The 55,265-nt window shown below is 71.5% G+C and carries 57 protein-coding genes (2 of these 57 running past the window's edge); 37 read left to right on the top strand and 20 right to left on the bottom strand.

The annotated features are described in order from the left end of the window. The 7 genes from prcB to ABZ463_RS19100 all read left to right on the top strand — a co-directional run. Positions 1-87: the end of a proteasome subunit beta gene (prcB, locus tag ABZ463_RS19070; protein WP_352013233.1), read on the top strand. 732 nt of this gene lie to the left of the window's left edge; the window shows 87 of its 819 coding nt (coding positions 733-819); its start codon lies beyond the left edge, outside the window; its stop codon occupies positions 85-87. A 19-nt stretch (positions 88-106) separates the two neighbouring features. Then, the gene (prcA, locus tag ABZ463_RS19075) at positions 107-898 is read left to right on the top strand and encodes a proteasome subunit alpha (RefSeq protein ID WP_362777458.1); all 792 of its coding nucleotides are present in this window, start codon (positions 107-109) and stop codon (positions 896-898) included. 119 nt (positions 899-1,017) lie between these two features. After that, the gene (locus ABZ463_RS19080; protein ID WP_352013082.1) at positions 1,018-1,524 is read left to right on the top strand and encodes a hypothetical protein; all 507 of its coding nucleotides are present in this window, start codon (positions 1,018-1,020) and stop codon (positions 1,522-1,524) included. A gap of 179 nt (positions 1,525-1,703) precedes the next feature. Then, complete coding sequence (gene pafA / locus ABZ463_RS19085; RefSeq protein ID WP_352013081.1) at positions 1,704-3,062, top strand: Pup--protein ligase; 1,359 nt, start codon at positions 1,704-1,706, stop codon at positions 3,060-3,062. 96 nt (positions 3,063-3,158) lie between these two features. Further along, complete coding sequence (locus ABZ463_RS19090) at positions 3,159-4,106, top strand: FKBP-type peptidyl-prolyl cis-trans isomerase (protein ID WP_352013080.1); 948 nt, start codon at positions 3,159-3,161, stop codon at positions 4,104-4,106. Positions 4,107-4,257: 151 nt separating this feature from the next. Beyond that, on the top strand, positions 4,258-4,899 hold the full coding sequence (locus ABZ463_RS19095; protein ID WP_362777462.1) for a transcriptional regulator: 642 nt from the start codon (positions 4,258-4,260) through the stop codon (positions 4,897-4,899). A gap of 33 nt (positions 4,900-4,932) precedes the next feature. Continuing rightward, positions 4,933-5,409 (top strand): DUF3291 domain-containing protein, encoded by a 477-nt coding sequence (locus tag ABZ463_RS19100; protein ID WP_352013232.1) that lies wholly within the window; start codon positions 4,933-4,935, stop codon positions 5,407-5,409. Here ABZ463_RS19100 and ABZ463_RS19105 read toward each other — a convergent pair. Further along, entirely contained in the window at positions 5,355-6,425 is a 1,071-nt protein-coding gene (locus tag ABZ463_RS19105; protein ID WP_352013078.1) for a DUF3866 family protein, read from the bottom strand. The two genes, ABZ463_RS19100 and ABZ463_RS19105, sit on opposite strands and share 55 nt — an antisense overlap. A gap of 56 nt (positions 6,426-6,481) precedes the next feature. Between ABZ463_RS19105 and ABZ463_RS19110 the strand changes: the two genes are divergently transcribed. The 8 genes from ABZ463_RS19110 to ABZ463_RS19145 all read left to right on the top strand — a co-directional run bounded on the left by ABZ463_RS19110 (position 6,482) and on the right by ABZ463_RS19145 (position 14,319). Beyond that, positions 6,482-7,441 carry a WYL domain-containing protein gene (locus ABZ463_RS19110; protein ID WP_352013077.1) on the top strand — a complete coding sequence of 320 codons (960 nt, stop codon included), beginning with the start codon at positions 6,482-6,484 and terminating at the stop codon, positions 7,439-7,441. 37 nt (positions 7,442-7,478) lie between these two features. After that, the gene (locus tag ABZ463_RS19115; RefSeq protein ID WP_352013076.1) at positions 7,479-8,435 is read left to right on the top strand and encodes a WYL domain-containing protein; all 957 of its coding nucleotides are present in this window, start codon (positions 7,479-7,481) and stop codon (positions 8,433-8,435) included. A gap of 24 nt (positions 8,436-8,459) precedes the next feature. Next, on the top strand, positions 8,460-8,648 hold the full coding sequence (locus tag ABZ463_RS19120) for a hypothetical protein (RefSeq protein WP_352013075.1): 189 nt from the start codon (positions 8,460-8,462) through the stop codon (positions 8,646-8,648). A gap of 65 nt (positions 8,649-8,713) precedes the next feature. Beyond that, positions 8,714-9,043: a Sec-independent protein translocase subunit TatA gene (gene tatA, locus ABZ463_RS19125; protein ID WP_352013074.1), complete on the top strand. Its 330-nt coding sequence runs from the start codon at positions 8,714-8,716 to the stop codon at positions 9,041-9,043. 157 nt (positions 9,044-9,200) lie between these two features. Continuing rightward, positions 9,201-9,995: a twin-arginine translocase subunit TatC gene (gene tatC / locus ABZ463_RS19130; RefSeq protein ID WP_362777467.1), complete on the top strand. Its 795-nt coding sequence runs from the start codon at positions 9,201-9,203 to the stop codon at positions 9,993-9,995. 18 nt (positions 9,996-10,013) lie between these two features. Then, positions 10,014-10,931 (top strand): diacylglycerol kinase family protein, encoded by a 918-nt coding sequence (locus ABZ463_RS19135; protein WP_362777469.1) that lies wholly within the window; start codon positions 10,014-10,016, stop codon positions 10,929-10,931. 335 nt (positions 10,932-11,266) lie between these two features. Further along, a complete protein-coding gene (locus ABZ463_RS19140; RefSeq protein WP_352013071.1) occupies positions 11,267-13,996 on the top strand; it encodes a DEAD/DEAH box helicase in 2,730 nt (909 codons plus the stop codon). A 155-nt stretch (positions 13,997-14,151) separates the two neighbouring features. Continuing rightward, positions 14,152-14,319, top strand: coding sequence for a hypothetical protein (locus ABZ463_RS19145; protein WP_352013070.1), 168 nt, complete (start codon positions 14,152-14,154; stop codon positions 14,317-14,319). A gap of 58 nt (positions 14,320-14,377) precedes the next feature. On the opposite strand, the gene ABZ463_RS19150 is transcribed toward ABZ463_RS19145, so the two are convergent. The 3 genes from ABZ463_RS19150 to ABZ463_RS19160 are packed head-to-tail and all read right to left on the bottom strand — an operon-like array spanning position 14,378 to position 18,023. Next, entirely contained in the window at positions 14,378-15,805 is a 1,428-nt protein-coding gene (locus ABZ463_RS19150; RefSeq protein WP_362777472.1) for an RNB domain-containing ribonuclease, read from the bottom strand. 51 nt (positions 15,806-15,856) lie between these two features. Then, a complete protein-coding gene (locus ABZ463_RS19155) occupies positions 15,857-16,780 on the bottom strand; it encodes a 5'-3' exonuclease (protein WP_362777475.1) in 924 nt (307 codons plus the stop codon). A 22-nt stretch (positions 16,781-16,802) separates the two neighbouring features. Further along, positions 16,803-18,023, bottom strand: coding sequence for a SpoIIE family protein phosphatase (locus ABZ463_RS19160; RefSeq protein ID WP_352013067.1), 1,221 nt, complete (start codon positions 18,021-18,023; stop codon positions 16,803-16,805). Between the two features lie 237 nt (positions 18,024-18,260). Between ABZ463_RS19160 and ABZ463_RS19165 the strand changes: the two genes are divergently transcribed. Next, positions 18,261-19,385, top strand: coding sequence for an aminopeptidase P family protein (locus tag ABZ463_RS19165; protein WP_352013066.1), 1,125 nt, complete (start codon positions 18,261-18,263; stop codon positions 19,383-19,385). 73 nt (positions 19,386-19,458) lie between these two features. Next, a complete protein-coding gene (locus ABZ463_RS19170; protein ID WP_352013065.1) occupies positions 19,459-20,607 on the top strand; it encodes an acyl-CoA dehydrogenase family protein in 1,149 nt (382 codons plus the stop codon). A gap of 18 nt (positions 20,608-20,625) precedes the next feature. On the opposite strand, the gene ABZ463_RS19175 is transcribed toward ABZ463_RS19170, so the two are convergent. The 3 genes from ABZ463_RS19175 to ABZ463_RS19185 all read right to left on the bottom strand — a co-directional run bounded on the left by ABZ463_RS19175 (position 20,626) and on the right by ABZ463_RS19185 (position 23,999). Continuing rightward, positions 20,626-21,300 (bottom strand): hypothetical protein, encoded by a 675-nt coding sequence (locus ABZ463_RS19175; RefSeq protein ID WP_352013064.1) that lies wholly within the window; start codon positions 21,298-21,300, stop codon positions 20,626-20,628. A gap of 259 nt (positions 21,301-21,559) precedes the next feature. Further along, a complete protein-coding gene (locus ABZ463_RS19180; protein ID WP_362777481.1) occupies positions 21,560-22,972 on the bottom strand; it encodes an NAD(P)/FAD-dependent oxidoreductase in 1,413 nt (470 codons plus the stop codon). A 64-nt stretch (positions 22,973-23,036) separates the two neighbouring features. Continuing rightward, a complete protein-coding gene (locus tag ABZ463_RS19185) occupies positions 23,037-23,999 on the bottom strand; it encodes a pirin family protein (RefSeq protein WP_352013062.1) in 963 nt (320 codons plus the stop codon). A 110-nt stretch (positions 24,000-24,109) separates the two neighbouring features. Between ABZ463_RS19185 and ABZ463_RS19190 the strand changes: the two genes are divergently transcribed. Continuing rightward, entirely contained in the window at positions 24,110-24,610 is a 501-nt protein-coding gene (locus ABZ463_RS19190; protein WP_352013061.1) for an Lrp/AsnC family transcriptional regulator, read from the top strand. A 38-nt stretch (positions 24,611-24,648) separates the two neighbouring features. Here ABZ463_RS19190 and ABZ463_RS19195 read toward each other — a convergent pair whose 3' ends face one another. The 3 genes from ABZ463_RS19195 to ABZ463_RS19205 form a co-directional block, all read right to left on the bottom strand. Further along, positions 24,649-25,620 carry a BadF/BadG/BcrA/BcrD ATPase family protein gene (locus ABZ463_RS19195; RefSeq protein ID WP_352013060.1) on the bottom strand — a complete coding sequence of 324 codons (972 nt, stop codon included), beginning with the start codon at positions 25,618-25,620 and terminating at the stop codon, positions 24,649-24,651. Further along, a complete protein-coding gene (locus ABZ463_RS19200; protein WP_352013059.1) occupies positions 25,617-26,879 on the bottom strand; it encodes a 6-phospho-beta-glucosidase in 1,263 nt (420 codons plus the stop codon). Before ABZ463_RS19200 ends, ABZ463_RS19195 begins: the two co-directional genes overlap by 4 nt. Positions 26,880-27,095: 216 nt before the next feature. Then, positions 27,096-28,289: an ROK family transcriptional regulator gene (locus tag ABZ463_RS19205; RefSeq protein ID WP_352013058.1), complete on the bottom strand. Its 1,194-nt coding sequence runs from the start codon at positions 28,287-28,289 to the stop codon at positions 27,096-27,098. Positions 28,290-28,638: 349 nt separating this feature from the next. On the opposite strand from ABZ463_RS19205, the gene ABZ463_RS19210 reads away from it, so the two are divergent. From ABZ463_RS19210 to ABZ463_RS19260, 11 genes are all read left to right on the top strand, one after another. Beyond that, positions 28,639-30,816, top strand: coding sequence for an ATP-binding domain-containing protein (locus tag ABZ463_RS19210; RefSeq protein ID WP_362777486.1), 2,178 nt, complete (start codon positions 28,639-28,641; stop codon positions 30,814-30,816). 570 nt (positions 30,817-31,386) lie between these two features. Then, positions 31,387-33,015 carry an apolipoprotein N-acyltransferase gene (lnt, locus tag ABZ463_RS19215; RefSeq protein ID WP_362777489.1) on the top strand — a complete coding sequence of 543 codons (1,629 nt, stop codon included), beginning with the start codon at positions 31,387-31,389 and terminating at the stop codon, positions 33,013-33,015. After that, positions 33,015-33,758, top strand: a complete 744-nt coding sequence (locus tag ABZ463_RS19220; protein WP_352013231.1) for a polyprenol monophosphomannose synthase — start codon at positions 33,015-33,017, stop codon at positions 33,756-33,758. Before lnt ends, ABZ463_RS19220 begins: the two co-directional genes overlap by 1 nt. An 87-nt stretch (positions 33,759-33,845) precedes the next feature. Next, positions 33,846-34,385: an FxsA family protein gene (locus ABZ463_RS19225; RefSeq protein ID WP_352013055.1), complete on the top strand. Its 540-nt coding sequence runs from the start codon at positions 33,846-33,848 to the stop codon at positions 34,383-34,385. A gap of 257 nt (positions 34,386-34,642) precedes the next feature. Further along, positions 34,643-34,780 carry a putative ATP-grasp target RiPP gene (locus tag ABZ463_RS19230; protein ID WP_352013054.1) on the top strand — a complete coding sequence of 46 codons (138 nt, stop codon included), beginning with the start codon at positions 34,643-34,645 and terminating at the stop codon, positions 34,778-34,780. Between the two features lie 127 nt (positions 34,781-34,907). Further along, a complete protein-coding gene (locus ABZ463_RS19235) occupies positions 34,908-35,951 on the top strand; it encodes an ATP-dependent carboxylate-amine ligase (protein WP_352013053.1) in 1,044 nt (347 codons plus the stop codon). Continuing rightward, positions 35,948-36,949, top strand: coding sequence for a TIGR04500 family putative peptide maturation system protein (locus ABZ463_RS19240; protein ID WP_362777493.1), 1,002 nt, complete (start codon positions 35,948-35,950; stop codon positions 36,947-36,949). The genes ABZ463_RS19235 and ABZ463_RS19240 overlap by 4 nt, the downstream gene beginning before the upstream one ends. Continuing rightward, complete coding sequence (locus ABZ463_RS19245) at positions 36,934-37,131, top strand: hypothetical protein (RefSeq protein ID WP_352013051.1); 198 nt, start codon at positions 36,934-36,936, stop codon at positions 37,129-37,131. Before ABZ463_RS19240 ends, ABZ463_RS19245 begins: the two co-directional genes overlap by 16 nt. Continuing rightward, positions 37,128-39,275: a peptidase domain-containing ABC transporter gene (locus tag ABZ463_RS19250; protein WP_352013050.1), complete on the top strand. Its 2,148-nt coding sequence runs from the start codon at positions 37,128-37,130 to the stop codon at positions 39,273-39,275. Before ABZ463_RS19245 ends, ABZ463_RS19250 begins: the two co-directional genes overlap by 4 nt. A 114-nt stretch (positions 39,276-39,389) precedes the next feature. Then, the gene (locus tag ABZ463_RS19255; protein ID WP_362777498.1) at positions 39,390-40,529 is read left to right on the top strand and encodes an FAD-dependent oxidoreductase; all 1,140 of its coding nucleotides are present in this window, start codon (positions 39,390-39,392) and stop codon (positions 40,527-40,529) included. A gap of 104 nt (positions 40,530-40,633) precedes the next feature. After that, positions 40,634-41,131, top strand: coding sequence for a GNAT family N-acetyltransferase (locus ABZ463_RS19260; RefSeq protein ID WP_352013048.1), 498 nt, complete (start codon positions 40,634-40,636; stop codon positions 41,129-41,131). A 165-nt stretch (positions 41,132-41,296) separates the two neighbouring features. Here ABZ463_RS19260 and ABZ463_RS19265 read toward each other — a convergent pair whose 3' ends face one another. Together ABZ463_RS19265 and ABZ463_RS19270 are read right to left on the bottom strand one after the other, a co-directional pair. Further along, the gene (locus ABZ463_RS19265; RefSeq protein ID WP_352013047.1) at positions 41,297-41,863 is read right to left on the bottom strand and encodes a snapalysin family zinc-dependent metalloprotease; all 567 of its coding nucleotides are present in this window, start codon (positions 41,861-41,863) and stop codon (positions 41,297-41,299) included. Between the two features lie 64 nt (positions 41,864-41,927). Then, complete coding sequence (locus ABZ463_RS19270) at positions 41,928-43,040, bottom strand: S1 family peptidase (RefSeq protein WP_352013046.1); 1,113 nt, start codon at positions 43,038-43,040, stop codon at positions 41,928-41,930. Positions 43,041-43,615: 575 nt separating this feature from the next. Here ABZ463_RS19270 and ABZ463_RS19275 point away from each other — a divergent pair. Next, on the top strand, positions 43,616-43,783 hold the full coding sequence (locus ABZ463_RS19275) for a hypothetical protein (protein ID WP_362777501.1): 168 nt from the start codon (positions 43,616-43,618) through the stop codon (positions 43,781-43,783). 22 nt (positions 43,784-43,805) lie between these two features. Here the strand turns inward: ABZ463_RS19275 and ABZ463_RS19280 are convergent, their stop codons facing one another. Continuing rightward, positions 43,806-44,771 (bottom strand): TIGR03557 family F420-dependent LLM class oxidoreductase, encoded by a 966-nt coding sequence (locus ABZ463_RS19280; RefSeq protein ID WP_362777503.1) that lies wholly within the window; start codon positions 44,769-44,771, stop codon positions 43,806-43,808. A gap of 154 nt (positions 44,772-44,925) precedes the next feature. Here ABZ463_RS19280 and ABZ463_RS19285 point away from each other — a divergent pair, with 154 nt between their 5' ends. Continuing rightward, complete coding sequence (locus ABZ463_RS19285; RefSeq protein ID WP_352013043.1) at positions 44,926-45,369, top strand: hypothetical protein; 444 nt, start codon at positions 44,926-44,928, stop codon at positions 45,367-45,369. Between the two features lie 7 nt (positions 45,370-45,376). Here the strand turns inward: ABZ463_RS19285 and ABZ463_RS19290 are convergent, their stop codons facing one another. The 3 genes from ABZ463_RS19290 to ABZ463_RS19300 all read right to left on the bottom strand — a co-directional run bounded on the left by ABZ463_RS19290 (position 45,377) and on the right by ABZ463_RS19300 (position 48,244). Further along, positions 45,377-45,691 carry a glyoxalase/bleomycin resistance/dioxygenase family protein gene (locus ABZ463_RS19290; RefSeq protein WP_352013042.1) on the bottom strand — a complete coding sequence of 105 codons (315 nt, stop codon included), beginning with the start codon at positions 45,689-45,691 and terminating at the stop codon, positions 45,377-45,379. Between the two features lie 133 nt (positions 45,692-45,824). Next, positions 45,825-47,168 carry an NADP-specific glutamate dehydrogenase gene (gene gdhA / locus ABZ463_RS19295; RefSeq protein ID WP_352013041.1) on the bottom strand — a complete coding sequence of 448 codons (1,344 nt, stop codon included), beginning with the start codon at positions 47,166-47,168 and terminating at the stop codon, positions 45,825-45,827. A 134-nt stretch (positions 47,169-47,302) separates the two neighbouring features. After that, complete coding sequence (locus ABZ463_RS19300; RefSeq protein WP_352013040.1) at positions 47,303-48,244, bottom strand: NADPH:quinone oxidoreductase family protein; 942 nt, start codon at positions 48,242-48,244, stop codon at positions 47,303-47,305. Between the two features lie 124 nt (positions 48,245-48,368). Between ABZ463_RS19300 and ABZ463_RS19305 the strand changes: the two genes are divergently transcribed. Beyond that, entirely contained in the window at positions 48,369-49,256 is an 888-nt protein-coding gene (locus ABZ463_RS19305) for a LysR family transcriptional regulator (protein WP_352013039.1), read from the top strand. Positions 49,257-49,259: 3 nt separating this feature from the next. On the opposite strand, the gene ABZ463_RS19310 is transcribed toward ABZ463_RS19305, so the two are convergent. Then, positions 49,260-49,994 (bottom strand): DUF3152 domain-containing protein, encoded by a 735-nt coding sequence (locus ABZ463_RS19310; RefSeq protein ID WP_352013038.1) that lies wholly within the window; start codon positions 49,992-49,994, stop codon positions 49,260-49,262. 169 nt (positions 49,995-50,163) lie between these two features. Then, positions 50,164-50,733: a hypothetical protein gene (locus ABZ463_RS19315; RefSeq protein WP_362777507.1), complete on the bottom strand. Its 570-nt coding sequence runs from the start codon at positions 50,731-50,733 to the stop codon at positions 50,164-50,166. Positions 50,734-51,049: 316 nt separating this feature from the next. On the opposite strand from ABZ463_RS19315, the gene ABZ463_RS19320 reads away from it, so the two are divergent. Both ABZ463_RS19320 and ABZ463_RS19325 read left to right on the top strand, forming a co-directional pair. Further along, the gene (locus tag ABZ463_RS19320; RefSeq protein WP_352013036.1) at positions 51,050-52,306 is read left to right on the top strand and encodes a sensor histidine kinase; all 1,257 of its coding nucleotides are present in this window, start codon (positions 51,050-51,052) and stop codon (positions 52,304-52,306) included. Next, on the top strand, positions 52,303-52,998 hold the full coding sequence (locus ABZ463_RS19325; RefSeq protein WP_352013035.1) for a response regulator transcription factor: 696 nt from the start codon (positions 52,303-52,305) through the stop codon (positions 52,996-52,998). The genes ABZ463_RS19320 and ABZ463_RS19325 overlap by 4 nt, the downstream gene beginning before the upstream one ends. Positions 52,999-53,007: 9 nt before the next feature. Here ABZ463_RS19325 and ABZ463_RS19330 read toward each other — a convergent pair whose 3' ends face one another. Continuing rightward, positions 53,008-53,208, bottom strand: coding sequence for a DUF5302 domain-containing protein (locus tag ABZ463_RS19330; RefSeq protein WP_352013034.1), 201 nt, complete (start codon positions 53,206-53,208; stop codon positions 53,008-53,010). A 59-nt stretch (positions 53,209-53,267) separates the two neighbouring features. Further along, the gene (locus ABZ463_RS19335; RefSeq protein ID WP_352013033.1) at positions 53,268-53,450 is read right to left on the bottom strand and encodes a hypothetical protein; all 183 of its coding nucleotides are present in this window, start codon (positions 53,448-53,450) and stop codon (positions 53,268-53,270) included. An 84-nt stretch (positions 53,451-53,534) separates the two neighbouring features. Here ABZ463_RS19335 and ABZ463_RS19340 point away from each other — a divergent pair, with 84 nt between their 5' ends. The 3 genes from ABZ463_RS19340 to ABZ463_RS19350 all read left to right on the top strand — a co-directional run. Continuing rightward, positions 53,535-53,981: a MarR family transcriptional regulator gene (locus ABZ463_RS19340; RefSeq protein WP_352013032.1), complete on the top strand. Its 447-nt coding sequence runs from the start codon at positions 53,535-53,537 to the stop codon at positions 53,979-53,981. A 28-nt stretch (positions 53,982-54,009) separates the two neighbouring features. Next, positions 54,010-54,234 (top strand): HGxxPAAW family protein, encoded by a 225-nt coding sequence (locus ABZ463_RS19345; protein ID WP_352013031.1) that lies wholly within the window; start codon positions 54,010-54,012, stop codon positions 54,232-54,234. Positions 54,235-54,439: 205 nt separating this feature from the next. Beyond that, a protein-coding gene (locus ABZ463_RS19350) for a cation:dicarboxylase symporter family transporter (RefSeq protein WP_352013030.1) crosses the window boundary here: on the top strand, positions 54,440-55,265 show its 5' portion. It continues 509 nt past the right edge of the window; 826 of the gene's 1,335 nt are visible here — the first part of the coding sequence; it begins with the start codon at positions 54,440-54,442; its stop codon lies off the right edge, out of view.

Genomic DNA, 55,265 nt, shown 5'->3' on the forward strand with positions numbered 1-55,265 from the left:
TCCGACGAGGAGGTCGGCGCCCACGTCCAGACAGTCCTCGAAGGGCGCATGAGCTCCCCCGACGGCCCCGTCGCCCCGCTGCGCTAACACGAGAGGATCACCCCAGGTGTCCATACCCTTTGGATATGTCTCGCCCGAGCAGCAGATGCGGGACAAGGCGGACTACGCGCGTAAGGGGATCGCGCGAGGCCGCAGCGTCGTCGTCCTGCAGTACGAGCACGGCATCCTGTTCGTCGCCCCCAACCCCTCCCGGGCCCTGCACAAGATCAGCGAGATCTACGACAAGATCGGGTTCGCCGCGGTCGGCCGCTACAACGAGTTCGAGGCTCTGCGCCTCGGCGGCATCCGTTACGCCGACATCAACGGCTACAACTACGCCAGGGACGACGTCACCGCGCGCGGACTGGCCAACCTCTACGCGCAGAACCTCGGTCAGATCTTCACCGAGTCGCCCAAGCCCTTCGAGGTCGAGATCGTGGTCGCCGAGGTCGGTGACAGCGCGGAGGAGGACCACATCTACCGCCTCACCTTCGACGGCTCGGTCTTCGACGAGACCGGCCTGGTGGCGATGGGCGGTCAGGCGGAGGCGGTCGCGGGCAGGCTCAAGGAGCGCTACCGCGAGGGCATGCCGCTGGCCGAGGCCCTTGAGGCGGCGCTGTTCGCGCTCACCGAGCCGGGCGGCGAGCGTCCTCCGGCCGGTCAGCTCGAGGTCGCGGTGCTCGACCGCAACCGGCCGCACCGCAAGTTCCTGCGCCTGAACGGTCCGCGTCTGGAGCAGGCCCTCGCCGAGGGACGGCCCCAGGACGCCGCGTCCGAGGCGGAGGCCGGTACGGCGCAGGCCTCCGATCTGCCGCCGACCGCGCCCGAGGGCGACATCGACACCGGCTCCAACGGCTGACGGGCCGTCCCGGCTGTGGTGAGAGCGCCGTGTCCCCGTGTGGGGCACGGCGCTCCGCTGTGATGTGGATCACTGTCCGCCCGGCGAACCCGGCCCACACGGTGGTCGTCGTAACGGGCATGAAACGCTCCATGCTGGCCGTGGCCGCCGCCCTCTCCGTCGCCCTGGGCGGCGCGATCCCCGCCGAGGCCGCGGTGATTCCGAACTTCCCCAAGCCGAAGATCTTCGGGACCACCTTCCAGAGCGATCCGGGCCACGACTTCACCAAGCACATCAGCTCCCGTAAGGACGGCATCCTGCGCGGCTGGATCACCCACGTCGGACGTACCCAGGTGGAGTACAAGCCGATCAAGTGGAAGAGGGACAAGTACACCGAGGGGTACTTCGTCGGTCCGCCCGAGGGGGATGTGACCGCCTACGCCTCACCCGTCGCCAAGAACGTCGTCTTCCTGAGCGCCTTCGGCTGCTCGGCGAAGATGACCGGGACCACCGTCGACAAGGGGGGCCTGGGCGCCAAGCGGTGCTCCAGGAAGGCCCTGCTGACCAGGGCGAAGAGCACCCGCCCCTCGCTGATCACCGTGTACCGGGGGCAGATCGTCAAGGTCCAGGAGATCTACACCCCCTGAGCCGGGTGCGGGGTGGCCCTCCGCACCGGCATCCCCATCATCTCCGTACGGCTCGCGCCCGCCTCACCGGGCGTGAGCCCCGCTCACGCTTAGCCGATCCCCGCCGGGGGCATAAGCCATACGACCGAAAACCCCACTGATCCCTCCCGCAGGAGGGGTTCGGCGAATAGTGTGAGGCAATGGACCGTCGCATCTTCGGGCTTGAGAACGAGTACGGCGTCACCTGCACGTTCAGGGGACAGCGGCGGCTGTCGCCCGACGAGGTCGCGCGTTACCTATTCCGCAGAGTCGTCTCCTGGGGCCGGTCGAGCAACGTCTTCCTGCGCAACGGCGCGCGCCTCTACCTCGATGTCGGCAGCCACCCGGAGTACGCAACCCCCGAGTGCGACAACGTCGTGGAGCTCGTCACCCACGACAAGGCGGGTGAGCGCATCCTGGAGGGCCTGCTCGTCGACGCGGAGAAGCGGCTGCGCGAGGAGGGCATCGCCGGGGACATCTACCTGTTCAAGAACAACACCGACTCGGCCGGCAACTCCTACGGCTGCCACGAGAACTACCTGGTCGGCAGGCACGGGGAGTTCGGCCGCCTGGCGGACGTGCTCATTCCCTTCCTGGTCACCCGGCAGATCATCTGCGGCGCGGGCAAGGTGCTGCAGACCCCGCGTGGCGCGGTCTACTGCGTCTCCCAGCGGGCCGAGCACATCTGGGAGGGCGTCTCCAGTGCGACGACCCGTTCTCGGCCGATCATCAACACCCGTGACGAGCCGCACGCGGACGCCGAGCGCTTCCGCCGCCTGCACGTCATCGTCGGCGACTCCAACATGAGCGAGACGACGATGCTGCTCAAGGTCGGCGCGACCGACCTGGTGCTGCGCATGATCGAGGCGGGCACCGTGATGCGCGACCTTTCGCTGGAGAACCCGATCCGGGCCATCAGGGAGGTCTCCCACGACATGACCGGGCGGCGGCGGGTGCGCCTGGCCAACGGCAGGGAGGCGTCCTCGCTGGAGATCCAGCAGGAGTACCTCGCCAAGGCACGTGACTTCGTCGACCGCAGGGGCGGTGACAAGATCAGCGAGCGGGTGCTGGAGCTGTGGGAGCGGACGCTCACCGCGGTCGAGACGGGAAACCTGGACCTGGTCTCCAGGGAGATCGACTGGGTCACCAAGTACCAGCTGATCGAGCGCTACCGCAGGAAGTACGACCTGCCGCTGTCCAGCCCCAGGGTCGCCCAGCTCGACCTCGCCTACCACGACGTGCACCGGCGCCGGGGCCTGTTCTACCTGCTGCAGAAGCGCGGCGCGGTCGAACGGGTCGCCTCCGACCTGAAGATCTTCGAGGCCAAGTCGGTGCCGCCGCAGACCACCAGGGCGAAGCTGCGCGGGGAGTTCATCCGCAGGGCGCAGGAGAAGCGGCGCGACTTCACCGTCGACTGGGTCCACCTGAAGCTCAACGACCAGGCACAGCGCACGGTGCTGTGCAAGGACCCCTTCCGTAGCGTGGACGAAAGGGTGGACAAGTTGATCGCGGGCATGTGACGGTCATGCTTCGGTAAGGTCATCGGCGGTCTTAGCACGCCCGTATGTGTTGACGGGTAGTGTGACGCAAACCTGACGTCTTTCAGAAGGATATTCATGCGCCGCCGCAGCCTGGCCGTACTGGCCGCAGTGCCACTGTTGTTCGCCGCCGCCTGTGGCTCCGAAGGGGGGTCGGGGGCACAGGCCACCACCTCCGCCGGGACGGCGCCCGAGCTGAAGGTCACCGGGGCGGTGAACACCAAACCGACCGTCGAGTTCCCGGCGAAGGTCACGGAGGCCTCCTCCTACCGGGTGCTCACGCCCGGAACCGTCGGCACCCCCGCGAAGGACGGTGCCAGCGTGGTGGCCAACCTCACCGTCTTCACCTGGGACGGCAAGCAGAACAAGCTGGTCGGCTCGACCTACGACGAGGGTGGTCCGCAGCTGATCACCCTCAACGAGCAGATCCCCGAGATCCTGCGCAAGGGCTTCGCCGAGACCAAGGGCGGAGGCAGGTTCCTGTCGGTCGTCGGCAAGGACGCGCTGCCCAAGGAACAGCAGGCCCAGGCGCCCGCGGGCCAGTCGCAGGTCTTCGTGGTCGACGTGATCGACGTCCCCGCGGGCAAGGCCGCCCAGGGCGAGGCGACCGACCCCACCCTCAAGGGGATCAAGGTCGAGAACCCCGGTGGGGAGGCCGCGCCCAAGCTGACCACCAAGACCGACGAGAAGGCCCCCAAGGAACTGGTCGCCAAGACCGTGATCAAGGGCACCGGTCCCGAGGTCAAGTCGGGCCAGTCGATCCTGGTCCAGTACGTCGGCAAGATCTGGGGTTCCGATCTGGAGTTCGACAGCAGTTGGTCGCGCGGTGGCGCGCCGATCATGTTCCAGATCGGCACCGGCCGGGTCATCAAGGGCTGGGACCAGGGCCTGGTCGGCGTCCCGGTCGGCAGCCGGGTGCTGCTGAGCATCCCGCCGGACCTGGGTTACGGCAAGGAGGGCTCCGGCGACAAGATCAAGGGGACCGACACGCTGGTCTTCCTGGTGGACGTCCTCAAGGCCTACTGACCCGCTTGAGCGCTCAAGGGACCCGGTCACGCACCCGCGTGGCCGGGTCCTTCGTGTCACCGGTACCGGTGCCGTACGTGAGGAGTGCCGGCACCCAAGCCCCGCGACGCCGTCAGGCGGCGCAAAAGGAACACCGCCTAGAATCCCGGCTGTGAGCAGCGATGACCTCGGCACGGTCGCGGCCCTGCACGATCCCGTGAGGCGGGCCGTCTACGAGTATGTGGCCTCCCTGGGGCGTGAGGCGGGGCGCAACGAGACCGCGGAGGCGGTCGGGGTGCAACGGACCCTGGCGGCCTTCCACCTCGACAAGCTGGTCGAGGCCGGCCTGCTGGAGGCGGGTTTCAAGCGCCTGACCGACAGGACGGGGCCGGGAAGCGGCCGTCCGGCGAAGGTCTACCGCAGGGCGCGAGGGGAGTGGCAGGTCAGCGTCCCGGCCAGGGACTACCGCTCCATGGCGTCGATGTTGGCCGAGGCGGTCGACCGCCTCGGCGGGGACGAGGTGGCCGACGAGGTCGCGCGGCGGGCGGGCGCGAAGCTGGCGGAACGGGGCGAGGACCTGACCGGGGCGCTGCGCGGACGAGGATACGAACCCTACGAGGAGGACGGCGCGCTGCGGTTGCGCAACTGTCCCTTCCACGTGTTGTCGCAGGAGCAGCCGCTGCTGGTGTGCTCGATGAACCTGGCGCTGTGCCGGGGGCTGCTCGACGCCCTGGGAGAGGAGGACCGTACGGCCAGGTTGGACCCCCGTCCTGGGGAGTGCTGCGTCGCCTTTTCTAAAAACAATGAAGATTGACATAGAAGGGCGGTGGATGGTTTGCTGACGAGCATGCATCTCGCCCAGCTCAACGTCGGTCATCTGCGCGCGCCCCTCGAATCCCCCGAGATCGCCGACTTCGTCGCGGCCCTCGACCCCGTCAACCGTCTCGCAGAGGAGGCCCCCGGCTATGTGTGGCGGCTCAAGGGAGGAGACGGGCCTCAGGACGTCGTCCATCACGACTACGGTGACCACCTGCTGATCAACTTCTCCGTGTGGGAGGACAGGGACAGCCTGTGGGACTTCGTCTACCGCAGCGCCCACCTGGGCTTCCTGCAACGACGCAGAGAGTGGTTCCAGCGCGTCGCGGAGCCGTACTCGGTGATGTGGTGGATTCCGCGCGGGCACGTGCCCACGCTGGAGGAGGGCATGGAACGCCTCGACCTGCTCAAGGCGCAGGGCCCCACTCCGGAGGCCTTCACCTTCAAGCAGTTCTACGAGAGCAGCGAGGCCGCGTGGCGTCCCGCCGCCGCCGAGGTCAGGAAGTAGGCCAGGTCCTCGTCAAGCCCGCGGCCCATCGTCGACAGCCTGACCGGGCAGTCCGCGAGGGCCTCGTAAAGTCCCTCGACCGAGACCCCGACCAGCTCGTGCCGTACGGCCAGCGGCGCACACTGCTCGGCGACCCGGCTGCCGAAGTCGCCGGGCAACTCGGGCACCACCACCTGGGCGGGGGCGAGGGCGACCCTGCCGTAGGCGGTCAGTGAGTGGTGGGATACCCCGATGTGGCGCTTACGCAGGTCGCCCTCGCTGACCCGCAGCGCCGCGACCGGCCTGCCGTCCAGCACGGAGGCCGCGTTGACCGCCTCGCCCGCCGAGACGCCGGAGAAGCCCCAGCGGGTGCCGGTGCCCAGGTTGCCGGGCCCCTGGGTGACGACCGCCACGTCGGCGCCCATGACGTGACGGGCCGCGAGCAGGCCCGTGTGCAGCGTCACGGCCTCCACGTCGCCGCCGAACGCCTGGCCGACCGTGACCACCCCGTCGAGCCAGCCGATCTCTCTGAGCCTGGCGCAGGACATGGAGAACCAGGCGGGCAGCGCGCCGCCGTCGAGCATCACGTAGGCGACCCGGGCCCCGCCGGGGCGGGAACCGTAGAGGCCGCAGAGGATCGCGGGCAGCGCCGAGTGCAGGTCGGCGACCACGACCGGCATGCCGTCCAGCGAGTCGGCCTCGCGGAGCGCCTCGTGGAAGGGCGAGTCCTGCTCGTCCGCGCCGAGCACGGTGGCCTGCAAGGGGGTGTAGCGTGCCTTCACCAGGTGGCCGGGACCCTGTGGATCTTTCGGCAATCTGTTCGGGAGAGCCACCACCATGGCGTAACCTCCCGTACCGAGACCCATCGCGAGCGCGGTCGTGTTGAGGAGGACCGTGTCGCCCGGCTCAGGACGCCCGACCAGGGCGGGATAGGCCAGCGCGCGGACGACCCCCTCCTCGGTGGAGACCTCGATCTCCATCGCCCCCGACCACTCTCGCCGGACACGCGCGACCTCGCCCCTGCGCCATCTGATCACCGGGGAAGAGTAGCGCCACCTGGACGTAGAGTCATGTGAACAGGGAAGGAGGCCGGATGTCGCGCCGGAAGACCGAGCGGTTGCTGAACCTTGTGATCTGCCTGCTGGCCACGAGGCGGCCGCTCAGCGCCGAGCACATCCGCCAGGCGGTGCCGGGCTACGACGCCGCCAACGACGAGGCCTTCCAGCGGATGTTCGAGCGGGACAAGAACGAGCTGCGGGAGATCGGCATCCCGATCGAGGTCCAGAAGGACCCCTGGGAGGAGGACCCCGGCTACCGGATCGTCAGGGAGTCCTACGAACTGCCCGAGATCACCCTCGAACCCGACGAGGCCGCCGTGGTCGGTCTGGCCGCCCAGGTGTGGCAGCGCGCGAGCCTGGCCGAGGCCGCCAGCGGCGCGCTGCTGAAGCTGCGCGCGGGAGGAGTGGAGACCGACGAGGCGGACGGGATGCTCGGCGGGGCGCTCGAACTGCGCGTCGACACACGGGACCCGGCCTTCCCCGCGCTGTGGGAGGCCGTGCGCGACCGGCGCGCGGTCCGCTTCCCCTATCGGGCCGCGGCCAGCGAGAGCGTGCTGACCAGGACGGTCGAGCCGTGGGGAGTGGTCAGCCGCCGTGGCCGCTGGTACGTCGTCGGCCACGACCGCGACCGTGACGCGGCACGGGTGTTCCGGCTCAGCCGGATCAACGGCCCCGTCGTACCGGTCGGCCGCCCCGGCGCCGTCGTGGTCCCCGAGGGCGTCGACATCACCTCGATGGTCGGCTACCGCGACGAGATGACGGTCAGGGAGCGCACCGCCCTCATCCGGGTCCGCGAGGGCACCTGCCAGGGGCTGCGCCAGGTGGCCAAGGCCGTACGGCAGGGCACCGGCGGGTGGGACGAGCTGGACGTCGAGTTCACCGACACCGAGCGGCTCGCCGGGTGGGTGGCGGGCTTCGCCGCGGACGCCGAGGTGACCGGTCCGCCGGACGCCAGGGAGGCCGTGATCCGCCGCCTGAAGGGAGCCCTGGCGTGACGGGCGAGGACACACGAACGAGCAGGGGGAGCGCAGTATGAGCACGGCCGACCGGTTGCCCAGGCTGCTGGCGCTGGTGCCGTACCTGATGTCCCACCCCGGGGCGCAGGTGCCGGAGGTCGCCAAGGTCTTCGGACTGAGCGAGAAACAGCTCATCGACGACCTGCAACTGGTGTGGATGTGCGGGTTGCCCGGCCACACCCCGGGAGACCTGATCGACGTCTCCTGGGACGGCGGTGAGATCCTCATCGACAACGCCGAGACCATCGCCCGCCCGCTGCGGCTGGGCATCGACGAGGCGAGCGCGCTGCTGGTGGCCCTGCGGATGCTCGCCGAGCTGCCGGAGTTCGGCGACCGTGACGCGCTGGCGCGGGTCATCGCCAAGTTCGAGCAGGCCGCGGGAGAGGGAGCGGCGGCGGTCAGCAGCCAGGTCGCCGTCGAGGTCGGCGCGACCCCGGACGCCCTGCCGACCGTCAACGAGGCGTTGCGCCGCGGCCGGCGGCTGTCGCTGCGCTACCACGTGCCCGGCCGTGACGAGATCACCCCGCGCGAGGTCGACCCGATGCGCCTGGTCGTGGTGGACGGCCGTTCCTACCTGTCGGGCTGGTGCTACCGGGCCGAGGCGGTCCGGCTGTTCCGTCTCGACCGGATGCTCACCGTCGAGATCCTCGAAACGGCCGCCGACCCGCCCGCGGACGCGGTGCCCGACGAGGTGACACCCGGGGTGTTCCGTCCTTCGCCGACCGACGAGCTGGTCGAGCTCGAACTGACCCCCGCGGGCCGCTGGGTCGCCGAGTACTACGCGTGCGAGGAGGTCACCGAGCTGGGCGAGGGGCGCCTGAAGGTGGCGCTGCGGGCTCGCGACCAGGGCTGGCTGGTACGGCTCGCACTGCGTCTCGGCGACACGGGCCGGGTGCTCTCACCCGCCTCACTGGCCGAGAGCGTCAGGCGGGCGGCGACCTCGGCGCTGAATCGTTACGAGTCGGTCTCCTGACGTGCGCCGTTATGATCGGCTGTCATGAGCTGGATCTTCGCCGCGGTCGGTCTCGCCTTCGCAGGCCTGCTGGTGCTGGGTTTTCTCGGGGTTCGCGTGCTGCTGGCCACCAGGGAGCTGGGCAGGGAGGTCGACAGGATTCGCCGGACGATCACCCCCGCACACAGCGCCTTGAACGAGCAGGTCCGGACAATCCCATCCCGGAAGGGATGAGTCTGTGCCCGGGGGAGCGTACGATCGGGCAGGAGAGTGCGTGTCGTTCGGCCTAAGGATGTGTCATGCCTAACCTGGGACCCACCGAGCTGATCATCATCGGCGTGATCCTGATCCTGCTGTTCGGTGCGAAGAAACTGCCGGACGCGGCTCGCGGCCTGGGCCGGTCGCTGCGGATCTTCAAGTCGGAGACGGCCAAGCTTCGCGACGACGACGAGACGGACACCCACACGGCCACTCATACGGCCACCGTCGTCCAGGCGCAGCAGCCCGCCCCGGCTCCCCAGCCGCTCCCCACGGCTCCCACCGCCCAGACGGCCGAGGAGCAGGCGCGTGCCCTTGAGGAGCAGGCCGCGAAGCTGCGCGCCCAGGCCGGTGCGGCCAAGCCGCAGTAGGGGCCGTACCGCAGAGGCCGCAGCCAGGTCTGTGGCCGGCTCCCCACCACCTCACTCGTCAGACCGGGATTCGTGAATGGCGCTGCTGAAATGGCCCAAGCCGGGCTCGAACAGACCGGGATCGCCCACGGAATCCTCCGAGGGGCGCATGCCGCTCATGGAACACCTCCGTGAGCTGCGCAACCGCATCCTGATCTCCCTGCTCGCGCTGGTCGTCGGCATCGTTGTCGGCTTCCTGTTCTTCCAGCCGATCTGGACTTTCATCACCGAGCCCTACTGCAGCCTTCCCGCGTCGCAGACCCTGCGAGCCGGAGAGTGCACCTTCGCCATCCGCGGTGTCTTCGAGGCCTTCTTCGTCAACCTGAAGGTCGCGGTGATGTTCGCGATGGTCGTCTCCTCACCGGTCTGGCTGTATCAGATCTGGGCCTTCGTCACCCCTGGCCTGTACCGCAACGAGAAGCGCTACTCGCTGTCGTTCCTCGGCCTTGCGATCCCGCTGTTCCTGGCGGGTGCCGGTCTGGCCTACCTCATCATGGACACCGGTCTGGCGATCCTGCTCAGCTTCGCGCCCAACAACGCGATCCCGCTGCTGGAGATGGACGACTACCTCACCTACGCGCTGGTGATGCTGGTCATCTTCGGTGTCTCCTTCGAGCTGCCGTTGCTCATGGTCTTCCTCAACGTGATCGGCGTTCTGCCACGCGCCACCGTGGCCAAGCACCGGCGCACGGTGATCTTCATCATGTTCGTCTTCGCCGCCCTCGCGACCCCGAGCACCGACCCGTTCTCGATGGTCGCCCTGGCGATCCCGATGGTCGTGCTGTTCGCCCTCGCCGAGGGCTTCATGTACCTCAGGGAGAAGAGAGCTCCCAAGGGCGAGGACTTCTCCAACCTGTCCGACGACGAGGCCTCCCCGCTCGACCTGGAGACGGATACCGATCCGCCGAAATAGGCGGTAGATTCCGGCCCCATGCCCGGAGAGATCGCCGTCCTCGTCAACCCCGCCGCCCGGGGCGGGCGCTCACGCGGGATGCTCGGCCCGGTGCTGCACCGGCTGCGCCGAGGCGACAGGAAGGTCTCCGTGCTCGTCGGTGAATCCGCCGCCGACGCCCTGGCCAGAGCCCGTACGGTCGTGGCCGCCGGCGCGAGCGCGCTGGTGGCCTTCGGCGGTGACGGGCTGGTGCACCTGGCCGTGCAGGCGGTCGCGGAGACCGGAGTCCCACTGGGGATCATCCCCGCGGGCACAGGAAACGACATCGCCACCGCCCTCGGCGTCCCGCGGGGCGGACTTCTGGAGGCGGCCGACGCCGTACTCCGGGGTGGCAGCCGTACGGTGGACGCCGTGCGGACCGGGAGCGGCGAGTGGTTCGCAGGGGTGCTCGCCTGCGGCTTCGACTCCCGCGTCAACGAGCGGGCCAACCGGATCAGCGGGCCACCGGGCATGGCCAGATACCTGCTCGCACTGGCCGCGGAACTGGGCTCCTACCGGCCGATCCCGTTCCGGATGATCCTGGACGGCCCCTCGGGGACCGAGACGATCGAACGGCGGGCCATGCTGGTCGCCGTCGGCAACACCTCCTCCTACGGCGCCGGGATGCGCGTGTGCCCCGGCGCAGTCCCCGACGACGGCCTGCTGGACGTGACGATCATCGACGCGGTGCCCGTCGGGCGTTTCCTGCGCGCCTTTCCCCGGGTCTACCGGGGCTCCCACATCACCCACCCCTTCGTCACGACCAGGCGCGTGCGCGGGATCACTCTGGAGGCACCGGACGTGGTCGCCTACGCCGACGGCGAGCGCCTGGGCCCGCTCCCTCTCAGCTGTGAGGTCGTCCCAGGGGCTCTGTCTCTTTGCTCCGCCTTCGGCGTCGCGGGGGCCTGGGCGCCCTGAGTCGGTGCTTTCCCTCGTCACTGCGTCGCTGTGCTCCTGCGTTCCTCAGTCCAAGCACCGACGCGCCCAAGCCGAAACCCCTCACACACGGCACCGGTAAAGCAGCAAGACCAAACTCTTCACTTCTGGCGCCAGGGCGTCGGAGTGGAAACCTTTCGGGCACGGCGCCGAAGCGCCCGAACCGGAAATCCCTCACACACTGGACCAGGGAAGTGCAAACCGAACTCTTCGCGCATGGTGTCGGGATCCTCCTCAACCCGGGTGGAGGGGGAGGCGGGCGATCTTCTGGGGTTCGTGGGGCGGACCGGAATCCTGATATCGGTAGGCTTGGAGACATGACGACCCCAGCGGAACGTTACGCTGCCTTCCGTCAGAGCCAGGCCGACAGCGGACCGGCGCTGACCTCGTTCCGCGGTCTTTACAGCTTCCAGCTGGACGACTTCCAGCTGGACGCCTGCCGGGCTCTTGAGGCGGGTGACGGGGTGCTCGTGGCGGCCCCCACCGGCTCGGGCAAGACCGTGGTGGGGGAGTTCGCGGTGCACCTGGCCCTGGAGGAGGGCCGTAAGTGCTTCTACACGACCCCCATCAAGGCGCTCTCCAACCAGAAGTACAACGACCTGGTCAAACGCTACGGCGCCGCCAAGGTCGGCCTGCTCACCGGTGACAACAGCGTCAACGGCGAGGCCCCGATCGTCGTCATGACGACCGAGGTGCTGCGCAACATGCTCTACGCCGGGTCGGGGACCCTCGCGGGGCTCGGCTTCGTCGTCATGGACGAGGTCCACTACCTGGCCGACCGGTTCCGCGGCGCGGTCTGGGAAGAGGTGATCATCCACCTTCCCGAGTCGGTACGGCTGGTCGCCCTGTCGGCCACGGTCAGTAACGCCGAGGAGTTCGGTGAGTGGCTGGGGGAGGTCCGCGGCGACACCAGCGTCATCGTCGACGAGCACCGGCCCGTCCCGCTCTGGCAGCACATGCTCGTCGGTCACCGCCTGTACGACCTCTTCGTCGGTGAGGAGGACGGCCTCAGGCCGCTGGTCAACCCCAACCTGCTGCGCCTGGCCAGAGACGAGGAGCGACAGGCGTACGGCAGAGGCCGCAGGGGCTACTCCCGCCCGCGCAGGGGCGGCCCGCCGGACCGTTCCCAGGCCATCGAGCGTCTCGACGCCGCGGGCCTGCTGCCCGCGATCACCTTCATCTTCTCCAGGGCCGGTTGCGACGCGGCCGTCATGCAGTGCCTGTACGCCGGGATCCGGCTCACCACGGACGCCGAGCGTCACGAGATCCGGCAGATCGTCGACGAGCGCACCGCCCACCTTCCGGACGAGGACCTCGCGGTGCTCGGCTACCTGGAGTGGCGCGACGCCCTGGAACGCGGCCTGGCGGCCCACCACGCGGGCATGCTTCCGGCCTTCAAGGAGGTCGTCGAGGAACTGTTCACCCGCAACCTGGTCAAGGCCGTGTTCGCCACGGAGACCCTCGCCCTGGGCATCAACATGCCCGCCCGCTCCGTGGTGATCGAGAAGCTCGACAAGTGGAACGGCGAGACCCACGCCGACCTCACCCCGGGTGAGTACACCCAGCTCACCGGAAGGGCGGGGCGGCGCGGCATCGACGTCGAGGGACACGCGGTCGTCCACTGGCAGCCGGGCATGGACCCGTTGCAGGTCGCGGGCCTGGCCAGCACCCGCACCTACCCCCTGCGTTCCAGCTTCCGCCCCTCCTACAACATGGCGGTCAACCTGGTCGGCCAGGTGGGCAGGGAACGTGCCAGGTCGCTCCTTGAGTCCTCCTTCGCGCAGTTCCAGGCCGACCGGGCGGTCGTCGGCATCGCCAAGCAGCTGCGCCGTCATGAGGAGGCGCTGCGGGGCTACCGCGACTCGATGACCTGTCATCTGGGCGACTTCGAGGAGTACGCCGGGATGCGCAGGGCGCTGTCCGACCGGGAGGCCGAGCTGGCGCGTCAGCGTGGCGCGGCCCGCAGGGGCCAAGCGTTGCGCTCCCTTGAGGCGCTCAGGCCGGGAGACATCATCCGTGTGCCCGGCGGGCGCAGGGCCGGGGTCGCGGTCGTCCTGGACCCCGGGCTCAACTCCCGCGGTGAGGGGCCGGCCCCGCTGGTGCTGACCGCGGGCAAGCAGGTCAAGAAGCTCTCACCCGCCGACTTCCCCGTCCCCGTCGAGCCGGTCGAGCATCTGCGCATCCCGAAGAACTTCAACGCCCGGTCGCCGAGGGAGCGGGCCGACCTGGTCTCCTCCATGCACGCCAAGCTCGGTGACCGTGACCTCGGCAAGCCTCCCAGGGCGCGTGACCACGCCGCGGAGGACGAGGAGATCCTGCGCCTGCGCAGGGACCTCAGGCAGCATCCCTGCCACGGCTGTGACGAGCGGGAGGACCACGCCCGCTGGGCGGAGCGCTACTACAAGCTGCTCAGGGAGACCGAGGGCCTGCGCCGCAGGGTCGAGGGCCGCTCCCACGTCATCGCCCGCACCTTCGACAAGGTGTGCGGGGTGCTCGACCAGCTGGGGTACCTCGACGGTGAGAACGTCACCGCGGAGGGTCGCAGGCTGGCCCAGCTCTACACCGAGCTGGACCTGCTCACCGCCGAGTGCCTGCGCGCCGGGCTCTGGGAGGGCCTGGACCCGGCGGAGCTGGCGGCCACCGTCTCCTCGCTGGTCTTCGAGTCCCGACAGGCGGACGAGGCGCGTCAACCGAGGATTCCCGCGGGAGGGGTGCAGAAGGCGCTGGGCGACATGATGCGTCTGTGGGGCGACCTGGAGGCCGTCGAGAGCGACCACGGCCTGTCGTTCATCAGGGAGCCCGACTTCGGGTTCGCCTGGGCGGCCTTCCGCTGGGCCAGGGGGCACAACCTGGACGCGGTGCTCGGCGACGGGGTCAACGGCGCCGAGCTGGCCGCGGGAGACTTCGTGCGCTGGATCAAGCAGCTGCTCGACCTGCTCGGCCAGATCGCCGACGCGGCCCCGTCCGGCAGCAAGGTGAGGCAGAACGCGGGCAAGGCGATGGACGCGCTCAGACGCGGCGTCGTGGCCTACTCGTCCCTGAGCTGAGCGGATCCGAGGGAGGGCACGGGCCGACTGACCGTCCGGTCAATACCGCGTGACGGCGGGTGGGCGGAACGTCACCTTCAGGGCTGTTTTCCGGGATATCGCCTAGGAAATTCCCAAAGCGGAACCATGTTGGACCCCCGCCCAGGGAGGTAGGAATGCTCGCCCTCGTCGCCGCGCTGCTGTTCGTTCTCGCGCTGATCTTCCAGATCGCCGGTGTGGCCGTCGGTTCCGTCGTGACCGTCACCACGCTCGTCCTCGCCGGACTGGCCCTCGTCGCCCTGCACCTGCTGGGCGTCGGCGCCGGCTGGACGCTCAAGAGGTAAGAGGCCCAGCAGGAGACCGGAGGCGGGCGGCCCGGCGGAGAACGCGGGAAGCCCGCCGTCAGGTCAGGCTGAAACGGACCTCCCGGGTCGCCGGGTCGGCGCGCGTCAGCCGTACCCGGACGGCCTCGCCGAGCGGGAGCCGTTCCCCGTCGCAGCGGGCCACCACGGCGGGGTCGGTGACCTGAACCAGCCCCCCGGACCGGCCCTCGTCCACGTCGATCACCACCGCGTCGAACGTCTGGCCGACCCGCTCACGCAGCACGAACGCCTCGACCAGGTCGACGCACGCCCTCTCGGCCGCGCCCGCGCGCCGTCCCGTCACCCGCATGACGCCGGGCAGCTCGCCCATGACCCGCTGGACCTCCTCGGGCACCGGCTCGCCCGCCGCGACCGACAGGCAGACCTCGGTGGCGTAGCGGTCGATGAGCCTGCGCAGCGGAGCGGTCACGTGCGCGTACGGCGCGGCGACCGCCGCATGGCCCGCCTGGGCCGGCGGCGCGCCGTTGAAGGCCACGTATCCGGCCCCGCGCAGCAGGACCGTCGACTCCTCAAGAAAGGCGGCCTGCCCGGGGATCTTCGGGTCGAGGCCGTGGACGACCTCCCCGTAGCCAGCCCCGTCCGGCCACGGCACGCCCAGCGCGGCGGCGACCCGGCGAACCTGGGCGATCTTCTCGGCGGGGGCGGGCGGCAACACCCTCAGCAGGCCGATCTCGGCGTCAAGCATCATCGAGGCCGCGGCCATGCCGGTCAGCAACGAGATCTGCGCGTTCCAGGCCTCGGCCTCCATCGGGGCGCGCAGCTCGACCCGGTAGCCGTCCCCGTCCGGGACGACCTCCTGCTCCGGGGTCGGCAGCGTGACGCCGCCCCTGTCCCGTTCGAGTGCCAGCCTGAGCCTGCCGATCTCGGCCAGCAGCCGCAGCGTGCCGTCCGCGGTCCCGGTGTCGACCGCGGTCTGCACGTAGTCGTAGTCGAGGCGTTCCCGGCTGCGCACCAGCGCCCTGGTCACATCGGCGCCGACGACCCTGCCCTCGGCGTCCAGGTCGACGCACCACAGCGCGGCGGGCCTGGTCGCGCCGGGCAGCAGGCTGGCGGCGCCCTCGGAGAGTACGGCGGGATGCAACGGCACCCGGGCGTCCGGCATGTAGACGGTCTCGCCCCGGGTACGGGCCTCGGCGTCGATCGCCCCGCCGGGCCGTACGAAGGCGGCGACGTCGGCGACGGCGTACCAGACGCGGTAGCCGCCGCGACGCTCCTCCAGGTGCATGGCCTGGTCCAGATCCATGGCCCCCGGCGGATCGACCGTGACCAGGGGAAGGTCGGTGCGGTCGAGCGTGGGCAGCGTGGGTGTCCTGGTGATCTGCTCCGCCTCGGCGCGCACGGCCGGAGGGAACTCCCCGGGCAGCCTCAACTCACGCCTGATCCGCTCGAATCCGTCGCTCAGCCGCGGATGGGGGTCTTCGGGCACCCGGATGCTTTTGTGGGGCACGGGGGCCAACCTACCGCTCTCCGCGGCGCCCGAGCTCGGCCAGGGCGGGGCTCAGGGCCGCCAGGTCCAGGACAACGCATCGGCGAGGCGGCCGAGAGGACCGCCGAGCCCATGACGCCCGGCCAGGTCGGTGAGCGCCCGCGGGTCGCGCGGCTGCGCGGGCAGGGTCAGGCCGACGTCGGGCACGGGCACGTCGTGGGTGACCCGGACCACCTCGGGTGCCACCCGCAGGTAGTCACGGGCGGCCTCCAGCCTGTTCCGCTGCGCCCCGGCGAGGTCGCCGTCCCCGTCGAGGGCCTTGAGCAGCGCGTCGAGCGAGCCGAACCGGGTGATCAGGGCGGCGGCGGTCTTCTCGCCGACCCCGGGCACCCCGGGCAGGCCGTCACTGGGGTCGCCGCGCAGGACGGCGAAGTCGGCGTAGGAACGGCCCGGCACGCCGTATTTGGCGGTGACCGCGGCCTCGTCGACGAGCTGGAGGTTCTTGACGCCCCTGGCGGTGTAGAGGACCCGGATCGGCACGCCGTCGTCGACGAGCTGGAACAGGTCCCGGTCACCGGTGACGATGTCGACTCCGCCGCCGGTCTCGCCCCGGGGACGCAGCGCGAGCGTGCCCATCACGTCGTCGGCCTCGTAGCCCGGCACGCCGAGGCGGGCGATGCCCGCGGCGTCGAGGACCTGCTCGATCACCGGGACCTGCGGGACGAGTGTGTCGGGGGTCTCCTCGCCGCCTCCGGGGGCGAGGCGGTGCGTCTTGTAGGACGGGATCGCCGCGACCCGGAAGGCGGGACGCCAGTCGGCGTCCATGCACGCGACGAGCTCGCCGGGGGAGTGCTGCCTGACCAGCATGGCGATCATGTCGATGAGGCCGCGCACGGCGTTGACGGGCGTCCCGTCGGGGGCGGTCACCGACTCCGGGATCCCGTAGAAGGCGCGGTAGTACAGCGAAGGGGTGTCGAGAAGCATCAGCCCGGGCATGGCGACCATTTAACCAAGTCGTTCACCCGGGCAGGACGATCATCAGAACACAGGTGTCGTCCTCGGGGTTGGGGCCGCCGACCGCCTGGATCAGCCGGTCCAGGGCGGCCTCCCCGTCCTGCCGCCGCAGGGCGGAGGCGGCCCTGAGGGTCAGGGCGAACCCCTCGTCGATGTCGCGGTCGCGCCGCTCGACGAGCCCGTCGGTGAACAGCAGCAGCGCGTCACCGTCGCGCAGCCGTACGGCCGAGCGTTCGTACCGTTCGGACAGGGTCGCGCCGAGCAGCACCCCCGAGGGCGGCTCAAGCTGGACGGCGGTCCCGTCGCGGACCAGGATCGGCGCCGGGTGCCCCGCCTGGCTCCAGGTGAACACGCGGCTCAGCGGGTCGAGGTGGCCGACGACCGCGGTCGCGGTGGTCTCCTCGAAGCGGTGCATCACCAGGTGGTTGAGCCAGGTCAGCAGCCGGTCGGGAGGCTCGCCCGTCATCGCGAGGCCGCCCAGCGCGTGCCTGAGCCTGCTCATCTGGGTGACCGCGGGCAGGCCGTGGCCGGACACGTCGCCGATGGTCAGCAGCACCCGTCCGTCGGGCATGGTCGTGGCGTCGTACCAGTCGCCGCCGAGGCCGTCCTTCTGCCCGGCGGGGACGTAGCGGACCTCCATCCGGGCACCGGGGAGGTCGACGGACGCTCCGAGGCGCGGCATGATCGCCTCGCGCAGGGCCGTGCTCACGCCCTGCTGCTGGGCGGCCCGCTCACGGACCTCCAGCAGTTGCCTGCGCGACTCGGAGGCGATCTGCTCGGCTCTGCGGCGGCCGGTGACGTCCTGGATCACTCCGTGCACGGAGGCGTGTCCTCCGCTCACGACGGGGTCCAGGGCCGCGCGGAGGTTGCGGACCTCCCCGCGGCGGCGGATGCGGAACTCGGCCTGCCCGGGCTTGGCCAGATCGACCACCGACCTGAGCAGCCCGTCGACGAGGGCCCGGTCCTGCGGCTCGACGTGGCCGACCAGGTCACGCAGGCCGATGGGGCCCTCGACGGGATCGCGGCCGAAGATGGCGTAGGCGTGGTCGGACCAGGTGGACTCGCCGCTGTGCAGGTGCCACTCGGCCCAGCCCAGATCGCCCAGCCGTTCGGCATGGGCCAGCCGCGTGCTGAGAAGTTGTCTTTCGACGGCCATGTGCTCGTCCAGCTCTCCGCGCAACGGCTGCACCATCTCTGCCGCGGTCAGCGGGGCGGAACCGGTCACGTGGTCGTTTCGTGGGTGGAGGGGTGGCTGGTGGCCGCCCACTACGCCGACCATTTAGCTCGCTCTCGAATGTGGGGACCTAGGGACATCCTATCCACAAAATGTGATCGTCCTTCAACGGATTGTAGTGGCACTGTCACCCGAACGACGTCCTTTCCCCGGACTTTCCCCGGTCGCGACGATCAAGGGTGTGGCCACAGGTGTGGTGCCGATCTGTTCACGATTACATTGGTCGGTGTGACAAAGGAGTCCTCTGACCTGTATCCCGTGACCCGTCTCGCCGCAGCGCAGGAGGCCACGGCCGCCGCCGGCCTCGGCGCGCTGCTGCTCACCCCGGGCCCCGACCTGCGCTACGTGACCGGCTACGAGGCGTTGCCGCTCGAACGGCTCACCTGCCTGGCGTTGCCCGCCGAGGGCCCCGCCTTCCTGGTGGTGCCCCGTCTGGAGCTGCCCGCCGCGGAGCAGTCCCCGGCGGCGCGGCTGGGTGTCGAGTTCGTGCCCTGGGACGAGACCGACGACCCCTACGCGCTCGTCGCCGCGCGGCTGGGCGGCGCGGGGAAGGTCGGCAGGGTCGGGCTGGCCGACCGGATGTGGGCCATGCAGTCGCTGCGTTTCCGCGACGCGTTGCCCGGCACGGAGCAGGTGCTCGCCGGATCGGTGCTGCGCGGCCTGCGCATGCGCAAGAGCGAGGCCGAGGCGGCCGCGCTCCGCGAGGCGGGGGCCGCGATCGACGCCGTGCACGCGCAGGTGCCGGACTTCCTGCGGGCGGGCCGTACCGAGCGGGAGGTCGGACGGGACATCGCGGATGCGATCATCGCGGCGGGGCACTCGACCGTCGACTTCGTCATCGTCGCCTCCGGCCACAACGGGGCCAGCCCGCACCACGACCTCTCCGACCGGATCATCCAGGAGGGCGAGCCCGTGGTCGTCGACATCGGCGGCCAGATGCCCAGCGGCTACTGCTCCGACTCGACCAGGGTCTACTGCGTCGGGGAGCCGCCCAAGGAGTTCACGCGATACTACGAGGTGCTCCAGCGGGCCCAGGAGGCCGCCTGCGCGGCCGTCAGGCCCGGGGCCTCGTGCGAGTCGGTCGACGCGGCGGCGCGCGAGGTGATCGCCGAGGAGGGCTACGGAGACTACTTCATCCACCGCACCGGGCACGGCATCGGCCTGGAGACCCACGAGGAGCCCTACATCGTCGCCGGCAACACCGAGCCGCTCGAACCGGGGCACGCCTTCTCCGTCGAGCCGGGCATCTACCTGCCGGGTGAGCACGGCGCCCGCATCGAGGACATCCTCATCTGCACCGAGGAGGGCGGCGAGCGGCTCAACCACCGCCCTCGGGAGCTCGTCATAGTGTGACAGGTGTAACAATCGGGTGGCCGGCGATCCCGGCCGCCCTTTTTGCTTAGCCCCTGACCTGGAGTAAGCGGATATGACCGTTGAGCGTACGCTGCCAACCGCCGAGGCCCACGACCTGCTGGATCTCGTCCGCGACCTGATCGCCAAGGAGGTCGCGCCCAGGGCGTCGGCCGACGAGTCCGCCAAGCGCTTCCCCCGCGAGGTCTTCACCGTCCTGGGCAGGTCCGGCCTGCTCGGCCTCCCCTATCCCGAGGAGCACGGCGGCGGCGCGCAGCCGTACGAGGTGTACCTCCAGGTCATCGAGGAGCTGGCCGCGGGCTGGCTGGCGGTCGGGCTGGGGTTGTCCGTGCACACCCTGGCCAGCTTCCCGGTCGCCGCGTACGGCTCCGCCGCCCAGCGCGCCGAACTGCTGCCGGAGCTGCTCGGGGGCGAGCTGCTCGGCGCCTACTGCCTGTCGGAGCCCCAGTCCGGCTCCGACGCCGCGGCCCTGAGTACCCGCGCGGTGCGTGACGCCGACGGCTATCTCGTCGACGGGGTCAAGGCCTGGATCACCCACGGCGGGCAGGCCGACTTCTACACCCTGATGGCCAGGACCTCCGACGACGGCAGCCGTGGCATCTCCTGCTTCCACGTCCCCGCGGGCACCGAGGGGGTGTCGTTCGGAGCGCCCGAGCGCAAGATGGGCCTGCGCTCCTCGCCGACGGCCCAGGTCCGCTTCGACGGCGTACGGCTCGCCGGGGACGCCCTGGTCGGCCAGGAGGGGGAGGGTTTCCGGGTGGCCCTCGCCGCCCTGGACGGGGGCAGGCTCGGCATCGCGGCCTGCGCGGTCGGCCTGGCCCAGGCGGCGCTCGACGCGGCGATCGCGTACGCGGGGGAGCGCAGGCAGTTCGGCTCGCGCGTCATCGACTTCCAGGGGATCGGGTTCATGCTCGCCGACATGGCCACCCAGGTCGCCGCGGCGCGGGCGCTCTACCTGGACGCCGCCAGGCTGCGCGACGCGGGCCGCCCGTACGGCACCCAGGCGGCGATGGCCAAGCTGTTCGCCACCGACGTGTGCATGAAGGTCACCACCGACGCCGTCCAGGTCTTCGGCGGCTACGGCTACGTCGAGGACTTCCCGGTGGAGCGTTACATGCGGGAGGCGAAGGTGCTGCAGATCGTCGAGGGCACCAACCAGATCCAGCGGCTGGTCATCGGCAGGGCCCTGGCCAAGAAGGCCTGAGCGGCGCCGGGGGCCTCGTCACAGCATGGACAGTCCGACCAGGACGGCTGCGCAGCCGACGGTGATCATCAGGGTGCGCAGCCGTGACGGGGCGGTCGGGCGGAGCAGGAGGGGAAGGCACACTCCGAGGAGCACCAGGGCCACCAGCGGCCACGGACCGGCCGGTGCCGGGCCGCCGTGCGGAACCAGGGCGGCCTGCTGCATCTCCCGCCCCTCGGTGCACACCAGGGCGGTGAACGCCCCGACCGCCACGTCGCCGCTCAGACCGTTCCTGCGGCTGAGATAGCCCGCGACGCCGAAGCCGACCATCGTGACGCTCAGGGCGATCTGCCAGCTCTCGTTGGCCTGGGCGAGCAGGGTCTCGTCGTGGTTGAGGGCGTGGGCGACCACGTGGCCCGCGGTCAGGCCGGCGGTGGCCAGCAGCCCGTTGAGCGCGGCCCACCAGGCGTTGGTCGAACCGCGGGTCATGACGAGCACCAGTAGCCCGTAGACGTACGGGTCGTAGGCCATGGTGACCGACGGGGGAAGCACCTCGGCGAGTGACTCGCCGGCCACGGCCAGCACCATGCCCAGCGCGAGTCCGGCGAGCATTCGTTTGATGATCAGGCGTTCACGTCTGTCCAGCGCCTGGAAGTCGACCTGCCAGGGAGTTTCGTGCTGGTTGCTGTGCATGCCCTTCTCCATGGCTGCCATTTCGCCCCCCTTGCACGCCCTGGTCCGCTCCATGTACCTGCCGAAACCGTATCCTTTCCATTGGTTCCCGCCTGTTTCTAAAATATGACAAACCAGTCAAAAAACCATTTTTTTCGCTGGCCAAAACATGAACCTCGGCAGGTGGAGAGGTTATGGGACAAAAGCCGCGATCCCCGGTGGGCGCGCGGAAGGAGCACCGGGGAGGGGACCGGGAAGATCTTCCATGACCGTCCCCCGCCCCCTCGCCCGGGCGTGTCCCTCAGAGGCCGTACTCCTCAAGCAGCCGCAACCACACCTCGCTGACCGTGGGGAAGGCCGGTACGGCGTGCCAGAGCCGTTCGAGCGGCACCTCGGCGGTGACGGCGACCGTCGCCGCGTGCAGCAGCTCGGCCACCCCGGGACCGGCGAAGGTCACCCCGAGCAGGACCCGCCGCCGCTCGTCGACGACCGCCTTTGCCCTGCCCCGATAGCCGTCCCCCAGCAGGTAGGCACCGGAGACCGAGCCGAGGTCGTACTCGACCGCGCGCACGTCGAAGCCCTCGGCCCTGGCCGCGGCCTCGGTACGGCCGACCGCGCAGACCTGGGGGTCGGTGAAGACCACCTGCGGCGCGCCGTACCCGTCGGCGACGGCGCGCAGCGCGGGCAGGTCGTCGCGCTCCCCCCTGGCCCTGGCCACGATCACGTCGCCGCACACCCGCGCCTGGTACTTGCCCATGTGGGTGAGCAGGGCGCGGCCGTTGACGTCGCCGACGGCGTACAGCCAGCCGTCCCCGACGCCGACGGCGCGCATGCTGTCGTCGACCTCGACCGGGCCGCGCTCGGGCAGCCCGACGGAGGCCAGGCCCACGTCCCCCGTCGCGGGCGAGCGTCCGGTGGCGACCAGCAACTCGTCGGCCTCCACGGGCGGCCCGGAGGCCAGGTGGACGGTCACCGGGCCGCCGGGCGCCGGCCGTTCGACCCGGGTCACCTCGGCCCGGGTGCGCACCTCGATCCCCCTGGCCGCCATCGACTCCGCGACCAGCTCCCCGGCGAACGGCTCGACCCTGCCGAGCAGCGAACCGCCGCGCACCAGGAGCGTCACCTCCCGCGCGCCGAGCCCGTGCAGGGCCTGCGCCATCTCACAGGCGACCACGCCTCCGCCGAGCACGGCCAGCCGCCCGGGGACCTCCCGCACCGAGGTGGCCTCGCGGCTCGTCCACGGAGAGGCCCCGGCCAGCCCGGCGACCGGCGGGAAGGCCGGGCGGCTCCCGGTGGCCAGCGCGACCGCGTGCCGGGCGCGCAACGTCCGGACGGAACCGTCGGGCCCGGTCACCTCGACCACTTTGGGGCCGGCCAGCCGTCCCCGGCCCCGCACGAACTCGGCGGGCAGGCCCTCGACCCAGCCGACCTGGCCGCCGTCGTCCAGGTGCGAGACCGCCTCGTCACGCCGGGCGAGCACGGCGGCCGTGTCGATCGGCGTCGTCCCGAGACCCGGGACCCGCCCGACCTCGGCGGCCAGCTCGACCGGGCGCAGCAGGGCCTTGCTGGGGATGCACGCCCAGTAGGAGCACTCACCGCCGGCCAGCTCCTCCTCGACCACCGCGACGCTCAGCCCGCCCCGGGCCACACGTCCCGCGACGTTCTCCCCGGCGGGCCCGGCGCCCACAACGACCACGTCGAACTCATCGGCCACGACTGCCTCCCAGGACTTCGGAAACTCCACGTCCAGCTTGTCAGAGGCGCCGCCCGTGCCGGCGTCAGCGGTGCCGGCCCCGTGGTCTCAACGGGGTCCCGGGCAGGTCAGGCGCGGGCAGCCGGGTCCCCGGCGCGCCGGGGACGACGCCGAACGCCTCGCCCGTCATCCACTCCTGCCTGAACCGGACGATCTCGTCGTGGTCGCGGCCGACGAAGTTCCACCACATCACGATCCGCTCCTCGAACGGCTCGCCGCCGAGCAGCATGAGGCGCGCGGGCGCCCCGGCGCTCAGGGTGAGCTCCGAGCGGCCCGTGCCCAGGTAGAGCAGCGGCCCCGGCGCCAGGTCCGTTCCGCAGGCGCGCACCGCGCCGGACAGGATCAGCACGGCGTGCTCGAAGTCCGGTCTGAGCGGGACCGTGACCCGTGCGCCCTCCTCCAGGGTGATCTCGGCGCCGGTCAGCGGGCTGTGGACGCGGGCCGGGGAGACGACGCCGCCCAGCTCGCCCATCAGGACCTTCGCCGTGAAGCCGGGCCCGGTGAGCTCCGGCAGCACCGGATGGTGCTCGAAGGAGGGTTCCGTCCCCCGGTGCGCGGCGGGGAGCGCGACCCACAGCTGCACGCCGTGCAGGTCACGCCCGGCGGGGGACTCCTCGGAGTGCGAGATGCCGCGGCCCGCCGTCATGAGGTTGAGACTGCCGGGCCGGATCACCTGCTCACTGCCCAGGCAGTCGCGGTGCAGCACCTCGCCCTCGACGAGCCAGCTGACCGTCTGCAGGCCGGTGTGCGGGTGCGCGGGCACCCGCATGGCCGTCCGTTCGGGGCCGTAGTGGTCGAGGAAGCACCACGCCCCGACCATGCGCACGTCGCGGCCGGGCAGGGTCCGGGTCACCCTCATGCCCCGTGGGCCGCCCAGCACCACCTCACGGCCGGTGAGAAGCTCACCGGCCGGGCCCGCCGCGGCGCCGGCGCGGCCGGTCGGGCCGCCGCACTCCGTCTCCCGGGGCTCGCGTTCCAGGTTGCTCATGCCGAGAATGTACGGCCGCCGCCGACCGGCCGGCACACGTGGGGCGGTTGGGACCATGCCGTGACCATGCGGCTGCGCGCGCCGTCCCACGGCCCGTTACCGTTGTCCGGATGGAGGAGATCGACCGTCGGATCGTGACGTTACTGGCCAGAGACGGCCGGATGAGTTTCACCGACCTCGCGAGGGAGACCGGGCTTTCGGTCTCCGCGGTGCACCAGCGGGTGCGCAGGCTGGAGAAACGCGGGGTCGTCAGGGGATACGCGGCGCTCGTGGACTACGACGCGATCGGGCTGCCGCTCACCGCGTTCGTCTCCATCAAGCCCATCGACCCGGCCGCCGCCGACGACGCCCCGGAACGGCTGGCCCACCTGGGCGCCATCGAGGCCTGTCACAGCGTGGCCGGGGACGAGAGCTACATCCTCAAGGTCAGGGTCGCCTCGCCGCTGGCGCTGGAGGAACTGCTCAACCAGATCCGCACCTCGGCCAACGTCTCGACCAGGACGACGGTCGTGCTCAGCACGCCGTACGAACACCGGGCGCCCGAGCTGATCGGCGGGCAGGCGGGTAAGACCGACGACAAACCCGACGAGAAGGCCGTGGAACAGGCCTGAGTGCCCCGTACGGCCGTCGCGGGCCGTACGGGGCTTCCTTACACCGCCGCGTGGAAGTGGGCGCGCAGCGCGGCCTTGGCCTCCTCGGTCGCGCCGAAGGCGTCCAGGCCGAGCAGGGCGGCGCCCATGATCGGCGGAGCGTCCGCCACGATCAGCTTGGCCTGGGGGGCCCGCTCGGCGAAGCGCTCCTCGATCAGGCCGTTCAGCAGCGGGTCGCGGGCGGTCAGCACGCCACCGCCGAGGACGACCTCCATCGGGGTCTCCAGCAGGCCGAGACGGCGCAGCGCGACCACCGCGAGCACGGTGACCTCCTCGGCCATCCGCGTCACCAGGGACCGGGCGATCTCGTCCCCCGAGGACGCCACGGTCATCAGCACCGGCACCAGTTCGTGCAGCCTGTCGATCGGGGTGCGGCCGAAGTGGATGTCGAGGCAGGCCTCCTCGACCGTGCGGGTGCCGAAGTGCTCGCGCACGGCCTCCCGCAGCGCGGTCTCCGGGCCCCTGCCGTCCTCGGCGCGGATGGCGGACCACAGTGCCTCCTCGCCCAGGCCGAAGCCGCCGCCCCAGTCGCCGGTGAGCTTGCCCAGGGCCGGATACCTCGCCACCTCGCCGGTCGGGGAGACCGCCGCGGCGTTGACGCCCGCCCCGCAGACCACGGCGACCCCGGCGGGCCCCGAGGCTCCGGCGCGCAGCAGCGCGAAGGTGTCGTTGCCGACGACCACGTCCTCGCCGTATCCCCTGGCGAGGATCTCCGCACGCAGGATCTCCTCCTCCGCGGGCAGGTCGGCGCCCGCCACGTAGGCGGCCACATGGCCGGCGAACGGGGGAGCGGCGTCCGGGCCGAGCATCGCCCTCACGGCCTCGGCGATCGCGTCGACGGCGGTGCCGACCCCCGAGATCTGCGGCTGGAAGGGGCCGCCACGGCCGGTGCCGAGGACGGAGCCGTCCTCGGCGACCAGCGCGACGTCGGTCTTGCTGTTGCCGCCGTCGACCGCCAGTACGGTCCTCACTCCGTCGCCCAGGGCAGGTGGGCGCGGTTGGCCTCGATGAGGCGCCGGGCGAGGTCGTCGGACAGTGAGGCCTGGCCGATCAGCGGGTGGGCGAGCAGCGCGTCGGAGACCCGCCGGAGGCCGCCGTGCAGCGCGGCGTCGAGGGCCAGGGTCTCGTAGGCCGTGACGTGCGCGATGAGCCCCGCGTAGAGCGGCTCGACCGGGGCCACGGGCAGCGCGCGCGCCCCGGCCGCGGTGATCGTGGCCGGGACCTCGATGACCGCCTCGTCGGGCAGGAAGGGCAGGGTGCCGTCGTTGCGCAGGTTGACCACCTGGGCGTCGCCCCGGTCGCCGAGCAGCGAGGCGATCAGCGCGACCGCCGCCTCCGAGTAGAACGCGCCGCCCCGCTTCTCCAGCAGTTCGGGCTTGGTGTTCACCGACGGGTCGGCGTACATCTCCAGGAGGCTGGCCTCCATCGCCGCGACCTCCGCGGCCCGTGAGGGCTTGCTGCGCTGCTCGGCCACCACGGCGTCGTGCTCGTAGTAGTAACGCAGGTAGTAGGAGGGAACCACGCCGAGGTGGCGCATCAGGGACAGCGGAAGGCCGATCGCCTCGGCGACCTCCTCGCCGAGGGGCTCCCGCAGCGTCCGCGGCAGCACGTCGACGCCGTCGAGGCTGACCGAGCGCACCCAGGTCAGGTGGTTCAGGCCGAAGTGGCCGAGGGAGATCCGTTCGGGGGCGACCCCGAGCCCCGCCGCGAAGCGGCGCTGCAGGCCGATGGCCACGTTGCACAGGCCGATGGCCCGGTGCCCGGCCTCGAGCAGCGCCCTGGTGACGATGCCGACCGGGTTGGTGAAGTCGACGATCCAGGCGTCGGGCGCGTGCGTGCGGATCTTCTCGGCGATGTCCAGCACCACGGGGACGGTGCGCAGGGCCTTGGCCAGGCCGCCCGCGCCGGTGGTCTCCTGGCCGACGCATCCGCATTCGAGGGGCAGCGTCTCGTCCACGTTGCGCGCGGCCTGGCCGCCGATCCGCAGCTGGAGCAGTACGGCGTCGGCTCCGGAGACGCCCTCCTCGACCGAGGCGGTCGCCACGACCCTGGCCGGGTGGCCGGCGTGCTCCAGCATGCGGCGGGCCATCCCCGAGACCAGCCCGAGCCGGGTGGGGTCGGGATCGACCAGCGCGATCTCGGTTATCGGCAGCTCGTCCCGCAGCCGGGCGAATCCGTCGATCAGCTCCGGTGTGTACGTCGAGCCGCCCCCGACTACGGCGAGCTTCATCTGTCTACTCCTGTCAACGTCACGCCCTGGACGGGAACTCTCCGGGCGTAGGGGAAAACGGTGATCACCGGTGCCGTGCCCGAGGACGGGCCGTCACCGTGCGGTTGGGCCGCGGCGGCCGGAAGGGGACTCACCCCGGCGGTGCCGGGACGCGGGCGGGGGGACGTCGGCGCACGACGGCTGCTCCTTGCTGGTGGGGGAGGGGGTGAAGGCGGCTCAGGTCGGCACGGTCGAGCTGAAGACCTCCTCGCGGGTGGCGGCGAGGGCGAGGTCGAGCGCGCCCGTGAGGACGGGGTTGCCCTCGACGGCCGACAGCAGCAGCGGGGGACGGGGGATGGTCAGCGTGTGCAGCTCGCGTTCGACGAGTCCCCGCAGGGTCTCGCCGCCGGCCATGAAGGTCCCGCCGGTCAGCACGATCAGCTCGGGGTCGACGACGGAGGTGATCGAGGCCAGGCCGACCGCCAGCCGGGAGGCGACCTCGCGCAGCCCGGCGCGGGCGTCGCCCGCCCGTGCCCCGCCGCCCTCGGCGGCCAGTACGGCGTTGCTCACGGCCAGTCTGAAGGTCGCGCCCGGCACGCCGTACGATCTGAGGATCCTGAGCACGGCGGGGCCGCCGGTGAGGGCCTGGTAGCCGTGGTTGGCGTAGCGGCCGCTCTCGCGGGCGGTGGGCGCCCCGGGCGCGGGCATGTAGCCGACCTCGCCCGCGCCGCCGGTCGCGCCCCGGTGCAGTCTGCCGCCGAGCACCAGCGCGGAGCCGAGGCCCTCGTCGGCCCACAGCAGCACGAAGTCCCGGTGCCCGCGCGCGGCGCCGTGCGCCTGCTCCGCCTGGGCGACGAGGTTGACGTTGTTCTCGACCGATACCGGGACGCCGAGTCCTTCGCCGAGGGTCTCGACGAGGCGGGGGATGTGCCAGCCGGGCAGGTCCCTGCTGGTGGCGTAGCCGATCCTGCCGGTGCCCGGGTCGAGCGCGCCCTGCACGCCGATGACGACGCGCCTCAGGTCCACGGGGGCGCCCGCGCCGTCGAGCGCGGCCCGGACCCGTCCGACCAGGTCGTCGGAGGGGTCGGGGGTCACCAGGCGGTGCATGCCGATCACGGTCCCGGTGATGTCGGCGACCCTGGCGTCGATGTGGGTGTGGGTGACGTCGAGCGCGGCGACGTGCGCGGCCTCGGGGTTGAGGCGGTAGACCTCCGCGGTGCGGCCGGGCAGTCCCTCACGGATGCCGTTGAGCACGACCAGCCCCGCCTCTTGCAACCGGGCGAGCAACTGGGATGCTGTGGGCTTGGACAGGCCTGTGAGGGCGCCGATCTCCGGGCGGGTCAGCGGCCCGCGCTCCAGAAGCGCCTGCAGGGCCGCCCGATCGTTGATCGCCCGCAGCAGGCTGGGAGTGCCCGGGGTGGGCTGGGTCACAGGTCCTCCGTGTCCGGGCATGTTCGTACGGTCACCCGCAGGGCGGAGTTAGGAAAGTTTCCTAACCTTAAATAAACTTAAGGAACCCTGCTCAGCCGCGTCAAGCGTCGTGAGGACGCCGCAATGAACCTGTGATGGCCGGAGAATGGCCGGGTGTCTCAACGGACCTGCTAAAGTGGTGGTTTGTCACAACAACTAGCACAATGGCCCGGAGTATCCCATTAGTATCAACCATAATGGAGCGAAGGCAACCCGTCAAATCGAGCTCGATCGGGAGCAGGAGTACGTCTCCGGGCTCTACGAGCGGCTCGACCTGCTGCGCGAACGCACCCAGCGTCAGCTTGACGACGTGCTGGCCCAGGGCGGGGGCGGCGGTACGCACCAGAACCGCTCCGAGCGCGACAGTTTCGCCGGGATGTACGCCCAGCGGCTGGGCCGGCTGTGGGCGGTGGAGAACGGCCTGTGCTTCGGGCGGCTCGACGGCGCCGACCAGACCACCCTCTACGTCGGCCGCATCGGCCTGGCCGACGACGACCAGCGGCGGCTGCTGATCGACTGGCGGGCCCCGGTCGCCAGGCCGTTCTACGCCGCGACCCCGGCGTCCTCGATGGGCGTGGTCCGCCGAAGGCACCTGCAGACCAAGGCCCGCACGGTGATCGGGATCGACGACGACCTGCTCGACCTGGACAACCTCGCAGAGGAGGACGTCAGCACCCTCAACGGTGAGGCCGCGCTGCTGGCCTCCATCGACGCCAGGCGGACCGGGCGGATGCGCGACATCGTGGCCACGATCCAGACCGAGCAGGACCGGATCATCCGCTCCGGCCTCGACGGCGTGCTGGTCGTGCAGGGCGGGCCGGGCACCGGCAAGACCGTGGTCGCCCTGCACCGGGCCGCCTACCTGCTCTACACCCATCGGGAAAGACTCGCCCGCAGGGGAGTGCTCATCCTCGGGCCCAACCTGACCTTCCTGCGCTACATCGAGCAGGTGCTGCCCTCCCTCGGCGAGACCGACGTGCTGCTTTCCACCGTCGCCGAGCTCTACCCCGGGATCACCGCCACGGTCAGGGAACGCCCCGAGGTCGCCGCGATCAAGGGCGACGAGCGGATGGCCCAGGTCGTGGCCAGGGCCGTACGGGAGCGGCAGCGGGTGCCGCGCAAACCGGTCGAGATCCGCCTCGACCGCTACACCCTCACCCTCGACGCCCGCCTGCTCGACGCCGCGCGCAACCGGGCGGCCCGGTCGAGGAGGGCGCACAACGAGGCCCGCGCCGTGTTCGTCCGCCACCTGCTCAACGCCCTCGCCAGGCAGGCCGCCCGGCTGATCGGCAAGGGCGCGATCGACGACGACGAGCTGGCCGACCTGCGGGAGGAACTGCGCACCGAACAGCCCGTCAAGGCCGCGCTGAACAGGCTGTGGCCCTACACCACCCCGCAGCAGCTCCTCATCGGGCTGTTCACCTCCAGGGAGCGGCTCGACTACGCCGCCGCCGAACTGGGCGAGGCCGAGCGCGGGCTGCTGCTGCGCGAACCGCCCCGCAAGGGGGAGAGCTGGTGGGCCCCCTCCGACGTGCCGCTGCTCGACGAGGCCGCCGAACTGCTCGGCGACATCGACCCTGCGGTGCTGCGGGCCGGGGCGTGGATGGCGGAGGAGGAACAGGCCGCCGCGCGTGTCGCGGCCGAGGAGGAACAGCGCCACCGGCTCGACTACGCCAGGGAGGTGCTCGAACTGACCGGCCTCTCCGAGATCATGGACGCGGAGCGGTTCGCCGCCAGGCACATGGACGACGAGATATACCTCACAACCGCCGAGCGCGCCGCGGGCGACCGCACCTGGGCCTTCGGGCACGTCATCGTGGACGAGGCGCAGGAGCTCTCGCCGATGGACTGGCGGATGGTGATGCGGCGCTGCCCGAGCCGTTCGATGACGATCGTCGGCGACCTCGCGCAGACCGGCTCCTCGGCGGGCGTGCGCTCCTGGGGCAGGATGCTGGACCCGTACGTGGCCGGGCGCTGGCGGCAGGAGGAGCTCACCGTCAACTACCGCACCCCGAGCGAGCTGATGGCCGTGGCGGCCGACGTGCTCAGCCTGGTCGGTCCCGGCCTGAGCGCGCCGACCTCGGTCAGGGAGACCGGGACGAGCCCGTGGGCCGCCTCCCCGGCGGACCGCCTGTCCGAGCTGGTCAGGAGGGAGGCCGTCGAGGGCGGGCGGACGGTCGTGATCGTGCCGGAGTCGTCGGCGGAGGAGACCGGCGCGGCGCTCGCCGGGTCCGTCGAGGGCGCCGTCCGGGGACGCGGCAGCGCCGCGCTGGACGCCCCGGTCTCCGTGATGACCGTCGCCGAGGCCAAGGGTCTGGAGTTCGATGTGGTCATCGTGGTCGAACCGGAGCTGATCCTGAGCGAGTCGCCGCGCGGCCCGAGTGACCTTTACGTCGCGATGACCAGGGCGACCCAGCGTCTTGGCGTCGTGCACACCGGGCCGCTGCCCGAAGCGCTCGCTCGACTTGAGCGACATCGGATCACATGAGAGCATTGACGGCTCTCGTCGATCATGCCCCAGCTGCGGAAACTTGGTGTTTCCGCTGTTGGTGACACGGTTGACATCTGCGCTGGGGTCGGTAGTTTGCTGCCCAGTCCAGCACGGGACTGGCCGGTTGGCCGTCTTTCGGCATCGCCGGTTCCTGCGCCCGTGACGGGGGGTCACCCCGTCCGTACAGCCAGGCGCAGGGCGGGCGCTTCGTCGAGGCGGGGCACTCCATCCGGGCGGGGGGTTGGACCCAGGAGGGGCCTGGACACCCAGTAGACAACGGCAATCCGCGCTCGCCGCCGACGGGACGGAACCGGTCCGAAGGGTCGTCCGGGCCCTCTTCCCGCTCCCGTGCGAGCGCGCAAGCGTCGGGGCGGTTCCCAGCCGGGAGCCGCCCCGTTGCCGTTCGCGGGCCGTCGAACCCACGCCCGGCAGGCCTCTGAACTCGTGCTTTGGAACAGGGGCCGCAGACGCTTTGGGAGAGCGGCGGTGGGGCGGTACCGTTCGGGCTAGAAAGACGGGTCAGGATCGGATGTCAACCCGTCCAGACGTCATCGAGGAGCCCCGCCCGTGGTGCAGGAGAAGACGGCCGGCCCCGCGCCGGGGGCGGCCCCGCCGGGTGCTCCGCCGGGCACGGGACCGGGCACGCCCGCCACGCGCGGACGTCTGGCCATGCGGGCCGTGGGCGCCGTGGCGGGCGGGGCGCTGCTCTACCTCGCCTTCCCTCCGATCGGCCTGTGGTTCCTCGCGCTGCCCGGTGTCGCGCTGCTCACCCTCGCGGTGCGCGGCGTCCGCGCCCGTCGCGCGCTGTGGCTCGGCCTTCTCGGCGGCCTGGCCTTCCTGCTGCCCGCCCTGCACTGGGTCAGCCCCATCGGGGACGACGTCTGGCTGGGCCTGGTCGCGCTTGAGAGCCTCTTCTACGGCGTCTGGGCGGTGGGTGCCACCCTGACCTCCCGGCTGCCGCTGTGGCCCTTGTGGGGCGCCGCGCTGTGGGTGGCGATGGAGTGGGCCAGGGGGACGTTCCCGGTCGGCGGCTTCCCCTGGGCGCGGGTCGCCTTCAGCCAGGGTGAGACGCCCTTCACCCCCTACGCGGCCCTCGGCGGCGCGCCGCTGGTGAGCTTCGCGGTCGTGCTGTGCGGCGGACTGCTCGCGCTCGCGGCCCTCAGGATCTCCAGGAGGGCCACGCGAGGCGCCGTGCCGGTCGTGCTGCCGCTGGTGGGGGCGCTGGCCGTACCGGCCGCCGCCTTCGCCGTGCCCAGGCCCGGCGACGAGGGCAGGACCGTCACCGTCGGGGTCATCCAGGGCAACGTCCCGGGAAGGGGCATGCACCCCCTGGGCGACGAACCCGCGGTGGTCCTGGGCAACCACGTCCGCATGCTCCACGAGATGGCACAGGCCGTACGGCAGGGCACGGTCAAGAAGCCCGACCTCGTCGTGCTGCCGGAGAACTCGACCGACATCGACCCCTACCGCAGCGACTTCGCCAGAGCGCAGATCGACGCGGCGGTCAAGGACATCGGGGTCCCGGTCCTGGTCGGCGCCGTGGTCGGGGTCGGCGAGAACAACCGCGCCACCCGCAGCCTGGTGTGGGACCCGGTCACCGGGCCCGGCGCCTACTACGACAAGCAGAAGCTGGTCCCCTTCGGGGAGTACACCCCGTTCAAGGACGTCGTGCTGGCCCTGTTCGAGCGGGCCTCCCTGGTCGGCAAGCAGTCGGTGCCCGGCACCCGCGACGGAGACCTGAGGCTCGGTCCGGTGACCGTCGGCGCGATCAACTGCTACGAGGTGGCCTTCGACGAGGTCGTCGGCGACACCACGCGGACCGGCGCCAGCCCCCTGGTGGTGCAGACCAACAACGCCACCTACGCGCTGACGAACCTGCCGGCCCAGCAACTGGCCATGTCCCAGCTGCGCGCGGTCGAACACAACCGGGCGGTGATCACCTCCGCGATCACGGGTATATCCGCCTACGTGACCCCCCAAGGAAAAATCGCCTGGCGTACCGGTGAACTGGTTCCCGCCTCGGGCGTCCTCACCGTCCCGGTACGGACCGCCCAGACCGTCGCCACCCGTGTCGGCTCACTGCCGCAGTGGCTCCTGATTCTTGTCGGTGCGGGCGCGCTCGCCGCCTCCCGGCTGCAGAGAAAGCGCATCCCGGCCCCGACCGAGGGCCCGGCGGAGCAGGTGGGAGAAGCATGATGGAGCAGATGCTCGGCCGGGTGCTCATCATCGTCCCGACGTACAACGAGCGGGAGAATCTGCCGATGATCGTCGGCAGGCTGCGCGCCGCGGTGCCCGAGGCGCACCTGCTGGTCGCCGACGACAACAGCCCCGACGGCACCGGAGAGGTCGCCGACGGCCTGGCGGCCGAGGACGACCACGTCCACGTACTGCACCGCCCCGGCAAGCAGGGACTCGGCGCGGCCTACATCGCGAGCTTCCGCTGGGGGCTCAAGGAGGGCTACGACGTCCTCGTCGAGATAGACGCCGACGGCTCCCACCAGCCGGAGGAACTGCCCAAGCTGCTCAAGCGGCTGACCCGCGGGGCCGACCTGACGATCGGCTCCCGGTGGGTGCCCGGCGGCAGGGTCGTCAACTGGCCCATCCCCAGGGAACTGCTGTCCCGGGGCGCGAACCTCTACACCCGGGTGATGCTCGGCATGCCGGTCCGCGACGCCACGGCGGGCTTCCGCGCCTACCGCGCCTCGACCCTGGAGAAGATCGGGCTGGACAACGTCCAGTCGCAGGGCTACTGCTTCCAGGTCGACATGACCCTGCGGACCATCCGCAACGGCCTGCGTGTCGCCGAGGTGCCCATCACCTTCGTCGAACGCACCGCCGGGGCCAGCAAGATGAGCCGCAGCGTCTTCGTCGAGGCGCTGTGGCGGATCACCGTGTGGGGCCTGACCGGGCTTCCCCGGCGGCTGCGCCGTACACGCTGAGCGAACAGGGCGGTGGGGCGGGCGCGGAACGCGCCGCGGCCTCCGGACGTTGTCCCTGTCGTACGGCTTGTCGCGTGAGTCGAGGAAATGATGCGCTCTGTGCTGCTCCTGTTCTTCCTGGCGGTCCCGGTCCTGGAGGTCTGGGTGCTCATCCAGGTCGGCCAGGTCATCGGCGGCTGGCCCACGGTCCTTCTCCTGCTCGCGGGCAGCCTGCTGGGCGCCTGGATCGTCCGCAGGGAGGGCCGCAGGGCCTGGCGGAACCTGCAGGGCGCGCTGCAGAGCGGCCGGATGCCCGAGCGTGAGCTGGCCGACGGCGCCATGATCGTCGCGGGTGGCGGGCTCTTGCTCTTCCCCGGCCTCGTCACCGACGTGGCGGCCCTGCTGTTCCTCCTGCCCTTCACCAGGCCGCTGGTGCGCAGGTTCGGCGCCCGGTTCCTGGCCCGCAGGGTCGACGCGCTCGCCAGGACGGTCCCCGGCGCGGGCTCGCCGTTCGGCGACGTTCCGGGCTTCCCCTTCGGAGAGGCCCGGGCACCGGGCTCCGGCCCCGTCATCCACGGCGAGGTCATCCGTGAGGAGCCCGGCGCGCCGGGTCCACGTGAGGGCCGGCGCGGCCTCACCGAGCACTGAGGCCGCTCCTCCACAGACGGCAGGCCCGCCCCGCGAACCAGATCGCGGGGCGGGCCTTTTCGTGTCCCGGGGCCCTTCCCCGGGACACGAAAAGGCCCGCGTGAGGGTTTCCACGGCCGGTTCTCCCGCGCCGACCGGCGGCTCCAGTCGTTCACAAGTCATCCGCCAGGTGATCACAAGCGGAGGTCCATAGCGTTCTCTCCGTAAGCACGACATGCCGGGACGACAAACCCGGCACGGCAAGAAAGGGGGGGCTGATGAAGGGCAAGATCAGCCTTGAGGACCTCGCGCTCGAAGGCGCGGAGCTGTCGGAGGCCGAGCTGGGTGAGGTGTCCGGTGGACGCTGGCACGTGACCTGGTACACCAAGGGCAAGCCCGCCGAGTGGGAGGTCTGATAGGCGGCGGGGCGGGCACACCCGTTCCGCCGCGCTGACCTGAACCGCCGGCCGGGCTCTCGCCCGGCCGGCGGTTTCGCGTTACGAGTCCCGATCTTTCTGTGACGAGTCCCATGACGAGGGCGACGTGATCCTGATTCTGAGCGACCGCGAGGACGAGGCGGTCGAGATGGTGCTCGCCGGGCTGAGGCGGCGTGGGGCGCCGGTCACCTGGTGGGATCCGGGCGACTTCCCGGCGCGCGGCCGCCTCACCGTGGCGTTCGACGGGGCGTTCGACGGGGCGTTCGACGGGACATCCGGCGGGCGGGGACACCGCGTCGTGCTCGACCCCGGGACGGGTGAGGCTCCCCTTGACCTGGCCGAGGTGCGCGCGGTGTGGCGGCGGCGCCCCAACCCGCCCACGCCGGCGGCGACCGTCACCGATCCCTCCCACCGCCGTCACGCGGTCGGCCAGGCGCGGTTCCTGCTCGACGGCGCGTGGGAGCTCACGCCCGCCCGGTGGATGCCCGCGCGCGGGGAGACCGAGCGCAGGGCGCACAACAAGATCGTGCACATGGCGCGCGCGACGGCCCTCGGCTTCCGGGTGCCGGAGACCGTCTACACCAACGACCCGTTCGAGCTGGTCCCCGCCTACGAGCGGGCCGGCGGTCGTCTCGTCGCCAAGCAGATCGACTCGGGGGAGTTCAGCCTCGACGGGGCCGACCACCGCGCCTACACCACCGTCCTGACCCGGCGCCATCTCACCTCACGCCACCGCCTCGGGCACGAGCCGGTCATCCTCCAGCCGTACGTCCCCAAGGCGGTCGAGCTGCGGGTGATCGTGGTCGGCGAGCGGGTCTTCGCCGCCGAGATCGACTCACAGGCCTCGCGCACGGCGAGGGACGACTGGCGGCACTACGACGACGACCGGGTGCGCTACGCCGCGCACCGGCTTCCCGGCGAGACGGAGCGCAGGTGCGTGGACCTGGTCGCCTCGCTCGGCCTGTCCTACGGCGCGATCGACCTCATCCTCACCCCGGAGGGGGAGTACGTGTTCCTTGAGATCAATCCCAACGGCGCCTGGGGGTTCGTCGAGCAGCGCACCGGGCTGCCCGTCGCCGACGCGATCGCCGACTGGCTCGCCGCCGCCGAGGCGGCGGGGACAGTGGTGGAGACGGGGGCCGGGCGATGAGCACCGACTTCGCGGCCGCGCTCGAATCCGGAGTGCGGCTGCTGCGCGGCCTGCCCCGCCGTCGCGCCCACGTCGAGGAGGCCAGGCGGACGGTGGCCGGATGGGCGCTGGAACACCCGGACCTTCGGGCCCAGCTCGTCGTCGACGAACGGCCCGGCACCCCCGTGGTCGACTTCGACCTCCTGGTCGAGGACCCGCAGGGCGGTACGGTGGCCCTCACCGTCCAGGCCGAGGACGGCGTGCCCTGGCTGGTCGACCACTCGACGCACTGGGCGGCGGGCCAGCTCGTCAGCGTCGACGACGTCCACCTGTCGGTCGCCCAGGCGCTGACCATGATCAAGTCGCTGTCCCGTCGTGACGCGACGCCGCACGACGAGATCGTCGACCAGTGCCTGATCCTCAACGAGGTCGGCAAGGAGACGGAGCCGGTCGCCACGGAGGACCTGCAGGCCGCGGCCGACGAGTTCCGCAGGGGCCGGGGACTGTACGACCGGGCCACGACGCTGGCCTGGCTGACCGAGATGGGCATGACGCCCGAGCAGTTCGAGACCTACATCGGCGGCATCGCCAGGCGCAGGGCCTTCCGGCGCCGCAAGGAGGCCGAGCTGGGCGCCGCCCGTCTCGCGGCCGATCCCCGGGCGTTCGACCTGGTGCGCGTGGTCTGGGTCACCGGGCAGGAGAACGCCGTCGCGGCCCGCGCGGGGGACCTCGCGCGCGTCCACGACGGGGGGCTCGCCGCCCTCGCGGCGGCCGGGGACGTCGAGACGACGATCGCGGAACGCCCGGCCGTCGAGCTCCCCGAGCCGCTGCGTGACGTGGCGCCGGGGGAGATGGCCGGGCCCGTGCCGTACGGCGGGGCCTGGCTGGCCGGGACGGTGCTGGCCCGGCAGGAGGCCCGTGCGGACGAGCGGACACTGGCCGTCGCGGGACGGGTCGCGTTCTCGGAATGGCTGGCCGGGCGCCGCGCCCAGGCCACGGTCGAATGGCACTGGTCGTGAGCGACGGCATCTACCGGGAGGAGTCCCTGCGCCGCTACCGGAGCAGGGCCAGGCGTGAGGACGTCCCGCTGACGGTGGGAACGGGCAGGCTGGTCGCGCTCTGGGCGGTCGTCGTGCTGCTGCTGGTCACGGCGGGCGTGTTCGCCCTGATGCTGTCGGAGCGGATGGGGGGCGGGACGTGAGACGCGTGCCCGTCGTACTGCAGAACACCGCGACCGAGTGCGGGGCCGCCTGCCTGGCGATGGTCCTGTCCTACCACGGCAGGCGCGTCTCCCTGCAGGAGATCAGCGACCGGCTCCAGATCGGCAGGGACGGCCTCAGCGCCAAGGCGCTGCGGGAGGGGGCCGTGGAGTGCGGCCTGAAGTCGCGGGCCTTCTCGCTGGCCCCGGCCGACCTGGCACGGGTACCGATGCCCGCGATCGTGCACTGGGAGTTCAAGCACTTCGTGGTCGTCGAGCGCTGGGCGCCGGACCGGGTCGACGTCGTCGATCCCGGGCTGGGCCGCCGCAGGCTCACCGCCGAGGAGTTCGACGAGGGCTTCACCGGCGTGCTGCTGGCCTTCGAACCGGGACCCGGTTTCGAGAAAGGCCGGTCGAGCGCGGGTGCCGCCTGGCGCCGCCGGTTCGTCCGGGCGCTGCTGGCCCGCAGGAAGGGCCTGCTCGCCCAGGTGGTCCTGGCCTCCCTGCTGCTGCAGCTCCTCGGCCTCGCGCTGCCGTTCTTCTCCGAGGCGCTGGTCGACCGGGTGCTGCCCTCCGGGGCGCGTGACCTGCTTCCGCTGATCGGTGTCGGGCTGGTGCTGGCCGCCGCGACCCAGCTCGCGGTCGGCTATCTCCGCTCGGTCCTGCTGGTGGCGATCAGGGCGAGCGCGGACGCCGAACTGACCGGCGGGGTGGTCTCCCATCTGGTCGCCCTGCCGTACCGCTATTTCGCGTTGCGCGGCAAGGGCGACCTGATGACGCGCGCGGGCAGCGTGGCGGTACTGCGTGACATGCTCACCGGGCAGGTCCTGTCGGCGCTGCTCGACGGGCCGCTCGCCCTGGGCTACATGGTCCTCGTCTTCGGCTGGGACGCGGTCATGGGGCTGTGCCTGCTCGGCTTCGCCGCGGCGCAGGTGCTGTTGCTGCTGGTCACGGCGCGTAAGGTCAGCCGCCTCACCCAGGAGGAGCTCAACGCCTTCTCCGCGACGCAGAGCCAGCTCATCCAGGCCATCGGCGGCATCGAGACGCTGAAGGCGTCGGGGGCCGAGCACCGGGCGGTCGAGCAGTGGTCGAGGCACTTCACCACCCAGCTCAACGCCGACATGCGGGGCGGCCTGGCCCAGGGGCTCCTGGAGGCCGCGCTCGGCACCCTGCGCCTGCTGGCCCCGCTCGCGCTGCTGTGGATCGGGGCGTGGCGGGTGCTCGACGGAGAGCTGACCCTGGGCGCGCTGCTCGCGCTCAACGCCCTGGCGGGCGCCGCCCTGACCCCTCTCGGCTCGCTGATGGCAAGCCTGCAGGGCCTCCAGCAGGCGGGGGCGCACTTCGACCGGCTGTCCGACATCCTCGCCTCGGAGCCCGAGCAGGCCGCGGGCATCGAGGTGCTCAGGCTGCGCGGGTCGATCGAGCTGCACGGGGTGGGCTTCCGGCACGATCCCCGGGGGCCGTGGACGCTGCGCGGCATCTCGGTCTCGATCAGCCCGGGGCAGAAGGTCGCCCTCGTCGGTCCCTCGGGGGCGGGCAAGAGCACCCTGGCCAGGTTGCTGCTCGCCCTGCACACCCCCTCGGAGGGGCGGGTCAGCTACGACGGGGTGCCGCTGTCGGAGCTCAACCTCCGTTCGCTGCGGCGCCAGTTCGGCGTGGTCACCCAGGAGCCGTCGCTGTTCACCGGGTCGATCAGGGAGAACATCGCGCTCAACGCCCCGGACGCGCCGATGGAGCGGATCGTGCAGGCCGCCGAGCTGGCCTGCCTGCACGAGGAGATCTGCGCGATGCCCATGGGGTACGAGACGGTCCTCATGGAGGGAGGCGGCCTGTCGGGCGGTCAGCGGCAGCGGCTCGCGCTCGCCCGCGCGCTGCTCTCCCGGCCGAGGATCCTGCTGCTCGACGAGGCGACCAGCAATCTCGACAGCACGACGGAGGCGCGGATCGAGGCCAACCTCGGCTGGCTCACCCAGACGCGCATCGTGATCGCCCACCGGCTGAGCACCGTGAAGGACGCCGATCTCATCCTGGTGGTCGACCAGGGCGGGATCGTGGAGCGGGGCACCCATGAGGGCCTGGTGGCCAGGGGCGGACGCTACGCCGCCCTGATCGCCGCGCAGACCGAGAAGGCGGACGTCACGGGCTGATCCCGTACGGCCTCCGTTTACCGTGTCCCGGTTGGGAGACGCCCGAAAACCCGGTTTTCCTATCTCTTGGATGGGTATTTTTGGGGACAAAACCTGGTTTGAGGATGTGGTGGTGTGTCGTACGACGTCGGGATCATCGGAGCCGGAGTCCACGGGGTCAGCGCGGCCTTCCACCTCGCGCGCAGGGGCCTCTCGACCGCCGTGTTCGACCGGAGCACCCCGGCCTCGGGGCCGACGGGGCGTTCGGGGGGCATCTGCCGGGCCTACTACACCGACGCCTTCCTCGCCGAGGTCGCCCGTGAGGGCATCGCGTTCCTTGCGGACTTCGGCGAGCGGACGGGCGGGGGACAGTCGGGCTTCCGCCGTACCGGGGCGTTCTACCTGCACGGGCCCGGCGACGTCCCGGCGGCGCGCCAGGCGGCGGCGCGGCTGGGGCCCGGTGCGGAGGTCGTCGGCCCCGAGGCCCTGCCCCACCTGGACACCGAGGGAGTCGCCGTCGCCGTGTGGGAGCCGGAGGCCGGTTACGCCGACCCCTTCGCCACCACGCTCGGCCTGGCCGAGGCGGCGCGCGGACACGGGGCGGAGCTCCACCTCAACCGGCCCGTGGTCGCCGTCGAGGAGGGCGCGCGAGGGGTGACCGTCACGACGGCCGACGGCGGCACGCACCACCTGGGCGCGCTGCTGGTGGCCGCGGGGCCGTGGACGGCGCCGCTGCTGCGGCCCCTCGGCGTCGATCTTCCGCTGACCGTGGAACGGCACGTCGTCGCGATCATGGAGCACGACCCCGCCGACACGGCGGAGCTCGTGCCGTACGTGCTGATCGACGTCGCCGGAGGCCACTACTCGACCCCGCAGCCCCGCACGCAGTACCTCGTCGGCGGCGTGGTGGCCGCCTCTCCGGCCGACCCCGACGACTTCGATCGCACGGCGGCCCCCGAGGAGAGGGCCGGGCTCGCCGCCGCCGCGGCCAGGCGCTCCCCCGCCCGCCGCAGGGCCCTGCCCGCCGGGGGGTGGGCCTCGCTGTACGACGTCAGCCCCGACTGGCAGCCGGTGACGGGGCGGGTCACGGAACACGTCTACGTCGACGCCGGGACCAGCGGTCACGGGTTCAAGCTCGCCCCCGCCTGGGGGGAGCACGTGGCCAGGCTCGTCCTCGGCGAGGCCGACCCCCGGCTCGCGGCCTTCGCGCCGTCCAGGTTCGCGAGCGGGACCGGGCTGGCGGCGGGCTTCGGGGCCGCCAGGATCCTGGGCTGAGGGAGCGGGGCCGCCAGGGGTCCGGGACGGGGGGCGGAATACCCTCGACCGGTGAGAGTCCCGTGAGCGACAGGCCCCGTGAACGAGAGGCAGGCAAGGCCACCATGACCGCATACGCGGACGGAACCGATGTCGTCGAGGTCAGGGCGGTCGGCTGGGACGACGCCGCGGCCGTCGCGTTGCGCGGGGCGATGACGGAGGAGATGGGGGCGAGATACGCCGACCGGGTGGCCGGCAACCCCGACTACCTGCCCCGCGGCATGAACGTCGAGGCGGAAACCGTGGTCTACACCGGGGTCGCCTACGCCGGGGCCGACCTCCCCGTCGGTCACGTCGCGCTGCGCAGGCTCGGCGACGACCTGGAGCTCAAGCGGATGTTCGTCGCGCCCTCCCACCGGGGGACGGGCGTGGCCCGCGCGCTGATCGCCGCCGCCGAGGAGGCCGCCCGCGCGCTCGGCGCGCCGAGGATCGTCCTGCAGACCGGTGACCGCCAGCCGGACGCCGTGCGGCTGTACGAGCGGGAGGGGTACACCGCCATCCCGCTCTACGCGCCCTACGAGCGGCTCGCCGGTTCCCACTGCTTCGAGAAGCTCCTGCGCTGAGCCTCAGACGGGCCTCAGACGGGCCTCAGACGGGCCTCGGATGAGGCCCGGTCACGGCGGCGGCCGGTACGGCGGAGCGCTCCGCCGTACCGGCCGTGTGACGTTCGTGTCCCGGCGGGCGGGACCCGGTGGGGGTCCCGCCCGCGGGTTCACCCGTGGGGCCCGTTACCGCGCCAGGGCCTCCGGGCTGTTGACGTAGACCCTGCCGAAGTCGACGAGCGGGGTGAAGCCCCCGAAGTTGCGCTCGACCTGGGCCTTCTCGGTCGCGTTCGGGTAGGGGTTGGTGCAGCCGGTGCCCGCGCTCGCGCCGGACATCAGGTCCGAGCACAGGCCGGTGCGCCGGTCGGGCAGCCCCAGGATGTGACCGATCTCGTGGGTGGCGATGCGCAGCGGGTTGTGGCCCTCGGAGGTGGCCTGCCTGCCTATCCAGACCGTGCCGCGGCCGAGGCTGGTCGGCTGGGCCCGGGGCCAGCCGTAGTCCGCGTACACGACGAAGTCGGCCGGGCTGCCTGCGACCAGCCGCACGCTGGTGACGCTGGAGTTCCACACCTGTGCCGCCTGGTCGATCGCGGAGCGGAACTCCGCGGCCCGGCTGGCGTCGTACCTGAGCACCCGTACGGCCACCGCCTCACCGGGAGTCGCCTGCGCCGTCCCCGCCTGCGCGGGGGAGACGGTCGCGAGGAAGGCGAGCCCGAGGACGAAGCCGACGGCCAGGCGCATGATTCTCAGCACTTCGCTGATCTCCTCTGTCTGGGGGGTGGCTCGTGGGGACGAGCCGGGGAGGGGAGGAGAACGGTCAGCCGACCTTGAGGGTCAGCCCGTAGGTCTGCAGGATCTCGTTGACGGGCTGGAAGTAGGTCGTGCCGCCCGAGCTGCAGTTGCCCGAGCCGCCGGAGGTGACGCCCTGCGCCTGGCTGCCCGAGATGAACGAGCCGCCCGAGTCGCCGGGCTCGGCGCAGACGTTGGTGCGGGTCACCTGGTAGACCGTGCCCTGGGAGTAGGTGACGGAGGTGTTGTGCTGCTGGATGGTCCCGCAGCGCCAGCCGGTGGTCGAGCCGGAGCGGCAGACGGAGGCGCCGACCGTGGCCTGGGTCGAGCCCTTGACGATGACGTTGGTGCCGCCCGACCTCACCCACGGCTGGGGCGTGGAGCCGGGGGTGGAGACCCAGGCGTAGTCGTTGCCGGGGAACGAGGAACCCTGGAAGGTGCCCGACGGGCTGCTGGTGGTCTGGCCCGTCCTGCCGCAGTGGCCCGCGGTGACGAAGCCGGGGGTGCTTCCCTTGGTGACGGTGAATCCGATGCTGCACCGGCTGCCGCTGCCGATGTAGTACGGGTCGCCTCCCCTGATGTTGGCGTAGGTCTGCGGCTGCTCCGCGGAGACCTGGACCCGTACGGCGTCACCGCCGACCCCGGCGGCCGACAGCAGGGCCTCGCCCGCCTCCCGCTGACCGGCGACCACGACGACGCTGTTGGTCGGCAGGTCCACGTACCACAGGGAGGCGCCCGCCCGGGCCTGGGCGGGCGCCTGGTCCAGGCGTGCCTTGAGCGCGTCGAGCTGGGCCAGGGAGCGGCCGACGACCACGGGCTGGGCGCCCTTGGCCCTGATGGCGGAGACCGCGGTCGCGTCGCTGGTGGCGACGAGGAGCTGGGTGGCGTCGGCGTTGAGCCAGGCGCCGGCGTATCCGTCGCCGAGGGTCGTGCTCAGGAGGGCCTCGGTGCTCGCCGCGCGGGCCTCGTTGGCCAGCCGGGTGACGGCCTGTTCCGCGGTGAGGCCGAGGTCGCGCTGGAGTGCCTCGATCATCGAGGGGGCGGGCTGCGCGGCCGGTTGGGCGGTGGCGGGGGAGACGGTGGCCACCACACAGAGGGCGGCGACGGCGGCGCCGGACAGGAGGGAACGCTTACTCAACATATGCACTCCTTGTGAGGGGTGCTGTCAAAGTATTTGTCAGGGCATGACTGAGCAATGTGGCAAAAACTCCCTACCGCAGTGGTATGACGTCACCGCGTTATGACCCCTGCTCAGCGGGGGCAGGCAGCGCCATCCGCGTGCCTTCTGGGCCCGATCGGCGGCCTGGTGCGGACGGCGCGGCCCCGGCGAGGTAAGGCTCGCCGGGACCGGCACGGGTCTGACGGGACGAGCCGTCCCCCCGAGGGCTGCCCGTCTCGCCGTCGTCCTCCTCCCACCGTCCGCGAGGAGTCCGCGAACGTCTCTCCGCGGGGTGAGGCGACCGAAACGGCGAACGTGTGATCGCCGCCGGTTGTTCCCGCGCGGGGCGATTCCCGGACGAGCTTCGGGAGGAAAACAGGGCTATATCCCCCGATGGGTGATGATTCCTGACAACGATCACGTGGGAGAGCGTCAAACCGCCGGTCCTGGGCCAGGCGGAACCCCCGGGATAGATTGCTTGACTCACGGATTCCACGGACTCCGCGCCCGGCACGGTCCAGGGCGTTCCGTCCGGCGGTCACAGGAGGATGCGCGCGATGACCCACCAGCCTGCCGAGGACGGCGAGATCGGGCTGGAAGAGGAGTCGCCGCTCCCGCGGCGTCTCGAAGCGCCCCGCTGCCCGCAGACCGAGTCGGGACGCCGGTGCGTCCTGCCCGTCGACCACGAGCTCGGGCACGTCTACCCGCACCGCAAGGCCGGCTGACCGGTCAGCCGGTCGAAGCCGCCTACAGCCGCCGCAGTGCGGGCAGCAGCTCCCTGGCCGACCAGTCGAGGAACTCCCGCTGGTGCTCGTGACCGATCTGGACCAGCGCGACGCGGGTGAAGCCCGCCTCGGTGTAGCGGCGCACCGCCTCGACGACCGCGTCCACGTCCGGGCCGCACGGCACCTTCCCGGCCACGTCCTCGGGGCGTACGGTCTGCGCGGCGGCGGCGAAGTTGACCGGAGCGGGCAGCTCGGCCATCACCTTCCAGCCCGTGACCGACCAGCGCCACAGCCGGTGGGCCCGCTCCTTGGCCGCCTCGGCGTCCCGGTCGTAGGAGAGGGCGAGCTGGCCGTAGACCGGCTTGCCCCGCCCTCCGGCGGCGGAGAAAAGGCCGACCAGCTCCGCGTCGGGGTCGACCGCGACGAGCGCGTCGCCGTACTCGGCGGCGATCTCCCCCGAGCGGCCGCCCGAGGCGGCGATCGCGATCGGCACGGGATCGCCGGGCAGGTCGAACAACCTGGCCGAGTCGACGTCGAAGTACTCGCCGTGATAGGTCGTGTAACGCCCCTCGAACAGCTCCTTGATGATCTCCACGGCCTCGCGGAACATCTCGTGCCGGGTGTCGGCGGGCGGCCACCCCTCGCCGATCACGTGTTCGTTGAGGTTCTCGCCCGCGCCCAGGCCGAGCGTGAAACGCCCCCCGGTCAGCGCCCCCATCGTGGCGGCCTTCTGCGCCACGACCGCGGGGTGGTAACGCATGATCGGGCAGGTCACGTACGTCATCAGCGGCAGCCGTTCGGTGGCGCGCGCCGCCGCGCCGAGCACCGACCAGGCGTACGGCGAGTGCCCCATCTCCTCAAGCCACGGGAAGTAGTGGTCGGAGATGACCGCGTAGTCGAACCCCGCCCGTTCGGCCTCGGCGACGTCGTCGACGAGCTGCCCGGGGGGAGTCTGCTCGCACATCATCGTGTAACCGATCTCCACCATGTCCGGGTCCCTACCCGCCTCTTTCACGAGACTCGCCGGAAAGGAGGAGATCTGGGCGTTCTTTGCCGTACGCCGGGCCGGCGCCCCGTCGAATAGCATGTGACCGCGCCTGAACGGCGGGCCATCAGGACGAGAAGGACGGAACGGGTCTTCCATGTTCGACGACAAGACACAGGAGACCCTCAGGCGCCTGCTCGACCTCGCCGGGCACCCCTCGACCCCGGAGCCGGAGCGGGCCCTGGCGGTGGCGAGGATCAGGGCGCTCGTCATGGTCCCCGAGGGAGACGCCAGACGCGCGCCGGTCACCACGGCCATGGACGCCGACATCCTCAGGAGGATCAGGCCGCTGGTCCGCGGGGTCGAGGAGGACACGGTCGAGGAGGTCCACGGCGACCTGTACGCCTTCGGCACCCGCCACCGGGTGATCGGCGAGGTCGCCGACGAGATGGCCCGCGCGCTCGAACGCTGGAGCGAGGTCGTCCCGGAGCGGCGGCACCGTCACGAGGAGGCGGTGCGCACGGCCGCCACGAAGCTCACCTATCTCCTGGAGCGTCGTGACCTGCTGCGCAGGCCCGGGTGGCGCGCCCGCACGCGTTAGGCGGCGTTCAGACCGGGGGGACGCGCACCTCGACCGTCCTGCCGTCCGGGTCGTGGAACAGGTGACGGCCGGGGGTGAGCGCGGTGCCGTCCAGGGCCAGGCCGGGATCGACGGTGAACCCGAGGCGCAGCGCGCCGGTCGTGCGACGCGGTGACGACGGATAGATCTCGAAGACGGTCCCGTCGTCGAGCACCGCGGCGTAGTGTGCCGGCCCCGTCCCGTGCCGTTCACCCCGGAGTTCGAGTCCGAGGGAGGCGTAGAAGGCGCGACAGGCCTCCAGGGCGGGGGTGTAGATCACGATCAGGGTGGATCTGGGTGCCATGCCGTCTCCTCGCGGGGTCGAACGCTGGACCGGATGTGAGGGGCGGGTCTCGTTGGCACCGACCAGGCTGTCGGACGCCGTTGTCAGAACAGCCGGTCAAGGCGGCCAGGTGGATCGGCCAGGTGGGGGATCGTCAGATCAGGCCGAGGGAGAGCATTGCGTCCGCGACCCTCTTGAACCCGTCGATGTTGGCGCCGGCCACGTAGTCGCCCGGCATGCCGTACTCGGCGGCGGTGTTCAGGCAGCGGGAGTGGATGTCCCGCATGATCTGCTGCAGGCGGTTCTCGGAGAACTCGAAGGTCCACGAGTCGCGGCTGGCGTTCTGCTGCATTTCGAGGGCGCTGGTCGCGACCCCGCCTGCGTTGGCGGCCTTGCCCGGGCCGAAGGCGACGCCCGCCTCCTGGAAGATGCGGATGCCCTCCGGCGTGGTGGGCATGTTGGCGCCCTCGCCGACGGCGACGCAGCCGTTGCCGACGAGCAGCCCGGCGTCGCGGCCGGTGATCTCGTTCTGGGTCGCCGAGGGCATCGCCACCTCGCAGGGCACCTCCCAGATGCTCCTGCCGGAGACGAAGACGGCCTGGGAACCCCTGCGCTCGGCGTAGACGTTCATCCGCTGGCGCTCGACCTGCTTGACCTGCTTGAGCAGGTCGAGGTCGATGCCCTTCTCGTCGACGACGTAGCCGGAGGAGTCGGAGCAGGCGACCACGACGCCGCCGAGCTGCCGGATCTTCTCGATCGTGTAGACGGCGACGTTGCCGGACCCGGAGACCACGACGCGCTTGCCGTCGAACGACGTGCCACGGGCCTTCAGCATCTCGTCGACGAAGAAGGCGCAGCCGTACCCGGTGGCCTCGGTGCGCACCTGCGCGCCGCCGTAGCTGAGTCCCTTGCCGGTGATGACGCCGGACTCGTAGCGGTTGGTGATGCGCTTGTACTGGCCGAACAGGTAGCCGACCTCGCGTCCGCCGACGCCGATGTCACCGGCGGGCACGTCGGTGTACTCACCGATGTGGCGGTACAGCTCCGTCATGAAGCTCTGGCAGAAGCGCATGATCTCGCGCTCGGAGCGGCCCTTGGGGTCGAAGTCGGAGCCGCCCTTGCCGCCGCCGATCGGCAGGCCGGTCAGGCTGTTCTTGAAGATCTGCTCGAAGCCGAGGAACTTGACGATGCCGAGGTAGACGGACGGGTGGAAGCGCAGCCCGCCCTTGTAGGGGCCGAGGGCGCTGTTGAACTCGACCCGGAAGCCCCGGTTGATGTGGACCTCGCCCCGGTCGTCCTCCCACGGGACCCGGAAGATGATCTGCCGCTCCGGCTCGCAGATCCGCTCGATGATCTTCGACTCGGCGTACTCGGGGTGCTTGCCGAGCACCGGGCCGATGCTCTCCAGGACCTCACGGACGGCCTGGTGGAACTCGATCTCGCCCGGGTTACGCCGGAGCACGTTCTCGTAGATCGACGACAGTCGTTCGTGCAGCATCAGATTTGTCCCCTGCCCTTCGTAGGCGCATTCCTGCGCCCCACCTTAGGGGGAGGTGTCCGGAGCGTCCGAATCGGCCTCCCTGGGTACGCGACCGCCACCCGCTCCGTGGGCGGCGGTCACGCCCGGGGCCCTCAGGGGCGCAGGACGATCTTCCCCGTCGTACGGCGGGCCAGAAGGTCCTCGATCGCCGTCCTGGCGTCGGAGAGCGCGTACTCGCCGCCCGCGATCGGCCGGATGCGACCGGTCCCGGTGAGTTCGAGCAGTTCGCTGAGCTGCGCCTGGTAGCCCCCCGGCCTGGCGAGCACCGGCCGGATCCAGAAGCCCGCGACCGAGATGTTGGCCTCCAGCAGGCGGCCGACGTCGACCGGGCTCGGGTCCCGGTGCGAGGCGGTGCCGTAGCTGATCAGGCGGCCGAACTCGGCGACCGCGCCGAGCGCGGCGTCGAAGACCTCACCGCCGACCGCGTCCAGGATCACGTCGGCGCGCTCACCCAGGTTGGCCTCGATCACCCGCTCCGCGTAACCCTCGGCCGAACCGTCGACGGCCGCGTCCGCCCCCAGGCTCAGCGCCAGTTCGCGCTTCTCCGGGGTTGAGGCGGTCGCGATCACCCTGCCCGCGCCCAGCTCCCTGGCGAGCTGGACCGCGAGGTGTCCGACGCCGCCGGCGGCCGAGTTCACCACGACGCTCTCGCCCTTGCGGACCCGCGCCGCCGTGCCCAGCAGGTGCCAGGCGGTCAGGCCCTGCACCAGCAGCGCGAGGGCCTCGCCCGCGACGGCCTCCTCGGGCAGGTCGACGACGTCATCCAGCTTGATCAGGGCCTTGCTCGCGTAGGCCTGCCTGGCCAGGCCCATGACACGGCGGCCGTCCGAGGTCCGTCCCACGACCTCGCTGCCGGGGATGAACGGCAGGTCAGGGGAGAGGTAGGTCCCGGCGATCCGCTCGGCGTCGGCGTAGTTCACCCCCGCGGCCTCGACGTCCACCAGGATCTCGTCCGGGCCGGGAACCGGGTCGGGCACCTCGGACTCGACCAGCGTCTCGGGACCGCCGAGCCGGGTGATCTGGATGGCGCGCATGAATGTCCTCTGGTTCGTCGGTTGGTTGTGCCGGTCAGCGTAGGAAGCGCCACGAACGGGAACCAGGGGCCCGGGTTCATGAGATCGTTTTTTCCATGAGAGGCGTTCATATAACGTCTGCGACGTGACCAACGAGGATCTGACGCCAAGTGAACTGCGCGTTCTGGTCGCCGTCGAGAGCCGGCACGGTTTCTCCGCGGCCGCGGTCGAGCTCGGTCTCACCCAGTCCGCGGTCTCCCATGCCGTCAGGGCCGCCGAACGCAAGATGGGCACGGTGCTGTTCCGGCGCGGGCGCAACGGAGCACGCCCGACGGCGGCGGGGGCGGCGGCCGTCGGGCACGCCCGGCGCATCCTGCGGCTCATGGACGTCATGAAGGCCGAGACGCACGCGGCCTCCGCGGGGGAGACGACGGGGACCATCAGGGTCGCGGCCTTCCGCAGCGCGGCCTTCCACCTGCTGCCCATCGTGCTCGCGCGCTTCGCCAGGCGCTACCCGAAGGTCACGGTCGACGTCCGTATCGTGCCGGAGCTCGGCAGGGGCATCGCCGGGGAGGTGCTGGACGGCCGGGCCGATCTCGGCATCGCCACGCTTCCCTCCCGGGTCGACGGGCTGGTCGGCCGTGACCTGTTCGCCGAGCCGTACGTGCTGGCCTATCCCGCCGGGCACCCCTGCCCGCGCAGCCTGCCGATGATCGACTGGCACGAGAACTGCTCGGCCGAGACCAGGCTGTGGCTGGCCAGGCAGGCCTGGATCCCGCCGGGTGACATCCAGGTCGAGGACGACGGCGTCGTGGTCTCCATGGTGGGCTACGGCCTCGGCGCCGCCATCGTGCCGAGGCTGACCCTCGTGGACGCGCCGCCGAAGGTCGCGATGGAGAAGCTCGGCGAGGACCCGCCGATGCGGCACGTCGGCTACGTCGCCACCTCGGAGATGCTCGGCTCCGCCGTCGTTCGCGACCTGGTCGGCGAGCTGCGGGCCCACTGCGCGGAACGGTTCGCCGCGGTGGGCTGAGCCTCAGCGCCCCGGGGAGGGCCAGGCGTTGGGGCGGCAGCCGTACAGGGACTTGGTCTGCTGGAGCATCACCGGGGCCCGCCTGCCCGGCCCCGGGCAGCGCGCGTGGCCGTGGCCGAGCCCGTGTCCGACCTCGTGGTTGACGACGTACTCGCGGTAGGAGGCGACGTCACGGCCGTAGCCCCGCGCGCCCGCGTTCCAGCGCCTGGCGTTGATGACCGCGCGCCCGTGGTTCCAGCACGACAGCGCGCCGAAGGTGATCAACGGCCTGCACATGCGGTCGGTCATCGCGGGGCTGGACAGCGAGACCCTGATCCGTGCCGGGCCGCGCCGTACCCGCTGGAACCGGAACCCCCAGCTCCTGCGGTCGTTGAGAACGCGGTGCACCTCGTCGGCGAACTCCTGTCCGTCGAAGGGCAGCCCGCGCTCGACCTCGACGACGTACCGGATCACCTTGCCCGCCCGGCGTCCTCGGGGCGGCGGGGGAGGGGCGGCCTCACCCGCGACGACGCGGTAGCGGCCCCCGGCCGAGGCGGGCACGGAGACCCGCGCGGGCTGGCGGCGTCCGTTGGCCAGCAGGAACGTCCGCTCGGGATCCGTACGGCGCGCGGACTCGGTCGGCGTGGGGGGAGGCGTGGGGGTCGGGGACGGGACAGGGGTCGCCTCCGGGGCCGCCGCTCCGTCCGCCAGGGGAGGGGCGGGCTCGTCGCGGTCCGGGACGGGGTGACCGGTCAGCACGGCGCCGCTCCCGATCGCGAGCGTGGCCGAGATGCCGACGGCAAGAGCCCACAAAAAGGGCTTACGCTCGCTAAGCCTGATGTTCCTCGACATAGGCCGTAAACCATATTACCCATCGGCGTCCCGATCACCTCGGAAGGCGGAAGACGCCGGGGCCCCGGAGAGGCCGTCACCCGGTCCTCGCGGCACCCGCCCACGTCGCCGCCGACAGCCACGTCAGTGACGCGCAGCCCAGCAGGTGGACCACGCCGGTAAGCGGTGTGTCGGGCAGCGGCGCCAGTACGGCGAGCAGCGGCAGGAAGAACCCGTAGCCCGCGGCGGCGGGCCAGGGCAGCACCCGGGCTCTGAGCATCGAGAGGCCGAACAGGGCGACACCGGTGACGAACACGACGATGGAGCCGAGCAACGCCGGCCTGGCCGGCCCCTCCAGCACCAGGGCGGCCGTGCTCTCGTCAAGGAAGAAGACCACCAGGTTCAGCGAGAACGCGACGCCGGCGAACAGCCCGAGACCCACGACGTTCACCGCGTACGCGATCGCCCCCAGCCTCCCGGCCACGGCACACTGCCGCAGGTGGAACGCGGTGACCGCCGGGGCGGCGAAGGCGGCTCCGATCCCCGCGACGAAGCTCGTCGCGGGTGTCTCGCCGGTGAAGGGCTCGATCGCCCCCGGTATGCCGAGGGAGAGGCCGGTCAGCATCCCGCAGATCGCGCCGAAGCGCAGCAACCAGGAGATGGACATGTGAAGAGCTCCTTTTCGGGTGAGCCGATGGGTTTTCCGCGTGGACCGACGACGCCCGGACGATGTACGGGACGGCTCTGCGGCCGAAGGCGCCGCCTACGGACGAGACGACCGTAGGAACGGCGCGATCCGGCGCGGAAGTGCCGTGGGTACCGGTGAACGCGTCCGGAGGTCATGGTTCGCGGACGCACCGGTGCCGTCCGGCACGTGCCGGACGGCCAATGCGAGGACGGCCGGGGGACGGATGCCCGGTGGCGGCGTACGCTGCCGGAGACGGCCCCTGTCCGGCCGCATCGTGATCGTTCGGAGGTGCGTGATGGCTCCTTCGCGGGCCGCGCCTGTGACGGGCGGGCATGTCCGCGCGGGACGGCGGGGGAGCGGGTTCGCCTGGCCTGTGCCGTGGGTGTCGTCCACGCTCTACGTCTCGGTGCTCGCCGGCGGCGTCTACTACGACGTGGCCGGGGCGGGGCAGGGCGAGCCGGCGCGGACGGCCGTCTTCGCCGGCGGTCTCGTCGCGCTGCTCGTTCTCGACGTCACCGGACGGCACCGCCTCGACGCCAGGCAGCCCGCCAGGTCGGCGCTCGCGCTGCTCGCCGTACGCCTGGGACTGTTCGCCCTGGTCACGCTCTTCGACGGCTCCGGGCTCTCCCGCGCCCTGTTCCTGCTGGTGCCGTTCACGGCGTACTTCGCCTTCGGGCGCAGAGCGGGTGTCACGCTGGGGCTGGCGTGCCTCGGGGTGCTGGTCACGGCGTTCACGTTGACCGCCCCTGGCTGGTACACGCGGGCGGAGTACATCTCGGACCTGCTCATGTTCGCCCTCGGACTGGTCCTCGTCGTCTCGACGGCCGAGGTCGCCGTGGGCGAACGGGCAGGAAGGGCACGGCTTGAGCTCACCTTGAGGGAGCTTGAGGAGTCCCACCGTCTGCTCACGGCCTACGCCGGTCAGGTCGCCGAGTTGTCCACCGCGATGGAACGGACCCGGCTGGCCAGGGACATCCACGACAGCCTCGGCCACCACCTGACCGTGATCTCCATCCAGTTGGAGAAGGCGTCCGCCTTCCGCGACCTGGACGGCGCCGCCGCCGATCGGGCCCTCGCCGACGCCCGCCGGGCGGCCAGACGCGCCCTTGAGGAGGTGCGCGGGGCGGTGCGGGCGGCACGCGCGCAGACGCGGCACTTCTCGCTGTCGGAGGCTCTCGCCGAGCTGGCGGGCTACGACGACGGCGGGCGTCCGGTGGTCACCCTCGAACTCACCGGCCAGGAGGACGGCTACGGCGCCGCGGAGCTCGCCGCCCTCTACCGGGCCGCACAGGAGTGTCTGACCAACGCCCGCAGGCACGGCGACGCGGACCGCGTGTCGATCTCGGTGACGTTCGGCGAGTCGTCGGCACGGCTTGTCGTCACCGACGACGGAGAGGGTTTCTCCCCGTCGGCGGGGCGGGACGGGTTCGGCCTGCTCGGCATGCGGGAGCGTGCCCGCCTCCTCGGCGGGGCGTTCGACGTCAGGAGCGGCCAGGGAACGGGAACGGTGGTCACCGTGACGATTCCCCGGCGCGTGGAGACCGTCGGATGAGTCACGACGACCTGGGGAACGGGGAAGCCGGTGGAACCGTACGGGTACTCGTGGTCGACGACCAGGAACTGGTCCGTGAGGGGATCGCCTCCCTGCTCGGCATCCAACCCGGCCTGACCGTGGTCGGGACCGCGAGAGACGGTCAGGAGGCGGTCCGCCGAGCCCTGGAGCTCGCGCCGGACGTGGTCCTGATGGACGTCAGGATGCCCGTGGCCGACGGCGTCGAGGCGGTGGCGGTCCTGCGTCAGCGGATGCCCCGCTGCCGCGTCGTCATGCTGACCACCTTCGACGACGAGGAGTACGTTGTGCGGGCGCTCGCGGCGGGCGCGGCGGGCTATCTCCTGAAGGATCTGCCCGCCGCCGACCTCGCCGGTGCCGTCCGGCTGGCCGGCGCCGGCGTCACCCAGCTCGACTCCTCCGTCGCCAGACGGTTGGCGTCCACGCTGGCGTGCGCGAGGGAGGTGCCCACAGCGGTGAAGACGGGGGCGGGCGGGGAGGCGGCCGCGCTGACCGGCCGTGAGGTCGAGGTGCTGCGTCTCGTCGCGGTCGGCGCGACCAACAGGGAGATCGCCTCCCGCCTGTTCCTGAGCGAGGGCACGGTCAAGAACCACATCTCACGGATCCTCGGCAGGCTCGGTCTGCGCGACCGGACCCAGGCCGCTCTCCACGCACGCGATCACGGCCTGATCTGACGAACCGGTTCAGCCGCTCTTGCGGCGGAAGGAACGTTTCCCCGAGACGGGGCCGTGGGCGCCGTGGATCTTCGACGCCCCCTTGCCCCTGCCGCCCGAGGCCGCGTCCCCCTGGGCGGACTTCTTGCGCTCCAGAGCCTCGCGGAACCTGCGCCTGAGCTCGTCGTCGGCGCTTTCGGACCCCTCGGGACCCGGCGTGACGTCGGACATACGGACCTCCTGGATCTGGCCGAGCGGGAACATCATCCTCTCACGGCGGCCGTCCCGGCTCAGTGCACCCCCATGGCCATCAGCACCAGCAGGCCCAGGAGATGACCGACCACGACGAACACGATGACGAAGAGGAAGACGAACCTCGCGGGCCCGTGCTCGAAGTGCTTACCCTCCCGGAGGGCGGGGCGCCCGGCCTGACGCTCGGCGATGCGTTCCTCGATCGTCTTGCCGTGAAACATGGGACTTCCTCTCGTCGCCCACCGGCGGTTGGCACAACAATGATTTGTGCACCAACTATCGTACTGTGAGGGTCGGGAGGTGTCGTGACCGATGTGACCGATGTCCTAAGCCTGGACCGGCAGGTGTGCTTCGCCCTCGCCGTGGCCTCGCGTGCCGTCAACGGTGTGTACCGGCCGCTGCTGCAGCCGATGGGGCTGACCCACCCCCAGTATCTGGTGATGCTGGCCCTGTGGGAGCACGCGCCGCTGTCGGTGAAGGAGCTGAGCAAGCTACTGAGACTCGACCCCGGTACGCTGTCACCGCTCCTCAAGCGTCTTGAGGCGATCGGTTACGTCCGGCGGCAGCGGGACAGCCAGGACGAGCGCGTCCTGCTGGTCACACTCAGCCGGAGGGGCCGGGAACTGAGGAGCGAAGCTGAGAGGATCCCGTCGTCCGTGGTCGAACGCCTGGGTATGCCCCTGGAGGAGCTGCAGGAGCTCCACCGGTCGCTGACCCGTGTGATCGCCGCCGCGAACGACGCGCCTCACTGATCCACGGAGAGGAACAGGAGAAAGGCTCATGGCTGGAAGCCACGGAGGAAGCCCCAAGTCTTGGCTTGCGGTGATCGTCATTCTGATCGGGTTCACCGTCGGCGGTGTGGCCCTGTGCCTGGGCCCCAACTGGACCCTGTTCTGGGTGGGCGCCGGGATCATCGCGGTCGGCGGCGTGATCGCCCTGGTGGTCGACATCTTCTCCGACGTGATCATCGACGCCCCTCGGGTGTCCCAGGACAACCACAGCTGATCGAGACACCGGTTCACCCCCTCCGCGGAGCGTTCTCGGCGGAAGGGGAGGGCTCGGACCCGGCGTCCCACGACCTCGCCGTACGGCCGTGCGGCGGGACGCGAGACGGGTGGGAAAACGCGTAACGGTGACCGACGGTCACCGGATGCGCTCTCATGGTTACCCGGCTGGAGTTTCCGCCGAGGTAACCGGAGGCAGGGCGCCCATGTCGCGCGATCGGACCCGTCACCTTTACGCCGCCGTTCTCCTGGCGACGGCCGCCGGCGCCGTCGTGGGGCTGGTGGCCCCGGAGACGGCCAGGGCGCTCGCCCCGCTGGGCACCGCCTTCGTCGCGCTGGTCAAGATGATGATCGGCCCCGTCGTGTTCCTCGGCGTCGTGCTCGGTGTGGGGTCGGTCGCGGGTACCGCCAGGGTCGGCCGGATCGGCGGCCTGGCGCTCGCCTACTTCCTCGTCATGTCGGTTGTCGCGCTGGCCTTCGGGCTGGCCGCGGGCAACCTGGTCAACCCGGGCCGGGGCCTGCGCCTGGCCGGGGGAGCGCACCCGGCCGCCGCGCCCGCGACGGAGGCGGAGGACCTGACGACCTTCCTGCTCGGGATCATCCCGGACACCCCGGTCTCCGCGTTCACCGAGGGGCGGGTGCTGCAGGTCCTGCTGGTCGCGCTGCTCACCGGTTTCGCCCTGCAGGCCATGGGAGAGCGCGGGGCGGTACCGCTGGCCGCCGCCGGGCACCTGCACGCGCTCGTGCTGCGCGTCCTCTCCATGATCATGTGGGCCGCCCCCGCCGGGGCCCTCGGCGCGACGGCCGCCGTCGTCGGCGCGACCGGCGTGGCCGCGCTCGGGAGTCTCGCCGCCGTGGTCGCCTGCTTCTACGCGACCTGCCTGCTTTTCGTGCTGGCCGTACTGGGGCCGCTGCTGTGGCTGGTCACCAGGATCGGCCTGCTGTCGCTGCTGCGCTATCTCGGCGGGGAACTGCTGCTGGTGCTGTCCACCTCCTCCTCGGAGACCGCGCTGCCCCGCCTGATCGCCAAGC

Source organism: Streptosporangium sp. NPDC020145, from assembly GCF_040631275.1.
Taxonomy (GTDB): domain Bacteria; phylum Actinomycetota; class Actinomycetes; order Streptosporangiales; family Streptosporangiaceae; genus Streptosporangium.

What these genes read in the sequence shown, in the direction of transcription:
- ABZ463_RS19080 (WP_352013082.1), top strand. Translation starts at nt 1,018, where the DNA reads ATGAAACGCTCCATGCTGGCCGTGGCCGCCGCCCTCTCCGTCGCCCTG.
- pafA (WP_352013081.1), top strand. Translation starts at nt 1,704, where the DNA reads ATGGACCGTCGCATCTTCGGGCTTGAGAACGAGTACGGCGTCACCTGC.
- ABZ463_RS19090 (WP_352013080.1), top strand. Translation starts at nt 3,159, where the DNA reads ATGCGCCGCCGCAGCCTGGCCGTACTGGCCGCAGTGCCACTGTTGTTC.
- ABZ463_RS19100 (WP_352013232.1), top strand. Translation starts at nt 4,933, where the DNA reads ATGCATCTCGCCCAGCTCAACGTCGGTCATCTGCGCGCGCCCCTCGAA.
- ABZ463_RS19110 (WP_352013077.1), top strand. Translation starts at nt 6,482, where the DNA reads ATGTCGCGCCGGAAGACCGAGCGGTTGCTGAACCTTGTGATCTGCCTG.
- ABZ463_RS19115 (WP_352013076.1), top strand. Translation starts at nt 7,479, where the DNA reads ATGAGCACGGCCGACCGGTTGCCCAGGCTGCTGGCGCTGGTGCCGTAC.
- ABZ463_RS19120 (WP_352013075.1), top strand. Translation starts at nt 8,460, where the DNA reads ATGAGCTGGATCTTCGCCGCGGTCGGTCTCGCCTTCGCAGGCCTGCTG.
- tatA (WP_352013074.1), top strand. Translation starts at nt 8,714, where the DNA reads ATGCCTAACCTGGGACCCACCGAGCTGATCATCATCGGCGTGATCCTG.
- tatC (WP_362777467.1), top strand. Translation starts at nt 9,201, where the DNA reads ATGGAACACCTCCGTGAGCTGCGCAACCGCATCCTGATCTCCCTGCTC.
- ABZ463_RS19135 (WP_362777469.1), top strand. Translation starts at nt 10,014, where the DNA reads ATGCCCGGAGAGATCGCCGTCCTCGTCAACCCCGCCGCCCGGGGCGGG.
- ABZ463_RS19140 (WP_352013071.1), top strand. Translation starts at nt 11,267, where the DNA reads ATGACGACCCCAGCGGAACGTTACGCTGCCTTCCGTCAGAGCCAGGCC.
- ABZ463_RS19145 (WP_352013070.1), top strand. Translation starts at nt 14,152, where the DNA reads ATGCTCGCCCTCGTCGCCGCGCTGCTGTTCGTTCTCGCGCTGATCTTC.
- ABZ463_RS19155 (WP_362777475.1), bottom strand. Translation starts at nt 16,780, where the DNA reads ATGCCCGGGCTGATGCTTCTCGACACCCCTTCGCTGTACTACCGCGCC.
- ABZ463_RS19170 (WP_352013065.1), top strand. Translation starts at nt 19,459, where the DNA reads ATGACCGTTGAGCGTACGCTGCCAACCGCCGAGGCCCACGACCTGCTG.
- ABZ463_RS19175 (WP_352013064.1), bottom strand. Translation starts at nt 21,300, where the DNA reads ATGGCAGCCATGGAGAAGGGCATGCACAGCAACCAGCACGAAACTCCC.
- ABZ463_RS19185 (WP_352013062.1), bottom strand. Translation starts at nt 23,999, where the DNA reads ATGAGCAACCTGGAACGCGAGCCCCGGGAGACGGAGTGCGGCGGCCCG.
- ABZ463_RS19190 (WP_352013061.1), top strand. Translation starts at nt 24,110, where the DNA reads ATGGAGGAGATCGACCGTCGGATCGTGACGTTACTGGCCAGAGACGGC.
- ABZ463_RS19200 (WP_352013059.1), bottom strand. Translation starts at nt 26,879, where the DNA reads ATGAAGCTCGCCGTAGTCGGGGGCGGCTCGACGTACACACCGGAGCTG.
- ABZ463_RS19220 (WP_352013231.1), top strand. Translation starts at nt 33,015, where the DNA reads ATGGAGCAGATGCTCGGCCGGGTGCTCATCATCGTCCCGACGTACAAC.
- ABZ463_RS19225 (WP_352013055.1), top strand. Translation starts at nt 33,846, where the DNA reads ATGATGCGCTCTGTGCTGCTCCTGTTCTTCCTGGCGGTCCCGGTCCTG.
- ABZ463_RS19230 (WP_352013054.1), top strand. Translation starts at nt 34,643, where the DNA reads ATGAAGGGCAAGATCAGCCTTGAGGACCTCGCGCTCGAAGGCGCGGAG.
- ABZ463_RS19240 (WP_362777493.1), top strand. Translation starts at nt 35,948, where the DNA reads ATGAGCACCGACTTCGCGGCCGCGCTCGAATCCGGAGTGCGGCTGCTG.
- ABZ463_RS19245 (WP_352013051.1), top strand. Translation starts at nt 36,934, where the DNA reads ATGGCACTGGTCGTGAGCGACGGCATCTACCGGGAGGAGTCCCTGCGC.
- ABZ463_RS19260 (WP_352013048.1), top strand. Translation starts at nt 40,634, where the DNA reads ATGACCGCATACGCGGACGGAACCGATGTCGTCGAGGTCAGGGCGGTC.
- ABZ463_RS19270 (WP_352013046.1), bottom strand. Translation starts at nt 43,040, where the DNA reads ATGTTGAGTAAGCGTTCCCTCCTGTCCGGCGCCGCCGTCGCCGCCCTC.
- ABZ463_RS19275 (WP_362777501.1), top strand. Translation starts at nt 43,616, where the DNA reads ATGACCCACCAGCCTGCCGAGGACGGCGAGATCGGGCTGGAAGAGGAG.
- ABZ463_RS19280 (WP_362777503.1), bottom strand. Translation starts at nt 44,771, where the DNA reads ATGGTGGAGATCGGTTACACGATGATGTGCGAGCAGACTCCCCCCGGG.
- ABZ463_RS19285 (WP_352013043.1), top strand. Translation starts at nt 44,926, where the DNA reads ATGTTCGACGACAAGACACAGGAGACCCTCAGGCGCCTGCTCGACCTC.
- ABZ463_RS19290 (WP_352013042.1), bottom strand. Translation starts at nt 45,691, where the DNA reads ATGGCACCCAGATCCACCCTGATCGTGATCTACACCCCCGCCCTGGAG.
- gdhA (WP_352013041.1), bottom strand. Translation starts at nt 47,168, where the DNA reads ATGCTGCACGAACGACTGTCGTCGATCTACGAGAACGTGCTCCGGCGT.
- ABZ463_RS19300 (WP_352013040.1), bottom strand. Translation starts at nt 48,244, where the DNA reads ATGCGCGCCATCCAGATCACCCGGCTCGGCGGTCCCGAGACGCTGGTC.
- ABZ463_RS19315 (WP_362777507.1), bottom strand. Translation starts at nt 50,733, where the DNA reads ATGTCCATCTCCTGGTTGCTGCGCTTCGGCGCGATCTGCGGGATGCTG.
- ABZ463_RS19320 (WP_352013036.1), top strand. Translation starts at nt 51,050, where the DNA reads ATGGCTCCTTCGCGGGCCGCGCCTGTGACGGGCGGGCATGTCCGCGCG.
- ABZ463_RS19325 (WP_352013035.1), top strand. Translation starts at nt 52,303, where the DNA reads ATGAGTCACGACGACCTGGGGAACGGGGAAGCCGGTGGAACCGTACGG.
- ABZ463_RS19330 (WP_352013034.1), bottom strand. Translation starts at nt 53,208, where the DNA reads ATGTCCGACGTCACGCCGGGTCCCGAGGGGTCCGAAAGCGCCGACGAC.
- ABZ463_RS19335 (WP_352013033.1), bottom strand. Translation starts at nt 53,450, where the DNA reads ATGTTTCACGGCAAGACGATCGAGGAACGCATCGCCGAGCGTCAGGCC.
- ABZ463_RS19345 (WP_352013031.1), top strand. Translation starts at nt 54,010, where the DNA reads ATGGCTGGAAGCCACGGAGGAAGCCCCAAGTCTTGGCTTGCGGTGATC.